Raw genomic sequence first — 57,671 nt, forward strand, 5'->3', positions numbered from 1 at the left:
CATATTTCTGGGAGAAATACCAGCATATAACGATTTTGAAAAAAGAAGAGTGTTGGGTAAGAAAAATGTAAATGGAGAATGGATAGATGATTATATGCTAGATGATTCAGCGATTTGTTGTAAAACAAATATTGGAATATTCATTATAACAGGGTGCTCACATAGTGGAATTTGCAATATTATAGAACATGCAAAAAAAGTTACAAAAGAGGATAAAGTAGCAGGAGTTATAGGAGGCTTTCATTTATTTGAATTAGATGAAAGAGGCAAGAAAACAATAGAATACTTTAGAAAAAACAAAATAGACTCAGTTTACCCAAGCCATTGTACATCACTCAAAATAAAAGCTGAAATATTAAAATATTTTGAATTTAATGAAGTAGGAGTAGGATTTGAAATAAAGTTATAAAATGAGGAGGAGATTATGAATAATACAATAAAATGTCAATTAAATCACAGAACAATTAGAGAATTTAAAGAAAAAGAAGTACCAAAGGATTTATTGGAGAAATTTGTAGAGGTGATTCAAAGAACAGCAAGTAGTACAGGAATGCAAACTTGCTCTGTAATAAGAGTAACAGATAAGGAAGTAAAAGATAAAATTTCAAAAGTTTGTGGACAAGAGTATGTGGCAAGAGCTCCAGAGTTGTTTATATTTATTGTAGATGCATATAGAAATAACAAAATAGCAGAAGAGATTTCTGGAAAAGAGTTTACTGAAAGCCATGATATGGATAGGTTTTTTCAAGGGTGGACAGATGCAGTACTAGCAGCACAAAATCTTACAAATGCAATAGAATCGGAAAAATTGGGAGCAGTTTATTTAGGTTCAATATTAAATGACACCAATGAAATAATAGACATTCTTAATCTTCCTAAACTAACATTTCCAGTTTTGGGAGTTGCTTTTGGATATCCAAATCAAGAACCTCAATTAAAGCCTAGAATGGACATGAATTTAAGATTATTTGAAAATGAATACAAAGCATTTGATAATTACAAAGAAGAAATAAAAGAATATGATGAAGAAATGCAAACATACTATGATTTGAGAGAAGCAAACAAAAGAGTAGATAGTTTTAGTAGGCAAGTAATAAGTAGACTAGAAAATACTTTGGAAAGTAGAGCAAAAATCTTAAATTCAGTAGTTAGACAAGGATTTGATTTAAAAACAGAGAAATAGAATAATGGAGTATATTATACAGTTTTTTAATAAAGGAAGGGTTATTTTATATGAAAAAAAGAATATTATTGATTTTATTATTTAGTTTAACAGGGTTGATAGTAGCATGTAAAAGTAATCAAAAAGGGAGTATTATTAAAAATAATGAAGAGTTATTACTAGCAGTTAGCATAGGAGATAAATGGGGTTATATAAATGAAGAAGGGGATTATGTTATAAATCCAAAGTACTTTAATGCTAAAAATTTCAACGAAAGTGGATTAGCAGTAGTTAGTATAAAAGAAAATGAAGAAATAAAATATGGATATATTAATTCTGAAGGAGAATACGTAATAGAACCACAATTTGATGATGCATATAATTTTGAAAATGAGTTAGCAGCTGTAGCCATAGGAGATAAATGGGGGTACATAAATAAAAAAGGAGAGATAGTAATAAATCCTCAATATGAATACGCAAGTGATTTTACAGAAATTGGTGTTGCAAGAGTATTATCTAATCAAAAGTATGGATATATTGATAAAAATGGGAAATATACAATAGAGCCACAATTTGACTATGCAGAAGATTTTAATCAAAGTGGATTAGCAGTAGCAGGGTATGAGGAGTATAATGACGATAATTATGAAAAACATCTAGGATACATAAATGATAAAGGAAAGTTTGTAATAAATCCTCAGTTTGAAGAAGCGCATAATTTTTCAAATAATGGGTTAGCATGGGTTATGATATATGAAGAAGATACCACAAAGTATGGATATGTAAATAAAAAGGGAGATTATATAATAACTCCAACTGAAAGATGGTCATCTTTTTTTGGAGAAAATGGATTAGCAGTATCTGATGATTTAGGAACTGATGAAGAAAATTATAGTAAGCAAGGGTATATAGATAAAACAGGTGATATGGTAATAAAACCACAATTCGATTATGCATTTAATTTTAGTAACGGTTTAGCAGTTGTAAACTTAGATAGTAAATGTGGATATATAGATGAAAAAGGTGAAATTATTATAGAACCTCAATTTGAAATGGCCGATAATTTTTCAGAAAGGGGTTTAGCAGCTGTATATATAGAAGATAAATGGGGCTATATAAATAGGAAAGGTGATATGGTAATAGAACCACAATTTACTTATGTTGATTTTGAAGCAGAAGATTTAAGATTCCAGTAGTATATGGCTTGTCATTGAATATAATATGTTGTTAAAAAACTAGATAGATAAGTAGGAGCTTATAGTGAAGAAATATGAATATAAATTTATAAGAGTAGAAAGAGATAAAGGGTTTAATATAAAACCAGGAGATACTTTTGAAAAATGTAAGGATATAATTATAAAAGAAGGAGAAAATGGCTGGAAATTAAATCAAGTGGTAGAAGTGTTTAATGAAAAGTCAGGGGTAAATTCTTACTTAGGCTATGAAATAATATTTGAAAGAGAAAGTTAACTTTCTCTTTTTTTATTTTAAAACTTTTCCCATATAGTATTCATCATAATATTTGTTGTTCATAAAGACGGAGTTTTTCTTAACACCTTCAACAATAAAACCTTTACTATCATAAAGATTTTTAGCAATGGTATTTTCACATATAACCGTTAATTCTAGTTTTGTAATTTTATTGTTTCTTGCCCAAAGTTCGAGTTCGTTAAATAAATTTGATCCTATTCCTAAACCTCTATAGTCCTTTAGAACACCTATAACAATATAACCAATATGTTTTATTTTATTTAACATATCTCTGTTTAAAGAGATATAGCTTACAATTTTTTCATTAATAGTTGCAAGTAAAATAAAATTAACATTATTTTTAACTTTTAAAATGTTATTTTTTATTAACTCCAAATTTTTAGGTCTTTCTTTTGGTTCAAAAAGAATATAATTTGTTTCAGTATCTAGTTTACTTAACCTATTCCAATAATTTTCATCGTCATTTTCTTCTATTAGCCAATAACATATTTTCATAAAAACCTCCTAGAGCATATATAAGTTCTTTTAGAATTATACACTATAGTTAATCTTAAGGTTATCTTAAGCTTAAATATAAATTATATTTAACTTGAAATTGTAATATGTAGTTAAAGGAAAGGAAAACAACTAGGAGGAGCAGTATGATAGAATGTAAAAAATTAGTAAAAAAGTACGGAGATAGAAATGTGGTTGATGGAATAACATTTAAGATAAATAATGGTGAAGTTTTTGCCATTTTAGGAAGCAACGGAGCTGGAAAAACCACAACTATAAAAATGATTTTAGGTCTTACTAAAAAAACTTCAGGAGATATTTTTTGGGAGAAAAAACAAAGAGTTGGATATTCTCCAGAAAGACCTAACTTTTATGGAATGTTGACAGGATTTGAACATCTAAAATATTATTGTGAGTTACAAAAAATACCTAGAAAAGATATAAAAACAGAAATTTTACGAGTTATGGATTTGATAGGGTTAGAAAATAATAAAACAAAGATAAAAGGATATTCAAAAGGCATGAGGCAGAGGTTGTCTATAGCACAGTCACTACTTGGTAATCCGGAAATTTTAATTTTAGATGAACCAACATCGGACTTAGATGTTATAGGAAGAAATGTAGTGATGGACTTAATAATAGATCTAAAAAGACGAGGGAAAACCATAATAATTAATTCACATATATTAAATGATATAGAAAGAACATGTGATAGAGGAATAATTATGGATAAAGGCAGTACTGTGTTCGAATGGGAAAAAGGAAAAACTAGTAAATCTTTAGATGAGATATTTATAGAAAGGGTTGGAAGATATGAGCATAGCTAAAATAATAGCAAGAAAGAATTTAAGTTCAAAAAATTTTATAATAGTAGGAATTTTAGCATTAATATTAAGTTTCTTATTTTATTCTCCAGAATCTATATTAATAAATGGAAAGCCAATTAATGGTTTTAAGGAAGTGTTTCCAATACTACTCTCAATAATTGTGTTTTTTGGTTGTATAATAGCAACATTTATTTCAGCAGGTTCAATACCGAGTGAATATGAAAGTTCGAGAAATCATTTAGTTTATATAAGAGGTATAAAACAGCCAGTATACCATCTTAACATGATGTTAGGAAATGTATTTTCATCCATAATGTATTACCTAATTATTTACATACCAGTAGTAATTGTTGCAATAAAATATAAGAGTGATGTAAATTTACTAAAATTGGTTGTATTATTTTTCATATCAGCTTTGGGAATAATATTTATTTCAGTTCTAAGCACAACTATCTCAAATATTGGCGGATTTGTTTTGGGGGTTATATTTGGAGTAATATTCACAATTTTGGGAAGTATGCATAATTTATTAGAAAGTTTAAGTAATATGACAGAAGGGATACTTTCTAAAGTAATAAATATTTTATTAAGTATTTCACCAAACATAGAAGATAGTTTAAATTTTGGAGAAAATTATTTATTTAATAATAAATTAGATTATAAAATAATAATTTATTTGGTAATTGCTATTATTATAGCCATTGTGGTACTACCATTATGTAAAAGGAAAAACGATTAAAAGGTATTAGTTATATAACTAATACCTTTTTTAGATAAAATATAGAATTTGTAATATCATTAATATAGTAAATACAAAACGAGGAAATAAAAAATGAAATACAAAATTTTAGTAGCAGATGATGAAATAGAGTTATTAGAAGTATTAGAACTTTATTTTAAAAGAGAAAGTTGGAAAATTATTAAGGCAAAAGATGGAAAAGAAGCTTTGGAAAAATTTAAAGAAGCAGACTTAATTGTTTTGGACATTATGATGCCAGAAGTTGATGGTATAAAAGTTCTACAAAAAATTAGAGAAGAAAGTCAAGTTCCAGTAATTATGTTAACTGCTAGAAGTCAAGATTACGACAAAATAATAGGGTTGGATTTAGGTGCTGATGATTATATAACAAAGCCATATAATCCTATGGAAGTAGTTGCTAGAGTAAGAGCACAACTTAGAAGAAATTATGAAATTTCAAATAAAAATGAAAAATTGGAATTAATAATTGGAGATTTAAAAATAAATAAAGGCACAGGAGAATTCTATTTTATAGATAAAGAAGTAGAACTAACTTTTACAGAGTTCAAAATAATAACTTTATTAATGGAAAATCCTAATAGAATTTTTACTAAAGAGCAGATATTTTCATATGTTTGGGAAGATGAATACATGAATGATGAAAATACTGTAATGGTTCATATTAGTAGACTACGAAATAAAATTGGAGACAGAAATAAAGAGATTATAAAAACAATAAAAGGATTAGGATATAAATTGGTAGATAAAAATGAATAAGAAAAAAACTTTATTTAAAGAATTACTTGGAAGTTTTATTAAATTTACACTATTATTAATTCTAGCATTTATAGTAATGACAGTTATATTGATATATGGTGGATTCATGAAAATGGGGTTGAATATAAATCATACGAGTGAATTTATAACCCAAGAAGGTGAATTTAACGAACGCTTTATCATAGACAGACTTAATGGCTGGATAGAAAAAATAGATAGCGATAATGAAGTTAGAGAAGTTGTAGGAAGTAAGAAGAATAGTAAAAGTAAGTATACAGAGAAAGAATTGGAAAAAATGTTGAGTTATTCTAATTCAGATAATAAGTATATGACAACTATGGAAGAAATAGATGGTGAAAGATATTTAATAGTAGTTGAAAAAGATAGAATTGACATTTCATATAATTTAAATCCTATAAAAAAATATTTTACAGAGATTGGTATAATTGTATTTTTAGGATTATATGTATTAATAATTTACTTAATGAGTAAAAACATCTCAACTAAAATAAAAGAACCTATTTATAAAATTTTGGATGGAATGGATAAAGTAAAGTCTGGTGAAAAAAACATACACATAGATTTTTATTCTAAAAATGAATTAAATGAATTAAAAGATAATTTTAACGAAATGATTTTAAAACTTGAAAGAGAAGAGAATAATAGGATACAGAAGGAAGAAGAAAAAAATAGATTATTACTAGATTTATCTCACGATATAAAAACTCCAATATCTACAATAAAATCATATTCAATAGCACTAAAAGATAATCTAGTAGATGAAAAAGATAAAAATGATTATTACGAAATTATAGATAAAAAATCATCTAGAATAAGTTATCTGGTAGATGAGATGAACAATCTTTTGAAGTTGGATAGCCATGAATATAAAATAAATTTAGAATATGTAAATTTTTCAGAAATAGTTAGAAAAGTGATATCTGAATATTATACAGATTTAGAAAATAAAGGTTTAGAAACTAATTTAGATATTCAAGAAAAAGATATTTATTTAAACATAGAACCTAATTTAATAAAAAGAGTATTAAATAATTTGATAGAAAATCAAATAAAATATAATAATGGAAAAATGTTTGAAATTTCACTCTATAAAGAAAATAGTAATGTATATTTTAAAATAAGAGATGACGGGGATATCATAGATATAGATTTACAGAAAAATTTATTTTATCCATTTACAAGAGGAGATAAAGCAAGAGTAAGTTCAGGGGGTCTAGGTTTAGGTTTGTCCATATCTAAAAAGATAATAGACAAGCATAATGGCGAAATATATTATACTGATGAAAATAATTTCAACAATTTTATTATAGTACTAAAAGATAATTTAAAATAATTGTAGTATAATTAGATATTAAAAGGAGGTTGGATATGAATCATTTAGGAACTGTTGAACTGGAAACTGAAAGGTTATTACTTAGGAGAATAACTAAAGAAGATGCTAAATATGCCTTTGAAAATTGGATGAGCGACGACGAAGTTACGAAATATTTACGCTGGGAAAATCATAAGTCAGTTGAAGAGTCTCTAGAAATAATAAGCTCATGGATTGAGGAATATAATAGTAATCAAGTGTACCATTGGACAATAGTATTAAAAGAGATTAATGAACCAATAGGAATGATTGGTGTTATAGAATTAGATAAAAAAACAGAAAAAGTTCACATAGGTTATGCATTGGGAAGAGCTTGGTGGAATAATGGAATTATGACTGAAGCTTTCCAAAGAATAATAAAATTTTTATTTGAAGAAGTAGAAGTTAATAGAATAGAATCTTTGCATGATCCTAATAATCCAGGTTCTGGAATAGTTATGAAAAAAAGTGGGTTAAAGTATGAAGGAACTTTGAAACAAGCAGATTGGAATAATTCTGGAATAGTTGATGCAGTATGTTATGGTTTAATATCAGAAGACTATTTTGAAGAATAAAAGATATAATAAATTAGAAGCCTCCAATAAATTAGGAGGCTTTTTTACTTAATATAAAGGTTTTTTATAGATAAATGATAACGTCATATATATTATAGGCTGATGAGCCATATAAATTAATAAACTATGCCTACCAATGAAGCAAATAGGATTTAAACTTTTCTTTTTCAAGGTAGGTTTTTTTGATAAAAAAATTCTTCCTATAAAAAATCCTGCAATAAACAAGAAAAACCAAGGTATAAGTGGGTAATAGTCTGATGAAACAAAATTATCACTAGGAAAGCCTAACCAAAAAAATGCTTTTGAATCATATAATGTTCTAGGCAGTATGTATTTATTTGTGAAAATATAAATATATCCATTTGCAATAAACTTAGTTGAAGCAAATAACAACAGTGAAACAATAAGCCCTAGGTAAGAATTTATATGCTTTAAAACACTATCAATTAAAAGTAATATTAACGTTGCAAAAGCAAAAAAATGAATAATTCCAAAAGCTATAAATTCATTTTTCATAAAGAAAAAAGTATAGGTTGATAAAATAGCAGAACAAATTATTAAATATAAAAATTTACGAGAATTTTTCTTTCCAAAATTATAAGCTATACCAGAGGTTATTATAAAAGTCATAGCAATTAAGTTTTGCCAAATACTACTGAAAGTAGATGGGAAGAAAGAAAAATTCTCATCAAAAATATATACTAAATCATAAAATAAATGATAAAGTATCATATTTACTATTGCAAATCCTCTAATAAAATCTATAATATTATATCTTTTTTTCATATATTTCCCTCTACATTATAGGTGCAAAAACTTTTAATACTGACATTATTAATTTTTTTATAAAACTTGTATTTTTAACTTTATGCAAGGTTTGCTGTTCAGATATTTTAATAGTTTCTAAAAAGTCTTTTTTTACATCATTAACTATTGAAGAGTTGTAAAACCAAACTGCATCTTCAAAATGAAGGTATAAACTTCTGAAATCAACATTAATAGTTCCTACAACTGCAATATTATCATCTGTTACTACATTCTTAGCATGCATAAACCCAGGAGTATATTCATATATTTTTACACCAGCAGAAAGTAATTGCTCATAGTAGCTTCTAGTAACATAGAAGACAGACTTCTTATCTGGAATATGAGGTGTTAAAATTCTAACATCTATACCACATTTAGCAGCGTTACAAAGAGACATTAATATCTCGTTTGAGAGTACTAAGTAAGGTGTAGTAATATAAATATAATCTTTAGCCTTATTTATTATATTAAGATATACAACTTCACCTGTGGGTTCTGAATCTAATGGAGTATCTGAAAAAGGTTGGATATAACCATTTTCTTTTCTATCTATCAATAAATGATCATCAACCTCAAGTAAATAATCTTCAAAAACCAAGTCGTCATCTGTAAGGGAATTCCACATAGCTAAAAACATTATAGTTAAACTCCAAACAGCTTGTCCATATAACTTTACAGCACTATCTTTCCAACGACCAAATTTTTCAATTTTATTAATGTACTCATCAGCTAAATTAGCCCCACCAGTATAACCGATAGTTCCGTCTATAACCACAATCTTTCTGTGATCTCTATTATTATGTTTTGGCATGACAATAAGTTTAATAGGGTTAAATACACAACATTTTATGCCTTTACTACGAAGAAAATTATCATATTTTCTGGGTAATTTTGACATGCAGCCAAAATCATCGTAAATCAAGCTAACATCTACTCCAGATTTAGCCTTTTCTTCTAAGATTTCAAGAATAGATTCCCACATGTATCCTTCTTCAATAATAAAAAATTCTAAGAAAATAAATTTCTTTGCATTTTTCAAATCTTTTAATAGTTCTTGGAAAAAATCTTCACCAGTAGGAAAATATGTAGGTTTTGTATTTTTATATACTGGAAAGTTGGCATATCTTTCTATATACCTACTTTGCATGTAAGAGTCTACATTTGAAATTTCATCTAATATATTTTCGTGTTTAGACATTAAATAATGAAAAGAAGATACAGTTGTTGCCATAGACATTCTTATATTTGCAACAAATCTATTTTGTGCAAAAAACAAGTATATAATTGATCCGAACACAGGAAATACAAAAATAGGTATTAACCAAGCTATTTTATATGCGGGATTTGTATCTTTGTTAATTATATGAATTGCTAGTATAATTCCTAGAATTAAGTTTAATACATAGAAAAGAAAAAACTTGTCCCTTAATATAACATACGCTTCATAAACCAGAGCTATTTGAAATAGGAAAATTAATCCTATAAAAAACATTCTACTAGTAATGAATTTAAAAAAATTTTTCATAATTTCTCCATTTACATGAATTTACTTTTTAGATTTGCCTTTAATATCAATTACTTGTATTTTAAAAGTTTTAGTTCTATTCATTGCGGTAGGATTAAATTTAAAGTCATCATTTTTATGGTAATGATTAACCAGCAGTTCTAAAGCTCTGAATTTTTCATCATAATTTGTGACTTCTTCAATTATTCCTTTGCCTATAATAGAATCATAGGTCATTGAACAGTAACCTTTTTCATAGACGATTAAAAGCTCATGATTACAGTCTACCTCAAAAGAAACTTTAGCGCCATCATAAATATATTGATATTTAGTACCTTTAATTGCTCCATGGAAATAAAAATATAAAGTATTATTCTTTATTTCACAGCCATAATTAACAGGCAATATATAAGGAAAGTCGTCATTAGCAAAAGCCAATATTAATGCGTCTCCTTGCTCAGCTATATTCAACATGTTTTTTAAACCTAGAACTTCTCTATCTGCTTTTCTCATAAAATCTCCTTTTTATAATATAATTATACTTGAGCTTTACCAATTATATCAAAAGTTTGTATTTGAAAAACTCTAGTTTTATTTAAAATAGCATCATTATAAGGTGCGTTACTTACTAAATATTGTGAAACAATTAAATCTAAAGCAGGTATAATTTCATCTTTGGTTTTTAATTCTTTAATAGTACCTTTACCAATAATAGATTTATATTTCATAGATAGTGAACATTTATTTTTATCATTAACAACTAATTCATGTTTACAATCTATCTCAAAAGAAATATTAGCTCCGTCATATAGATAATTATACTTATTGCCTTCCAGTGCACTATGGAAATATAAAAATAAAGTATTATCTTTTAATTCACAACCGTAGTTAAGAGGGAGTATGTAAGGGAATTCATCACCATTAAAAGCTAATAATAGCACATCTCCTTCTTTAGCGATATTGGAAAAGTTATCTACTCCTACTATCTCTCTATCTTTTCTTCGCATAATAAAACCTCCATGTAAATATTAATTGTACTATAAAAGAATTTTTTATAAAATGGTAATAAAAAACAAACTAAATAATTTTTTTGAAAAAGATAGTAAATATACTATTCACAAATTATTTAAGTTAGTATATAATAATTCCTTGAATGGAAGAGGAGATAGAAATGGAAAAAAAATATAGTGTAAAAATATTATTGAAAAATTTAGTGGATTGTTTAGATATTATTGAAGAATCTGTAATAATTGTAAAATCTAAAAATATAGACGAAATAAAAGAACAAGTTGAATTATATGTTGAAAGATTAAATGCAAACAGCAGAGATTCAAAAATATTTGAACTTATTTCAATATTAGATTATTTTGAAATAAAAGAAAATATACAAATAGATGATTCTTTTGTAGATGTTTATAGTAGATATTTAAATAAGGAAGAATTAGAAATATATGGAATATAAAAAAAGCTCGCATTTGCGAGCTTTTTATAATTTATCTATAAGTTGATCAACGTATTCTTCTTTAGTATTCCAACCAGTAGCTATTCTTATTTCTTTATGGTTGCTATCATATTGAGACATTATTTCAAAACTAAAATCTTTTGATAATTCATTTAGTTTTTTATCTTCAATTACAGCAAAAGTTAAATTAGTAGGCGAATTAACTGTTAATTTATATCCTTTTTCCACAAGAGCTTTTCTTATTTTTGTAGCTAAATAATTTGCGTTTTTAGCCAAGTTAAAATATAAATTATCTCTAAATAATTCAGAGAATTGCACGCCCATAAATCTTCCTTTAGCAAGTAGAGCGCCTCTTAATTTTAAATTGTATTGAAAATCAACTCTCAACTTAGGATTCACAACAACAAGAGCTTCTCCGTACATAGCTCCTAGTTTTGTACCTCCTATATAGAACATATCACAATGACTAGCTATAAACTCTAAGTCCACATCATTATTTTCAGCAGACAGAGCATAACCAAGTCTAGCTCCGTCAATATATAAAAGTAAATTTAAATCTTGACATAAATTATATAAATCTTCTAATTCTCTTTTTGTATAGATAGTTCCAAATTCAGTTGAATTTGAAATATAAACCATTTTTGGTTGAACATCATGAATTCTAGCCATTCCTTGAACATGATGGGCTTCTATCATTGCTTTTATATCAGATGGAATAAGTTTGCCATCATGATTTGGTAAAGTTAGTATTTTATAACCACTATTTTCAACGGCTCCACATTCATGAGTGTTTATGTGGCCAGTATCTGCAGAAATAACCGCTTGATAATGCATTAAAGCGGCAGATATAGCGGTGATATTTGTTTGAGTTCCACCTGAAATAAAATAAATATCCATATCTTGGTTATTACATAGGTCTTTAATTTGTTGCTTAGCAGCGTAAGAAAATTCGTCTAGACCATATACTCCGGTTTGCATATCATTAGTTTCTGATAATTTGCTTAAAACATTTGGATGAACACCATCTGCATAATCACAATTTAAATAAATCATACTTTACCTCTTTCTAGTTTATTCTACAATCATTCTTGCTAAAACATCTGGATTTCCACAACCAGTAGTTAAAACTACATCTTGGCTTTTTACATCTTTTTGTATATATTCTTTAGCTTCTTCAAAAGTCTTTAAATATATGGCATTTACACCATTTTTTCTAAGCTTTTCAACTAAATCTATTGAATGTATTGTAGGGTCAAAGTTTTCTCTTGCAGCATAAATTTCAGTTACTATTACTTCATCAGCATCATAGAAAGAATTTGCAAAATCATCTAACAAATGTTTAGTTCTACTATAAGTATGAGGTTGGAAAACACAAATTAATTTTTCTTTTTTATGCTCACCTAAAGCGGATAAAGTAGCTTGTATTTCTACAGGGTGATGACCATAATCAGTCATAATAATAGCATCATTGTAGTTACCAACAACCTCCATTCTTCTATGAAGGTTTTGATATGAATTTATATTTTCGGTTATAGTTTTTAAATCTATTCCTGATTCAAATGCGGCAATAATTGCAGCAGCAGAATTATAGATGTTATATCTACCTATTATATTTAATTCAAAGTGGTTGATTCCAAAATTATTTCTATTACTAACAATATCAAATCTTGGATGTCCAATTTCATCAAAAGAGATATTTGTCACATTGTAAACAGCTTTATCATTTTCTATACCAAAAGTTAAAGCATCTCCTTTGATATGGTCTAATAAAGGTAAGCAATTTTCGTCATCTATGTTTATTAGAGCTTTTGCATTTTCGTCTAAATTTTTCATATAACCAATAAAAGTGCTTACAATATGGTTAATATCTTTGTAAAAATCTAAATGATCTTCGTCAATGTTTAAAATTATTGCAAGTGAAGGATAATAATTTAAAATATTAGCTTTGAACTCGCAAGCTTCAGTTAAAAGGTAATCACTTACACCACAATGTACATTACCATCTATTTCGTCTAATTTACCACCAAGTAATATAGAAGGATCAACTTCAGAACTAACTAGTATTTTAGCTATCATACTTGTTGTAGTTGATTTACCATGAGAACCAGAAACACCTATAGAGTACTTGTAATTTCTCATTAATGCACCTAAGAATACACCTCTAGTAACACAAGGAGCACCAGTATTTTGAGCAGCGATAAGTTCTTCATTATCTGGTAAAATTGCATCTGTATATATAATTAAATCGGGATTATCTATATTTTCTTTTTTTTGTCCTACATAAATTTTTATTCCATAACTTCTCAGTTTATCTAATGTATCAGAATCATCTCTATCAGACCCAGAAACTTCAAAATTGTGGAATGCTAAAAGCTGTGCTATTCCACTCATACTTACTCCACCTATTCCTATAAAGTGGATTTTTTTTATATTTTTATCATTCAAATTAAAATTAAACATATATTCCTCCTGAACAAAGCTTATTATATCACGCGAATGAAATTACACAAAGTAAATGGTTAACAATTTGCTAATTTGGTATTTATAAAGTAAGCGAATATAGTATAATATTAATGTAATTCATGACAATGGAGGTCTAAAATGAATATATGTATTATACTTGCAGCAGGTGAAGGAACTAGAATGAAGTCTAAGAATTCAAAAGTTTTACATAAACTTATGAATAAACCTATGATTAATTATGTACTTGAGGCAAGTGATAGTGTAAATGTAAAAAAGAAAATAGTTATAGCTGGAAAGAATAAAAATGATTTAGAAAGCTTATTTAAAGATGAAGATATATTAATAAAAGAACAAAAAATTGGAAAAGAATACCCTTATGGAACGGGCTATGCTGTTAGTTTAGCACTAGCTGAAATAGAGGATAATGATAAAGTTTTAATATTAACAGGAGATACTCCTTTAATTAAAGGAGATACTTTAGAAAAATTCATGGATTATCATAATAAAAATGGAAATACAGCAACAGTTCTTACTGCTGAAATAGATGACCCAACTGGATATGGTAGAATAATAAAAGATAATAATGGAAATTTAATTGAAATAGTAGAACATAAAGACTGTACAGAAGAACAATTGCTTATAAAAGAATTTAATTCTGGATTTATGGCGATAAACGGAGATGCATTAAAAAATAGCATAAGTAAATTAGATCAAAATAATAATCAAGGAGAAATGTATCTAACAGACATATTTAGCATAATGAGAGAAGAAGGTAATAAAATATCTACTTTTCTAATAGATGATGTAGAAGAAGTTTACGGTATTAATTCAAAGTTACAATTATCAATAGCTCAAGAGGTACTAAGAAAAAGAATTAATGAAGCTCATATGGCAAATGGTGTTGTAATGGAAAATCCAGCTAATATTTTTGTAGAAGATTCTGTAATTATAGGGAAAGATACAGAAATAAGATCAGGGGTTAGATTAACAGGCAAGACTGTAATAGGTGAAGATTGTTTGATTTATGGTGATACTATAATTGATAATTCTATAATAGAAAACGAAGTAATAGTAAAATCTTCAGTTATAGAAAACAGTTTTGTAGGAGAAGGTACAGACATAGGACCTTTTGCACATCTAAGACCGAATTCGAAATTAGACAAAAAAGTTCATATTGGAAATTTTGTTGAAGTGAAAAATGCAAATATAGGAGAAAATACAAAAGCTGGACATTTAGCGTATATAGGGGATGCTGACTTAGGTAAAAATATAAATATAGGTTGTGGAGTTATATTTGTAAATTACGATGGTAAATTCAAACATAGAAGTATAGTTAAAGATGGAGGATTTATAGGAAGTAATGCAAATATAGTAGCGCCTGTAACTATAGAAGAAGAAGGATTTATAGCAGCGGGAGCAACTATTACAAAAGATGTTGGGAAAGGAGAACTTTCCATAGAAAGAAGTGAACAAAGAAATATACCAGGTTGGGTAGAAAGAAAAAAAGAAAGAGATAGTAGGAAAAATTAAGTTGAAACTAGTAGTAGGATTAGGTAATCCAGGAAAAAAATATGAAGGAAATAGACATAATGTTGGATTTATGGCTATTGATAAAATAGCTTATGATAATAATATAACTATTAATAAATCCAAATTTAATTCTGTTTATGGAGAAGGAAGAATAGGAAATGAAAAAGTTATTCTAATGAAACCCTTAACATATATGAATAATTCAGGAATAGCTGTAATGGAGTGCAAAAAGTATTATGATATTCTTGTAGAAGATATAATAGTTATTTGTGATGATATAGATATTCCATTTGGAACTATAAGAATAAAGAAAAAGGGCTCAGCAGGAACACACAATGGATTAAAATCAATAATTTATCATTTACGAGATGATAACTTTCCGCGGTTTAAAATTTCGGTAGGTAAAAAAATTCCACAAATGGATTTAGCAGATTTTGTGCTAAGCAATTTTTCAAATAATGAAAAAGAAATATTACAAGAAGAGATAGAAGATGTATCAAAAGCTGTTGAAATAAGTATAGAAAGTAGTATAGAAGAAGCCATGAACTTGTATAACGGAAGAAATCATAGCTTAACAAAATAATAATACCCCTAGCTCAGAGAAATCTGAGCTTCTTTAAGTTAATATTAAGAAAGGAGGAGTAATATGAACTATGTAACTGATCAGCTTAAGAATTTAAATTCATATAATGATTTATTAGAAGCAATAGACAATAAAGTAAAATCCATTTACATGCATGGATTAGTGAAAGAGAGTATAGGACATTTCATTTATTCACTATTTGAACACAAAAGAAAGAACATAGTAGTTATATTAGAGGATGAGTTATCTGTAAAAAATCTATATGAGAATATATCCTCCTTTGGTAAAGATATAGTAGAGATATATCCTAGTAGCGATATAAATTATTACAATATTTCTAGTTTAGAAAATAAAGATGAAGACACCAGGTTAAAAGTTATAAATAGATTAATGAATAAAGAAAAATTTATAACTGTAACAACTCCACTAGCTTTACAAAGAAAGATATCCTCAGTTAAAAATTTCAATAAATTAAGTTTGAAAATAAACATTGAAGATTTAATAAATTTAGAAGAAATTACTGAGAGATTAAGTTATTTACAATATGAGAGAGTAAATACTATAGAAAGTAAAGGACAATTTGCCATTAGAGGTGGAATACTAGATATATATCCAATACAAATGGATAATCCAGTGAGAATTGAATTATTTGATGATGAGATAGATTCAATGAGGTTATTTGATATTTCAAGCCAACGTTCAATAGAAAACATAGATAATTTTATAATACCACCATCAAAAGAGTTGATTCTAAATGATAAGCAGAGGAAAAAAATAATAGACGGACTTTGTAAAGATTTAGATAAGATAGAACATAGAACTATGTATGGGATAGATAAAGAAAAGTTATCTGAAAAATTTGTTGGTATTTTAGAACATATGGAGCAAGAACTTCACATATCAAATATGGACTTAATTACTCCTTATCTAAGGGATACAGATTATGGAAACTTGTTTGATTATATACCAGAAGATTCTTTAATATATGTTGAGGACTTAGCAAGAGTATATGACAGAAGTAGCGAGATGCAAAATCTCAAACTAGAAGAATTAACATATAAAATGGAAAAAGGTGAAGCTTTTGAAAGTCATGAAAATATTTTATTGCCTTTTTCTGATATTTTAATAGACATAAAAAAATTTATAGCTATAAACTCTACAGCATTAGTAAAGAAAACTAGGCTTTTAAATCCAGAAATAGATATAAAGATTGAATCTATGGAAGCTCCTAATTTTAATAGGAATATTACAGCATTAATAGAAACTATAGAACAAAACTTATATAATGGATATAAAATAGTTATATTCGCAGATTCAGAAGAAAAGGGTAACTCTTTAAAATTATTATTTGAGGCAGAAGGAATTACTCCTATAATAAGGGATAATTTTGAAGGGGAAATAAAGACAGGACAAGTTGTAATAGTAAGTAAATCACTTCTAAGGGGATTTGAATATCATAAATTAAAATATTTATTCCTAACTCATAAAGAAATTTATGGAAAAGAAAGAATAAAAAGTAAAAAGAGGAAAGCTAGGAAAAAAACCTCCCAAGATATTATAAACTATTCAGATTTAGTAGTAGATGATTTTGTTGTTCATGAAAATCATGGAGTTGGACAATATAAAGGTATAGAACAAATTGAAGTACAAGGTATAAAAAAAGATTATATAGTTATTCAATATAGAGGACAAGATAAGTTATTTATACCAACAGATCAAATGAATTTAGTTCAAAAATATATTGGTGGAGAAGTTGCAAAGCCTAAAATAAATAAATTAAGTGGAACAGAGTGGCAAAAAACTAAGTATAGAGCAAAAAAAGCTATAGAAGAAATAGCCGAAGATCTTGTAGAACTTTACGCAAAAAGGTTAGAAGTTAAAGGATATAAATTTTCAAAAGATACAGAATGGCAAAAAGAATTTGAAGACTCTTTTATATATGAAGAAACTCCTAGTCAACTAAGGAGCATAGATGAGATAAAACAAGATATGGAGTCTGAAAAACCAATGGATAGACTACTTTGTGGAGATGTTGGATATGGAAAAACAGAAGTAGCAATTAGAGCGGCATTTAAGGCAATTATGGATGGAAAACAAGTAGCTTTTTTAGTTCCAACAACAATTTTAGCTCAGCAACATTACAATACAATAGTAGAAAGATTTAAAGAATATCCTATAAAAGTAGAGATGCTATCTAGATTTAGAACTGCAAAAGAGCAAAATAAAATTTTAAAAGATACATCTAAAGGATTAATAGACATTGTTGTAGGAACCCATAAAATACTTTCCAATAAATTAGAATTTAAAGATTTAGGACTTTTAATAGTAGATGAAGAACAGAGGTTTGGAGTTAAACACAAAGAGACACTTAAAAAGCTAAGTGAAAATATAGATGTACTAACTTTATCAGCAACACCTATACCTAGAACACTTCAAATGGGACTTGTAGGAATAAGAGACATGTCACTATTAGAGGATCCTCCAGAAGAAAGATTTCCAATTAATACTTATGTAATAGAATATAATGAACAAATAATAAGAGATGCCATAGAAAAGGAAATATCTAGAGGTGGACAAATATACTTTGTATACAATAGAATCGAGGATATAGATGATAGAAGAGAGGAATTATTAAACTTAGTTCCAGATGCTAAAATTGCAATTGCCCATGGTAGAATGACGGAAAAAGAGTTAGAAAGTGTAATGTTAGATTTTACAGATGGAGAATATGACATACTATTGTGTACTACAATAATTGAAACAGGACTTGATATTGCCAATGTAAATACTATGATAGTATATGGTGCAGATAGAATGGGACTTTCACAATTGTATCAATTGAAAGGAAGAATAGGCAGAGGAGATAGAACATCTTTTGCATATTTTACTTATCAAGAAAATAAATCACTATCAGAAATATCAGAAAAAAGATTAATGGCAATAAAGGATTTTACAGAATTTGGTTCAGGTTTTAAAATAGCAATGAGAGACTTAGAACTAAGAGGTGCAGGAAATATACTTGGTGAAAGCCAAAGTGGATATATATCCTCTATAGGTTATGATTTATATGTTAAACTATTAGAAGAGACTCTTGGAGAAATTAAAGGAGAAACAAAAATCGTAAGAGAATCTGAGATAGAAATAGATATAAAGTTGGACGGATACATACCTTCAAGTTATATAGATGACTCAAATGAAAAAATAGATATGTATAAAAAAATTGCAACAATATCATCTGAAGAAGATTATGATGAAATAGTAGAAGAGTTAATTGATAGATTTGGAGATGTTCCTAAGATGGTTCAAAATATAATGGATATATCATTAATGAAGTCATATGCTGCTAAAGTTGGATTTTCTAGAATATATGAGAAGGCAAGCTTTATAAATTTAGTTTATAGTGAGAAAAAAGAAGTAAACTTCAAAGAACTAGAATATATGAGTGAAAACTATAAAGGTAAAATGAGTTTTGATTTATCAGATATACCTGTTATATCTGTTGAAATAAAGGAAAAGAATATAAAACCAATAATTGATTTATTAAAAGTTATAAATACTTTTAATAAATAGAATTGGTAAAATTAGGAGGAAATTTTGAAGAAAAAAATATTGAGAATACTGTCATTGGGAATTATACTTTCGTTTACTTTAACATCTTGTGGAAAACCAGATAATGTTATAGCCAAAGTAGGAAAAGAATATATTACAGCAGATGAAGTTAATGAAGGATACAAGCAGAATATGGCACAAAATGGTATGGAAGAATTTGATGAATCTACAGAAGAGGGGGAAAAATATGCAAGCGAAGTTAGAGCTAATGCCCTAGAAGGAATAATTTATCAAAAGATTTTAATTGCTTTGGCAGAAGAGAGGAACATAGAAGTAAAACAAGATGAAATAGATGAGGCTTATAATGTTTCTATAGAAAATGCTGGTGGTGAAGAGGAATTAAAAAAATACTTAGAAAATACTGGTAAAGACAGAGAAGAATTTGAAAAAGAAGCAAGGTCTGATTTGAAAAATAGGATATGTATAACAAAAGTATATGAAGATATAGAAAAAGAATTAAAACCATCTGATAAAGAAGTAGAAAAGGAATTAAAAAAAGAAATAGAAAAAAATAAAGAAAAATATCTTCCAGTTTATAATGCAGATCATATATTATATTCATTCCAAGATGAAACAGGTGGCATGATAGAGGATAGTGCAGTTAAAGCTAAAATAAAAGAAGAAGCACAAAAGGGATTAGATGAAATTAACTCAGGAAAGCTAGAATTCCAAGCTAAATTTGACCAAGTAAATTCAGAAGCTACCAAAACAGTAGGAGATACAGCGTTAATGGGGCAAGAGTTAAATTATTTTGTTTATGGAGATATGGTTGAACCATTTAGCAAGGCTGTTTCAGAAATGAAAGCAGGAGAAATAGGCAAAGAATTAGTAGAAACAGAGTATGGATACCATATTATTAGGTTAAATTCTAAAGCTGAGAATATCGATGAAATAGATAAAGATTATAAAAATGATATAAAAACTAAAATAGAATCAACAATTTTAGATGATAAAGTTTCAGATTTTATGGATAAAGCTATAAAAGACATTGGAGTTGAGTATATTGATTCAAAAGGTAATAAAATTGAGGATTCTGATGTTGACACAGAAACAAGTTCATCTAATGAAGGTTCAGCAATGCAAACAAAGGAATTTAAGAAGGCGTTAAAAGCTGTAGAATCTTTTGACTATAGTAAGATGGATAAGGAAAAGAATAAAAAAGACACTAAAAAAGAGACAGAAGCTAAAAAAGAAACAGAAGTTAATTCTTCTGAAACAAACAGCAAAGAAACTAATAATGCTGAATAATAGTTACTTTAAAAGATAAATTTGAAAAAGAATAAGAAATAATTAACAATATTTGAATAAAACCTTGAAACTTTGAGGTAAGTTAGATATAATCAATATCATGAATATTAGTAATATTCACTTAAACTTTAAATAAGGAGGAATTAATACAATGAATAAATCAGAATTACTTAGCAAAATCGCTGAAAAAAGTAACCTTACAAAAGTTGAATCAGAAAGAGCATTAAACGCTTTTATTGAAACAGTTACTGAAACATTAGCTTCAGGAGATAAGGTTCAATTAGTAGGATTTGGTACTTTTGAGTCAAGAGCTAGAAAAGCTAGAGAAGGAAGAAACCCAAGAAATCCAGAAGAAAAAATAAAAATACCTGCTTCAAATGCACCTGTATTCAAAGCTGGTAAATCATTAAAAGAAGCAGTTAATAAATAATTTTAAATAATTAATTAAAACAAGTCGAAAATTCGACTTGTTTTTTATTTAGTAATATAATTATTGTATAAAAAGGAGGTAATTATGGAGTATAGGATGAAGATAGATAAATATGTAAAAGACAGATTCAAAATATATAAAAAGGATTCAGAAGAAGTAGTATATTTAGGTGAAAAAACTGGAAATGTTGCTTCCTACTTTGATTCATTTATTGGAGAAACTTATTCAAAAGGTGCAGAATTCATTTTCTATAATGATAATAGAGAAAAGCAATTTACAATAGAGAGAAATTTTTATGATAAAGATAAAAATTATAAAATAATAGGTAAAGATAAACAAATAGGAGAAATTAATTCTAGAGTTAATGGAGATTATATAGAGATAGATATAAGCTATAATAATGAGAAGTTACATATATCTTTAAATAGAGAAGAATACAAACTTATAATACCAAGATTAGGTAAAATAGAGTCAAAGAAACAAGGATTTAGAAATTATGAGGAGTTGGAAATAATAGTCAAAAATGAAAGAGATAATTTACTTTTAATAGCGGTAGCAGTATATATATGGGATGTTTTTATGAAGAATAAGTTAGCATTCGTATTTAAAAAGTAGGTAAATTAAAATAGGACTAACTTTTAGTTAGTCCTATTTTAATATTTCAAAATTGTTTTTACTAAACTTAATAAAACCTTCTTTTTGAAGTTTTGAAAGCTCACGTGATAGTGAAGCACGATCAACTAGTAAAAAATCGGCCATTTCATTTCTGTTAAGTGGTACATTAAACTTATTGCTGTTATTTTTCTTTCTTTGTCCGTCTAGGTAAGTTAATATTTTTTCTCGTAAAGTCCTTCTAGAAACAGTACGAAGTCTTTCATTTAGATAAAGATTTTTCTTAGAAAGCAATTGTAATAGATTAAATATAAATTTCTTATTATAATCTTTTTTTAATACATCAAAATTTAACCAAATTACAGTTGAATTTTCTACTATAAAAGTAGAAGCTGGAGCTTTGGTGTTTTTTACTATAGCAACTGATTCACCCAAAATATCACCAGATTCTAAATTTGCAACAATACTCCTCTGACCAAAGTAGTCGTCTCTTATAACTTGTATTTTTCCATTTAGAATAATACCTATTTCATTCAATAAATCTCCCTCATAAAATATATATTGATTTTTAATATAGTTTTTTATACTGTAATTCATATATATTAATGTATCTCTTATTTCACTATCAGTCATATTATTGAAAAGAGGATTGGTTTTTAATTTTAAAATTACATTGTTCATTATTATCACCTAAATTAAGTATATTTTAGAATACTAAATAAGTAAAATTTTAATATTTAAATGGTAGAATATTTATTGTATGAATATAATAAATATGTTAAAATGACTTAGGCGAACAATTAGGAGGAAAAATGAAAAGATTAAAAAAATATAGTTTGTTAATAGTAGCGATGTTAGGTATCTTAATGATGACAGCATGCTCTAATGATAAAAAAGATGAAAAGAAAGATGAAACAAAACCAACAACAGAAGCAACAACAGAAGCAGCTTCTGAGTCTAAAACAGAGGAAATAACAGAAAGTGGAGAACTAGTTTATGAACTTAATAGTCCAGGAGTTTCTGGAAAAATAACTATAGAGCATGACGAAAATGGAGTAGCTAAAAAGAGTGTTTCAGAAACAGTAGTTAATTACAAAGAAGCTGGAAAAACAAAGGCTGATTTTGAATCTCAAATGAATACTCAAACTAAGACATATGAAGGAATGCAAGGTGCAGAACATAAAGTAGATTATACAGAAGAAGGTATAACAGAATCAGTTATATTAAACTATGAAGAAATGACAGGAGAAGTAAAAACTGCTTTATTTGGACCTATAATGGATGAAAATGGAAATATATTAGCGAATAAATTAGGTGAACAATTTGCTATAGTAGGATATGTGAAAAAATAATAATTAATAAAAGATATGGTATAATTATCATATCTTTTATTATAATAATAGAGAAATATATACTTAAATAAAAAGGGAGAAGAATATGAAAAAAATAAAAAAGATTAGTTTAATAATGGTTGTAATGATGAGTTTATTGCTTTTATCAGCTTGTGGAAATAAAACTGTAGTTTATGAAGGTGAAGAAATGGGATTTAAGACTAAAGTGACTATAGAGTATGATAAAGATAAAAATGTACAAAAGGTGGTAAGGGAAGCAAAAATAAATTTTAAAGAATTACCTGTATCTGAAGAAGAAATCGAACAATTGGCAAAGGAAAGTGAAGAAAATATTAAAGATGTAAAAGGTATAAATTTTAAGTATAATATTAAAGATTCTGAATCAACTATGACAGCAACATATAATATTAAAGATATGTCTAAAGAAGATAAGGAGACAAATCTTAGGGTAAAAGTAGACGATAAGGGAAATGTTAAATTAGATGAATTGGAATCAGCTCAGGAAGATGAAGGTTTGGAAAAAAAGGATAAATAAGAATATAATAAATAAAAGATATGATATTAAATATCATATCTTTTATTTATTAGTGAATATATTTTTATATATTAATTACGGAGAAAAATTTATGAAAATAAAAAAGATTAGTTTAATAATGACTTTAATGATGAGTATAATGTTTTTATCGTCTTGCTCAAAAACGGAAACAGTAATTTACGAATCAAATGAAGCTGGACAAAAAATTACGATAATCATAGAGTATGATAAAGATAAGAATATTAAGAAGACAGTATCAGAAATGGAATTAAATTTCGAAGAATATGGAACAGATAAAGAAACTATGGTTGAAGCCGATAAAAAACAGACTAAAGTGTATAAAAATATGGATGGTGCAGAATATGAGTCTAAAGTGACAGATAAAAAAATGACACAGAAAATAACAATAATTATAGATGATTTATCAGAAGAAATGAAAGAGAAGCAATTTAAAGATATGATGGATGATAAAGAGAATGTTAAATTGGATAAGTTTACACCAACTTTAGAAATGATAGGAATGGAAAAGAAAGAAAAGTAATATATTAGGTGTTAAAAATATGAAAAAATAAAAAAGACTAGTATTATTTTTGTAATTATTAACTTGCTATTTATATCTTCTTGTTCGAAAACTGAACAGCAGTTTTTTAATCTCAAGAAGGAGGTACTACAATAATAATTACAGCTCAATATGATAAAGAAGAAAATATTAAGAAAATAATATCTGAAGTAAAAGTAAACTTTAAAGATTTAGGAATTGACAAGGATACTGTAAAAGAGGAAGAAATAAGGCTAGAAGAAACATTTAAAAAAGATAAAAATGTTAATTATAAATCTAAAATTACAAATACTGACATGATATATTCATTGACATATGATTTAGATAAAATGTCAAAAGAAGATATAGAAGAAAATTTTGGAAACTGGTTAGATGATAGTGGCAATTGTAAGTTGGAAAATTTAGAAAAAGATATTCAATATTTTAAGAGAAAGAAATAAGTTTAACTTATTTCTTTTTTTGTTGCATATGCAACTGAAATTGTAGGATATATATATTAAAATTTAGTTACAGTAAAATTAATAGGGGGTACAAAATGTTTTGTTTTCAATGTGAACAAACAGCAAAAGGAGAAGGCTGTACAAAAGTTGGAGTTTGTGGAAAAACAGGAGAAACAGCTGATTTACAAGATGTATTAACAGGAGAATTAATAGCTTTAGCTAAAGTGGTTAAAGTAAACGATAATAGAGATGAAGAAACAGACAATGCAGTTATAGATGGACTTTTTGTGGCTATAACAAATGTAAATTTTGATGATGATTCAATAAAAAGATATATACAAAAAACCAAATCTATTAAAAATAATCATGGAAACGGTAAATTATTTTCGGCATATAATTTAAATAATATTTGGAACCATAAAAATGAGGATATTAGAAGCTTAAAATCTTTGTTGTTATTTGGTTTAAGAGGAACTGGTGCATATGCACACCATGCTAAGGCTTTAGGATATGTAAAAGATGAAATTAACGAATTTTTCTATGAAAGTCTAGTTGCTCTTGAAGAAGAAGATTCAGCAGATAAATTATTGGAACTTGTAATGAAATGTGGAAAAATAAATTTAGATACAATGGAATTACTAGATAAGGCAAATACTACAACTTATGGTACACCAGAACCAACAGAAGTTTCATTAAAAGTAGAAAAAGGACCTTTTATAGTAATTACAGGACATGATTTACATGATATGAAATTGCTATTAGAGCAAACAAAAGACAAAGGTATAAATATATATACTCATGGTGAAATGCTACCAGGACTTGCATATCCAGAACTTAAAAAATATTCTCATTTAAAAGGAAATTTTGGAACAGCTTGGCAAAATCAACAAGAAGAATTTAAAGATTTACCAGCACCAATTTTATTTACAACTAATTGTGTAATGCCTGTAAAAGACAGCTATAAAGATAGAGTATTTACAACTTCAGTTGTTGATTATCCAAACATGGTTCATATAGGAGAAGATAAAGATTTTACACCAGTAATAGAGAAAGCTTTAGAATTAGGTGGATTTGAAGAAGACAAGCAGTTTACAGGAATAAATGGTGGAACAAATGTAATGACAGGGTTTGGACATGGAACAATTTTATCTGTAGCTGATAAAGTAGTAGAGGCTGTAAAATCTGGAGAATTAAAACATTTCTTCTTAATAGGAGGATGTGATGGAGCCAGACCAGGAAGAAATTACTATACTCATTTAGCAGAAAATACACCAGAAGATTCAATTATATTAACTTTAGCTTGTGGTAAATTTAGAATAAATGATTTAGATTTAGGTACCGTAGCTGGACTTCCAAGAATACTTGATATGGGGCAATGTAATGATGCTTATGGTGCTATAAAAGTAGCAACTACTCTTGCTGATGCTTTTGGATGTTCAGTTAATGATTTGCCACTTTCAATAGTTTTATCTTGGTATGAACAAAAAGCAGTTTGTGTATTACTGACATTATTGTATTTAGGAATAAAGGATATATATTTAGGACCTACATTACCAGCGTTTATTTCACCAAATGTATTAGACATTTTAGTAGATAAATTTGGAATATCACCAACAAGTGAATACCAAAAAGATTTAGAAAAATTATTGGGATAAATAAAAAATATATAAAAGAAAGGGTTATTTGACCTTTTCTTTTTTTGTGTAAAATAAATAGTGATTAAAATGATAAAATATAAGTAAAGTCATAGAAAGGTATATTTTAAATTTATGGGTAGATGTAAATGGAAGAAATAAAAGAATCAACTAAAAAAATGTTTTTAAATGGAATAATGTGCAGTCAAGTTATGGTTATACTAGGGCTTAAAGCTAAGGAAATTAAAAATGAAGAGCTAGTAAGAGCGATGTATTCTTTTGGTGGAGGATTTTTTGCGGGAAGGACTTGTGGAACTTTAGTAGGTGGAGCGGCTTTAATATCTATGTTTTTAGAAGATACAGAAAATGGAAACGAAAAGGCAAAAGAGTTAATTAACGAGTACGTAAATTGGTTTGAAAAAGAAGGAAGTAGCATAAATTGCGTTGATATTAGAAAAGAAGATCAAATGGAAATGATAGAAGAATGTAGTGGATTAGTAGAAAAGAATTTTGAATATATAGTTAAATTATTAAATGATAATGGAGTAGATATTTACAGTGAGTAGATAAATTAATAAGAAGGTAATTATTTGTTAATATCAGACGATTACCTTTTTTTATGTTATACAGACTAACATTAAATGTTTTTTTAGTATGTAATATGTAATTATCATCATATTATGGAATTATAAAAAATTGATTAAGTTAAATTAATTTGATATACTTGGTACATTATTAGAAGAAAGGTTTTAAATATGAATGCTTTAGTAAGTTTAGAAACTAACAACTTATATAAATTGGTTAGAATGACAGGATGTACAAAAATGAACCAAGGGATAGGTGTGTTTAAAATTAAATTTAGCTAACTAAAGTAAGTGATTATTTTGCAAACAATTTATTATATAAATTAGTAAACTTAGGTGATTACTTGCCTAGGTTTTTTTATTGTTAAAAATTGTATTTGATTAATTTAACTTAGCAGTACATCTTAAAATAAGGAGAAAAAAGTGCTAGAAATATCATTAAATAATATAGAAAAAAATTATGGAATAAAAAATATATTAAAAAATTTAAATTTACAAATAAATAGAGGAGAGAAAATAGGTGTAGTAGGAAAAAATGGGTCTGGAAAAACTACATTATTTAAAATAATAGAAGGAACAGAATATGTTGATAAAGGAACTGTATTTATAAGTAAAAATAGCAATATAGGTTATTTAGAACAAATACCAAATTATCCTTCTGAAAAGACAACAATAGATATATTAAACTTAGCTTTTAAAAGAGAAAATATAATGCTAAGAGAGCTAAATATACTAGAAAAGGAAATAAGTGATTTAAAGGGAGTAAAATTAGAGAAAGCTTTAGAAAAATATGGAGAGCTTCAAGAAAAATATGAATTGATAGGTGGATATGAAATCCAAGAAAAATTTAGTAAAGTTACAGTTGGGCTAGGTATAAGCGAAAAAATGCTTAGCTCAAAATTTAATACTTTAAGTGGTGGAGAAAAAACTACAGTATTATTAGGGAAAATTCTTTTGGAAAGTCCAGATATTTTACTTTTAGATGAACCAACAAATCATTTAGATATGGAATCTATAGATTGGTTGGAGAAATTTATTAGAGATTACAAAGGAACTGTAATTTCAATATCTCATGATAGATATTTTTTAGATAAGGTTGCGACAAAAATAATAGAAGTATCTAATGGAAAGGCTAAAGAATTTCTTGGAAATTATTCTTATTATCTAAAAGAAAAAGAAAGGTTATTTGAAGAAGAATTAAGAAAATTTAAAGAACAAGAAAAAGAAATAAAGTCTATGGAAGAAGCTATAAAAAGGTTAAAAGACTGGGCTAATAGAGGAGATAACGAAAAATTTTTCAAAAGAGCTTTTAATATGGAAAAAAGATTAGAAAAAATAGAAAAGCTTGAGAAACCAACTACGGAAAGTAACATTAGCCTTAAATTTAATGTTAAAGATAGGGCAGGAAAAGAAGTTATAGATATTAAATCACTATCAAAAAAATTTGGAGAAAAAATATTATTTGAAAATATAGATTTAAATATAAAGTTTGGAGAAAAAGTTTGTATTATAGGAGGTAATGGAACTGGTAAAACTACAATATTAAAGCTAATTTTAGAAGAGTTAAATCCAGATGAGGGAAATATAAAAATAGGATCAAACGTAAAAATAGGATACTTAGAACAAAATGTTTTATTTAAAGATGAAAATAAAAGTATATTAGATACTTTTAGATATGATCATATAAGGTCAGAACAAGAGGCAAGAAGTATATTAGCTAAATTTTTATTTTATGGAGAAGATGTTTTTAAGAAAGTAAAAGACCTTTCAGGTGGAGAAAGAGCGAGGCTTAGACTATGTCAGTTAATGTATAAGAATGTAAATGTTTTAATTTTAGATGAACCAACAAATCATTTAGACATTATGAGCAGAGAGATGTTGGAAGATACACTATTAGAATTTAAAGGAACTCTTCTATTTGTATCTCATGATAGATACTTTATAAATAAACTTGCAAATACAATATACGAACTTTCAAAAATAGGACTTGAAAAATATATAGGGAACTATGATTATTATATAGGGAAAAAGTTAGAAAAAAATATAGAATTAGAAAATATAAAAGAAAAAAGTAAGTCTATAAAAATAGAAAAAGATAATAAATCAAAGAAAAAAGTAAATCCTATAAAATTGAAATTGCTTGAAGAAGAAATCAATGTTTTAGAAGAAAGAATTTCAATAATGGATAAAGAATTAGAAAAATATTCGTCAGATTTTGAAAAACTTAATAAAATTTTAGAGGAAAAAGAAAAATTAGAGAAGCGTTACGAAGAAATAATAGAAGAATGGTTAAATACAAATCAATAATAAATTTAACATTTACTAAGATAGTTTTATTACTTGAAATAGGGTAGTAATAAATTAAAGGAACTTTAAATATAATTTAGAACATATTAAAAAAGTTTAAGATACATTAATAATATTTTTAGTAAGTTGGAGTATAATAATATTAATTTAACATCTGTAAATTTTAAAATACAGTTATAAATATAAGAGAGGATAAAAGATTAAATGATAGAAGAAGAGGTTTTGTATGTAAATGAATATGAAAATAATGAAGAAGATATAGAAAAATTCATAGGTTGTATAACACTAAAGCAGAGGTTATTATCTTTAGGTATGGGGATACTTGCATTTGGTCTAGCAATATCAAAAATAATAGAAGATGACAAAGTATTTGCAACGGTTCTTCTTGTCATTGGTGTAATTGGGAGTTATATATTTTTTACGTTAAAGAATACAACATTAAAAGATGCATTGAAATCTATAAATTTAAATAAACATATGATACTAGAGTTTTATAAGGAACATTTTATTATAAAAGATGGTGAACGAGAATCTATCATTAAGTATAAAGATTTAGAACAAGTAGTTGAAAAAGAAGATTATTTTTATTTAATGGTAGATAAAAATAGGGGGATAATTATAAAAAAAGATTCTTTTAAAGATGATGATGAAAATGAATTTAGTAAATTTATAAATACAAAAGTTAAGTTTAATAAAAAACGTACTTCTGTGGGTGGATGAGGTGTTTAGATAAACAGTTGTTTAGACAAAAAAAGATATTGCAATATTGCAATATCTTTTTTATTTAAAATAATTTTTAATATCATTTTCTAATTTATTAGAAATAGCAGCATCCCCACCTAAGATATAAGCATTTATAGGATTTTTTTCTAAAATATAACTTTTTTGTTTATTTATATTACTACCATTTACTAGTAGTATAGGTGAAGATAATTTATTTGCAAGTACTGTACCAGCTAAAGCATCTGGATAATTGAGTCCAGATGCAAATACAACTGAAGAAATACTAGAGTAATAATCTTTAGCGATTCTTAAAGATGTACCATATCTATCAGCACCATATTTTTCTTGAACTTTTACGCCGTAATTTCTTATTTTGTTTTTTATATTTGAACTTACAGCAGCATCTCCGCCAATAACTATTACATTAGATGCCTTTTTTAATAAACTTTCAACTGAAGGATCTAATGATGTGCCATTAGTTAATAATAATGGATATCCTTTTTGTTGAGCAGCAGGAGCAGCACTAAGGGCGTCAGCAAAATCATTACCGTTAGCTAATATTATAGTTGACTTATTCTTCATATGAGAAGCCAAAATAGCAGATGTTTGGTATCTGTTAGTGCCTGAAATAGTAGTTAATTTCACTCCTTTTGAAGCGAATCTATTTTTCGTATAGGAAGTTACAGAATTTCCACCAACTAAGTAAGCTTCTTTAATTTTGTTATTACTAATAGCAGTATCTAATTCAACTGTAATAGAATTAGGCTTATTTATATATAATGTTGCATTTTTTTCAACAGCTAAAGTTGCAGCTATTAATGTATCAGGAAAACTAGTTCCAGACGAAATAACAGCAGTAGTTGAGCTATTTCCTATAATACTATTTATTTTTTTTGCAGTACCATATCTGTCAGCACCAAAATATCTAGTAACTGTTTTTTTTACGTTAGGATCTGTTGGAGTTACACCAGAAGGATATGAATAAAGTTCTTTCATCATTTTAACTATATCATGCCCATAAGTTTCACTAGGAGCCCAGTTTTTACCTAAGGATTCAACAGTTGTAACTTTTTTATCCATAAGGTATGGAAAATGTCGTGGATCAGTTGTAGTTCCGTTTTTTTTATAATCTAAAAGAGCTTTAGCACCATAGCTATTATTAGTAGCTATATAGTGTTCATATACGTCTTGTGAAAACTTAGGATACCCAGTATGCCCAGCGTATAAAGCTAAATGGTCAACTTGAGCTGTAATACCATCTTTCCAAGATTTGAATCTTTTATGTGCCTCGCCATCATAGTCACCACCGCCAGCACTGTTCTTCATACCACAAGGATTGTAGTAAGAAGCATCTAAAACACCACCAAATTTCATATAGCCTGTTTCTTTAGCGGATTGTGTGTAAACAACTGCTGGATCTATACCTCTTTCTACAGAAATATCGTAAAAAGTTTGAGCTAGGTTAATAAAAGTTTGATTTGCATTTTTACCTTTAGCCCATAATTTCATTTGAGCAACAGTTGTAGAGGGTTTTCCTACTATAGGTGTTTGACTTGTACTAGAAGCTGCAGATAAAGAATTAACTATAACTTCTTTATTTAAACTATTCTTAATTTCTTTTGCAAAAACAGTATTTGTAGAAGAAATTAAAAAAGAAAATAAAATTAGAATGCTAATTTTAGAAATATATTTTTTGTTCATAAAATCCTCCCCTTGGTAAAACTATATTATAAAATAAGAAGATATGCAAAAAAATATTTCAAATATATTGACAAAAAAACAAAAGTATTATAATATTAAATTATCAAATGAACACTTATTCATATAAGCAAAGGAGGATAATATGGTTGAGGAAAAAGAACTAGAGGATTACATAGATAAAGAGCCGTCATTGAAGGTAACCGATAATTTGCCTATGGATGAAGATATTTACGATTTAGCAGATTTTTATAAATTGTTTTCAGATTCTACAAGATTGAAAATATTAATAGCGTTAGGTGTAAATGAATTATGTGTTACCGACTTAGCGAAGGTTTTAAAAATGGGACAATCTGCAATTTCACATCAATTAAGAATATTAAAGCAAGGTAGATTGGTTAGAAACAGAAGAGAAGGAAAAGTAATATATTATCAATTAGATGATGATCACATTAAAGAAATAATAAGTAGTGGTTTAGAACATATAGAAGAGTAGGTGGAGCATGGAAGTTTACTTAAGAGGATTATGTTGTGCAAATTGTGCAGCGAAAATAGAAAGAGAAGTACAAAACTTAGACAATGTAAAAAAAGCTAGTTTGAATTTTGTTAACAAAACATTGAGGTTAGAATCTGAGAATGGAAAATATGAAGAAATTTTAGAAAATTCAAAAAAAATAGTAAATAGAATTGAACCAGATGTAGGATTTGAGGTATTATCTGACGATTTAGACTTAGATGAATTAGAAGAAGAAAAATCATCTAAGATTGAAGTTATAAAAATGGCTATATCTGCAATTTTATTAGTAGCCTCTATTTTTATAGAAAATAAAAATGAAACAATAGCTTTTGTATTAGGAATAATTTCGTATGTAATAGTTGGTTATGAAGTATTACTAACAGCAGTTAAGAATATTTTAAAAGGTGAAGTTTTTGACGAAAACTTCCTAATGTCAGTAGCGAGTATTGGAGCAATTATCATAGGGGAAGTAACAGAGGGTATAGCAGTAATGCTACTATATTCAGTAGGAGAGCATTTACAAGATTTAGCTGTTGACAACTCAACTAAGTCTATAAAGTCTTTAGTAAAGATGAAACCAACTTATGGAAATCTTGTTATTGGAAACTCTATAAAAAAAGTAAACCCCAAAATATTAAATGTTGGAGATATTATTAAAATACTACCAGGTGAAAAAGTTCCTGTTGATTCAGTAGTTATAAGTGGTAATTCAACTTTAGATACTTCATCTATAACAGGAGAATCTGTTCCAGTATATGTTGAAAGTGGGAAAGAAGTAATTTCGGGTTCAATAAACAATGAAGGAGTAATAGAAGCTAAAGTTGAAAAAAGTTTCAAGGATTCAACAGTAAGTCAAATACTAGAAATGGTTCAAAATGCGAGTAATAGAAAGTCTAAGACAGAAAACTTTATTACAGTATTTGCAAGATATTATACTCCATTAGTTGTATTTTTAGCAGTTATAATAGCTATTTTGCCTCCTTTAGCAACCGGACAAAGCTTTGATAAATGGATATATACAGCTTTAACATTTTTAGTTATTTCTTGTCCTTGTGCAATGGTTATTTCTATACCATTAACTTACTTTGCAGCTATAGGTGTAGGTTCTAAGCATGGAATATTAATCAAAGGTTCAAACTATGTAGAAACAATGTCACAAGTAGATACCATAATTTTTGATAAAACTGGAACTTTAACAAGAGGGGAATTTAAAGTTATAAATGTTATAGGGATAGATAACGATAAGGATTATGTTGTAGAAATTGCAAAAAAATTAGAAGAAAACTCAAATCATCCCATAGCAACGTCTATAAAGGAATACCACAAAAAAGAAGTACAAATAGACGCTAAAAACATATCAGAGGTTCCAGGTAGAGGTATAAAAGGAGAAATAGAAGGAGAATTAGTTCTATTAGGCAATAAAAAACTATTAGAAGAAAATAATATTGAGGTTATAGGTTTAGAGTCTCATGGAACTGTACTATATCTTTCTAAAGGCAAAAAACATATAGGAACTATCGAAATAAGTGATACTGTAAAAGATGATACAGTCAAATCTTTAAATAAATTAAAAAACTTAGGAATTAATAAACTTGTAATGTTAACGGGAGATAGAAAAGAATCATCAGAGCATTTGGCAAAAGAATTAAAAATAGATGAATATAAATCTGAATTGTTACCACAAGATAAAGTATTAGAATTTGAAAAAATAAAAAATAATTCTCAAGGAAAAGTTGCTTTTGTAGGAGATGGAACAAATGATGCTCCAGTATTAAGACTTTCAGATGTAGGTATATCAATGGGGGAATATGGTTCAGATGCTGCAATAGAATCTAGTGATGTAACTATAATGGGAGAAGAAATGTATAAAATACCATTATTTTACAAGATAGCAAAAGTTACAAAGAAAATAGCAATTCAAAATATAGTTTTTGCTTTGGGAGTGAAGATAGCAATAATGTTACTTGGAGTATTAGGGTATGCAAATATGTGGCTAGCTGTATTCGCAGATGTTGGTGTTGCATTACTTGCAGTACTGAATGCAATGAGAGTTATGTTAATAAAAGAATAAATAAAAAACCTGATTATTATCAGGTTTTTTTATTTCTATTTTTCTTTTTCAAATAATTTTTTTACAGTTTTGAAAAATCCCATTCTATTACCATAATTTAATGTTCCCATTCTATATATCTTTATAGAAATAAATGCAAAAATTATAGTAGTTGCTATTAATAGTACAACGGATAATATGGTTTCATATATAGGTACATTAGTCATATTATATCTTACAAAGAACGAAATAGGCGAAGTAAATGGTACGAGAGAAGCTATTTTAAGTTGGATACTGTCTGGTGTTTGCATAAACATTGCCGTTATAAAGAATCCTCCTATAAAAATAAATTGTAATGGCATTGTAGCATTTCCTACTTCCTCAACCTTGCTGACCAAGGCACCAAAAGCAGCATATAAGAAAAAGTATAGCAAGCAACCTAAAACAGTAAACAATAAAAATATAGCTAAAGAATCTAAGCCAATTCCATCAGTAACAAGTTTTATTAAATCGGCTGGATAAAAAGATTTATTAATTACAAATCCAACAACTCCAGCAGCTAAAATAGTAAATACTTGAATAAAGCTAATTAAAGTTGATGCCAAAACTTTTCCTATTATTAAATTTTTAGAACTAGTTGTAGTTATTAAAATTTCCATAGTTCTATCACTTTTTTCTCTGGCTACTAAAGTTGCAACAGAGTTTCCAAATAATAAAACTATCATGTAAACTACAAACATTCCAACATAGGCAAAAATAAAACCAGAACTAGCATTTTTACCTAGACTTATAGATTCAAATGAAATTTCTTGATTTGAAGCTTCGTCAACAATTTCTGGATTAATACCTTCTGAATTAAGCTTTTCATTACGCAAAATTTTAGATAAGTTTTCTTTTAAAATTAAATTATCTTGATTGTAAAGAGATGTGTTTTTTGTTATTTCTTTAAAACTAGCGGTAGAGATAAAAACATATCCAGAATTAACTTCATCATTTTCAATAGCATCTTTTAAAGAATTTTCGGAATCGTATTTTACAGGCTCTCCAAAATTAATTAATTCATTTATAGATTGTTCTTTTAAAGAGTTATTTTCTATAAAATAGCCTATTTTTGGTAATTTTTTAGAAGTTGTATCATCTTCTTTTCCAAAAACATCAAAGAATCTAGGTATAAAAGTAACAGCTAATATTATTAAAGCTAATAAAATAGTGGTGAATTTTATTGATTTTTGTGAAATTCTATTAAGAAATTCAAATTTAAAAACTGAAAATAGTCCTTTCATTAGTTACCTCCTTTATTGTCTTCAAAATTAAATTCTTTATCCAATTGTATAAAAATATCTTCTAAAGAAGGAGTATAACTAGTGAATAGCGATACTTCATAGTTATTGCTAATGATATTTTGTAAAAAATTCATAGGTTTTAAATCACTGGAAAGTTCAATAATAGAAGATCTATCGTCAGAAGTGATTTTTATATTTTCAATATTTTCTAGTTTATATTTTAATTCATCCGAGTTAATGTTTTTTAGATTCAATCTAATTTTATTATCACCTAATCTATTTTTTAATTGATTTAAATCACCAGTTTCAATAATTCTACCTGATTTAATGAAGGTAATATCATCACAAAATTCTTCAACATAACCCATTTGATGGCTAGAAAAAATTACAAGTTTGTTTTTAGCAATCAACTCTTTTATTAAATTTTTAAATATTTGTGAATTTACAGGATCTAGTCCACTAAATGGTTCGTCTAAAATAACAATATCAGGATCGTCAATTATAGCTTGAATTATTTGGATTTTTTGCTGATTACCTTTAGATAAAGTATCTAAATTTTTATTTTCATAATCAGAAAGTCCCATATACTCAATCCAATACTTAGCCGATTTTTTAGCACTTTTTGAAGACATGTTTTTCAACTCGCCAAAATAAGCTAGTTGATCTAAAATTTTTACTTTTCCATAAAGTCCCCTTTCTTCAGGAAGATAACCAATCTTATAGTTTTCCCTAATAAATTTGTTTCCATCAAGAGTGAAATTTCCAGAATCGGGGTTAAATACATTCATTAAAGTCCTAATGGTAGTAGTTTTTCCAGAACCATTTCTTCCAAGAAATCCCATAGCTCTTCCACTTTCAATTGAAAAACTTACGTCATGTAAAATATGTTTTCCAGAGAAAGATTTGTTGATATTAATTAATTCTAATTTCATATAATCTCCTTTATTTCTCTATGAATTATATAATACAGTAAAATGATATTATATACAAAACAAATTCTAATTATGTAAATTAGGATAAAAAGAAAAAATTTATTATAATAGTTAGGAGACTTTAAGGAGGTAGATAAAATGTCATATGAAACACAAATATGGATAGCGGGTTCAAATGGAAGAATAGGTAGTGAACTTATAAAAATATTAAATCCAGAAGATTACGAGATATTAGCAACAGATATTGATGAAGTTGATATAACAGATTCGAAAATAGTTAATTTATATGTAGATATGCATAGACCAGAAATTATTATAAATTGTGCAGGAATAACAGATTTAGATTATTGTGAAGAAAATTTAGAAGAGGCTTTTAGAGTAAATGCTATTGGTGCAAAAAATTTAGCGATAGCAGCTACTAGAATAAATGCCAAAATTATTCAACTATCTACAGACGATGTATTTAGTGGAGAAGGAAACAAACCATATAGGGAATATGATGAATTAGGAGCTAGAACTGTATATGGTAAATCAAAAGTATTGGCAGAAGAATATATAAGAGAATTTTCTCAAAATTACTTTATATTAAGAAGTTCTTGGCTATATGGTGGTGGAAATAAATATGTTGAAAATATAATTTCACAAGCCAAAGAAAATGGTGTGGTAAAAGTAGCGAATAAACAAATAGGAAGTCCAACGAGTTCAAAAGAATTAGCTAAATTTATACTAAGTATAATAGATTCTTACAATTATGGAACATATCATGTAGCTTGTATAGGACAATGTAGTAGGAAAGAATTTGCCCAAGAGATATTAGATATATTAAGTATAAAAGCAGAAGTTGAAGAAATAGAAGGTTTGTCTGGCTATTCAAATAGACCAGAATATTCTGCATTGGATAATTTTTTACTTAGAATTTCAAATATGTATATATTCCCAGATTGGAAAACTGCATTAAAAGAATATATAAAAGAGGTGGAAAAATAAATATGACAGAACAAAAAAAGAAAAAAATGGGACTGACGAGTAAAATCTTTATAGGTTTATTAGTTGGTGCTATATTAGGATCGATAATAAACTGGAAATTTAATACTGATTTTATACAAAAATATATTGTTGAAGGTGTACTGTTTATAGTAGGACAAGGATTTATTAGGGCAATGCAAATGCTTGTAGTACCATTAGTATTTGCATCTTTAGTAACAGGTAGTATGAGTATGGGGGATACTACAAAACTTGGTAAAATTGGGATAAAATCTATGGCGTTTTATTTAACAACGACATCACTTGCAATAGCAATAGCTTTAGGAGTATCCAATATAATAAATCCAGGAACAAATTTAAAATTAACACTACCAACAGCAGCTGCAAAAGAAGTTGTCGAAAAAACTAGTATGGTAGATACGATATTAAATATAATACCAACAAATCCTATTTCTTCTCTTGCCAATGGAGAAATGTTACAAATAATAGTTTTTGCACTAGTGATAGGAATTATTTTAGCTAAACTTGGAGAAAAGGCAAAAACTACAGCAAACTTTATGGTAGAACTTAACAATATAATGATGGAAATGACAATGATGGTAATGAAACTTGCGCCAATAGGTGTATTTGCCTTAATTACTAGAACATTCGCAGGACTTGGTCTAAGTGCTATGTTACCTATGTTTAAGTATATGTTTTCAGTAATAGCTGGTCTTGGAGCTCAACTATTTTTAGTGTATATGTTATTATTATTCGTTTTAGCAAAGGTGAATCCATTTAAATTTTTGAAGAAATTTTTTCCAGTTATGGGATTTGCATTTTCAACAGCAAGTTCAAACGCTACTATACCATTAAACATAAATAAATTAGCAGATATGGGAATATCCAAGAAGGTATCATCATTTACAATACCATTAGGTGCAACTATAAATATGGATGGAACTGCAATTATGCAAGGAGTTGCAGTCGTGTTCATATCGCAGGCCTATGGAATACCACTTACTTTAGCTGACTATGGAACTGTTATACTTGCAGCAACACTTGCATCTGTAGGAACTGCAGGAATACCATCTGTAGGGCTTGTAACATTAACCATGGTATTGAGTTCTGTAGGTTTACCAACAGAAGGAATAGCTTTAATTATGGGAATAGATAGAATATTAGACATGAGTAGAACAGCTATTAATATTACAGGAGATGCAGTTTGTAGTACTATAATAGCAAAACAAGAAAATATGGTAGATTTAAAAAAATATAATTCTTAATACAAAAAAACAGCTATTTTGAAGTAGCTGTTTTTATTAATTTTATTAAATTGTTTTTGAAATTTAAATTATCATTAGTTACCCTTTTTTTAAATTTACTACTATAAATATTATTTCTTCTATTAACTTTATTAATATGTCTTTCAAAAAGTAGTTGATCTATATTAAAATTATTTATTTCTTTACCATAAAAATTTAGGACATATGAATTCTTACTTAAAGCGATAGATGCAAGTCCCATATCATTAGTAATTAAAATATCATTTTTAGATAATTTGCTTAAAATATATAAATCAGCTGAATCATTTCCTTGTTCAATAGTAACTATGTCAACATTTTCTTCATTTATATTGAAAGTATGATTATAATCCTTAACTAGAATGACTTTAAGTTTATAGTTTTTTGAAATTGAAATTATTTCTTTAATAACAGGACAACTATCAGCATCTACATATACTATCATACTCTAGAATATTCTTTTAATGCATCTACTATGTATTCAAGGTGCATAGCTCTGGAAGCTTTTATCATTATTAGAGTATTTGGTACAATACATTTAGCTACACTTCTAATAAGTTCGTCTCTACTTGAGAAATGAAATGCATGATCTTGAGGAAAGTTATCTTTAGCAGAATCATAGATGTTGCTAGCTAAATCCCCAATGGTAAAAAGATAATCTATTTTATCGGGGTTTAAATTTTTCCCAACATTTTCATGTATTGAAATTTCGTTGTCACCAAGTTCTAGCATATCTCCTATAATAGTGATTTTTCTATCATAATCTTCTAAAGTGTATATTGTTTCTAGACATGAGTCTAAACTTTGAGGATTTGATTTATAGCTATCATTTAAAATATCAAAATCTTTTAATTGAATTAATTCATTTCTCATTCCAGTTAAATCAATAGACTTTAAACCTTTAGCTATTGTTGAATAATCAAGTCCAAAAAATTCTGCAATTATAATGGAAACAGCACCATTATAAATTTGATGATTTCCTAAAAGAGGTATAGTGTAGATGTGATCTTCTAAATTAAAAGTAACACCTGAACCATCATAACTCAAAGGTTCTATTATAAAATCATTATTTTCGTTTACACCATAAGTAAAAGTTCTTTCAGGCAACTCGAATTCTTTAGATATGTTTCTTAAATTAAGATCATCACCATTGTAGAAATATATTCCATTTTTAGGTAAACCTTCAAGTATTTCTAGTTTTGCTCTAGCTATATTTGCTCTGGTTTTTAAAGTTAATAAATGAGCATCTCCTATATTAGTGATTAATGCCATGTCAGGTTTAGCTAAATTAGTTAAAAAAGATATTTCCCCGAAATTTTCAGTTCCCATTTCAAGCACTGCTACTTCACAATCACTATCTAGAGATAATAGTGTCATAGGAAGACCTATTTCATTATTAAAATTTTTTTGAGTTTTTTGTACTTTGAATTTTTCTTTTAAAATACTTGCAAGAATATCTTTAGTTGTTGTTTTTCCATTAGAACCTGTTATAGCAATAATTTTACAGTCTAAAGAATTTCTGTAATTTTTTGCTAGAGTAATAAAGGCTTTATAAGTATCCTCAACTAAAATAACAGGTAAGTCATTACGAGGTAAAAATCTTTTTTTCTCCCATAGAATTGCAGAGGCACCATCTTCCAAAGCTTTAAAAGCATATTCATGACCATCAAAATTAGGTCCTATTAATGGTATAAATAAATTATTTTTCTCTATGGTTCTTGAGTCAGTAGATACTCCGCTTACAAAAATATTAGAATCCGATATATTAAATAGCTCTCCATCACATAAATGGGCTATTTCACTTAAACTTTTTTCAATCATATTTAAATTTCCTTAATTAATGTTTTCTTTTTATTATATTTATCAATAGCATAGTCAACTAATCTATCCAATAACTCAGGGAAAGATACATTATCTGTTACTTTCCATAACATAGTGGTCATAGAATGATTAGTCATACCAGGAGAGGTATTTATCTCGTTTACTAGCATTTCTCTATCTCTGTCTCTTAAGAAAATATCTACTCTAGCAAGCCCAGAACAGTTACAGGTAGTATATACTTTTTTAGCTAAATTTTGAACTTTTTCAGTTTCTCCTTCTTTTAATTCAAAAGGAACTATATGAACTGTATTGTCATCAAAATATTTACCTTCATAATTATAAAATTCTTGTTGAACTCTTGAAATTCCTGGTAGAGATGCTATAGGATTTTCGTTACCTATAACAGAAACTTGTAATTCGTCACCAACAATAGCTTCTTCAAGTAAAATTTTTGAATCATATTTGAAAGCTAAGTCGATAGCATCAAAAATATCTTCTTCATTTTTAACGCATGTAACACCTATAGAAGAACCTGCATTACATGGCTTTACATATATAGGAAGACCTAAATAACTTATAATATTTAAAATATTATTCTTGTCATTTATGTCATAATATTCTTTTAATAAAATTTTATATTTTGCTTGAGGAATATTATTTTCTTCAAATAGTTGATTGGTTATAGCCTTATCCATACAAAGAGCAGAAGATAAAACTCCATTTCCAACATAAGGTATATCCAAAATTTCAAGTAATCCCTGTAAAACTCCATCTTCACCATAAGTTCCATGTATTATAGGGAAAAATATATTATTATCAGAATCAACATAGTAGTTGGATAAGAAATTACTTAAAGATTTAGCAATACTTTCATTTTCTATAGGATGTATTACTAAATCTTTATAATTTTTTATTTTATTATCACATTTTCCAAAAGGAATCCAAGTTCCACTTTTAGTAACGTATACAGGGAAAACATTATATTTTTTTCTATCTAAGCTATTAATAACATTGGTAGCACTTAGAAGTGAAATTTCATGTTCAACACTAACACCACCATAAATTACATATATATTTTTAAGCATTTAACAATCTCCAATTCATGTTTAGAATATTTTAATAATACTATATCGTAAGGATATTTACAAATTAAGTATAAAGAATTGTATTGTAAAATTAAAATACAAAAATATTATTTTCTATATTTGTTTATTATATTTTTTAGTATTTCAAAAGATTCATTGGGGTTTAATGATTTTATATTAGGGAAAGCTTTAATAAATCTTCTATGAATAAAATTAATAGTAACCTTTCCTTTCTCTTTTTTATCTTTTAATTCAAACTTTATCTTTTCAGCTTTGCTTTCTATATCTTGAAGAATATTATCAGTAATTCTACTTCTAGCTAAACTAAGTTCATTTAAATTAAAAGTTTTATTGGCTAAATTTGTAATGTCAAAAACAGCAATAGATGTAAATATAATATCTGCAATAAAAAGTAATGAAGTCAACACAAATATAATAATAAATATATAGTAAGGAATATTAGAATATAATTTTTCAAAAAAGGGATGTACAAGTTCTACAAGAAAAACAGATAAAAATCCAAACATTAATAGATTTTTTAGGCATATTCTTCCTTTTATGTTTAATTTTTCTTTACTATAGTCCCATAATGATAGTTTAAAAACTTTTTCCAGAATAATACTCGTAATATATTCTAAAAAACCACATAATAGTGTACTAAGAAAAAATAAAATTAAAATTTTATTTTTGAAATCTGATAATGCAATTATTATTAATATTGCTGCGGCACCATATATAGGACAGTAAGGACCAATTAAAAACCCCCTGTTTACAACCTTTTTTTCATATAGTGAACAGTAAATACTTTCAACGATCCAACCTAAGATACTATACGTTATAAATAGTAAAAACAAAAAAGAAAAACCAGCCATTAAAATCTCCTCAACAGTATAGAAAGTGATTATTTTTTTATAACAATACAAAATTCAATTAAATAATATCAAAATCTATTATACTATATTATAGTAAGGTATTAATTAAAATTGCTTAATATTTTAGAAATTATATGAAAGAGTAGGAAAAATGAGAAATAAACAGATAAAAGTTACATATTTTAACAATGAAAAGTATGAAACTATAGAAATGTTAAATATTGACAATATAGAGGAAAGAAAATATTTTAATTGTTGGATAGACATAAAAGATAATTCTTTTAAAGATTATGCAAAAGATTTGGAAGACAAATTCAAGGTTCATCCTTTAGCAATTGAAGATATAGTAGATGGTTCAAAAAGAACAAAACTAGAAAGATTTGATAACTTTGAATTTATAATTTTGCATCCTATTAAACTTGAAGATTCGGTAAAAAAATTAATACATTATGATGATATTTATGTAATATTAAAGGATAAATTAATAATAACTCTTAGTAATAGCGAGGTAGATATATTTTATGATTTAATAAATAATTTGTATATTAATAAGGTAAATATAGATAATACAACAAATAAATTAAATTTTGCAATTATGGAAAAATTGGTAGATAATTACTATGATAATTTTGGAGTTTTGGAAGAAGAAGTTGATAAACTTGATATTCGACTTATTAAGGATTATAAATATGATATAATTGATGAACTATACCTTCTACGAAGAAATATGATTTATATGAATAAATATATTACACCTATTAAGAGCATTATAAAATATATTTATGAAGCAGGAGAAAATAACAGGAGAGAAGAAGGTAAGTACTATTATAGAGATTTAAATGATGATATCGAAACTATTACAGAAAATATAGAAGTTTATAAGGATTTAACAACTACTATAATAGATACCATAAATAATAGAGTGGGAGAAAAGACTAATCAAATAACAACAGTTCTAACTGTATGGTCTACGATATTTTTGCCTATTACATTTATAACAGGCGTATTTGGTATGAATTTTAAACATATGGATAGCCTAACATGGAAATATGCTTATCCAATATTTTGGTTAATATCGATAATTATAGTTTTAATTATGGTTTTGTTTTTTAGGAGAAAGAAATGGTTGTAAAGCTTGTGTTTATAATGTAAAGCATATATAATATTATGGGTTTTATTGGAGGGGGATTATGAATAAAGATTATGACATTATTATAGTTGGAGCAGGAGCTAGTGGGGTATTTGCTTCTTATGAATTTACGAAATTAAATATTGATGCAAAAATATTAATGATAGATTCAGGAAATCCTATTGAAAAGAGAATATGCCCTATAAAGACAGGGAAAGTACCAAATTGCATTAGTTGTGTGCCATGTAATATAATGAATGGATTTGGTGGTGCAGGTACATTATCGGATGGAAAATATAATATAACAAATAATTTTGGAGGGGATTTACACAATTTTGTTGGTAATGAAGAAGCTATAGAGTTAATGGAATATGTAGATTCTGTTTTATGCGACTTTGATGGACAAGAGTCTAAACTTTATTCAACAGCTTCAACTAACCTAAAAACTGTTGCTTTACAAAATAATTTACATTTATTAGATGCAAAAGTTAGACATTTTGGAACAGATAGAAACATAGAAATTCTTAAAAAAATGTGTAGTTATATAGAAGATAAAGTTGAGATGATTTGGAGAACAACAGTGGATACTGTTGAAAAGAAAGATGATATATTCACTATTACAACAGATAAAGGTGAAAGTTACACTTGTAAAGATTTAATTCTTTCAGCAGGAAGATCGGGTTCTAAGTGGATATCGAAAATATGTGAACAAGAAAATGTAAATTTACAAAGTAACAAGGTTGATATAGGAGTTAGAGTAGAGGTACCAGCAGAAGTATTTAAACATATTACAGATGAAGTATATGAAAGTAAGATAGTATATCAAACACAACAATACAATGATTTAGTGAGAACTTTTTGTATGAACCCTTATGGAGAAGTTGTAGCAGAAAATACTAATGGAATAATAACAGTTAATGGTCATGCATATGCAGACCCAGAACTTCAATCTGAAAATACTAACTTTGCACTTCTTGTATCAAATACTTTTACAGAGCCATTTAGAGATTCAAATGAATATGGAGAATCCATAGCTAAATTATCTAATATGCTTGGTGGAGGAGTTCTTTTACAAAGATTTGGAGATTTAATAAAAGGAAGAAGATCTAGCGAAAGAAGAATGAAAAAATGCTTTACTAGACCAACATTAAAAGCGACAGCTGGAGATTTATCTTTAGTAATTCCAAAAAGACAGTTAGACGATATTATTGAGATGATTTATGCTTTAGATAAAATTGCACCAGGAATGGCTAATGAAGATACATTACTTTATGGTGTAGAGGTTAAATTCTACAATTCTAGGGTAGAAGTAAGCGAGAATTTAGAAACTAGTGTAAAAGGAATGTATTGCGTAGGAGATGGCTCAGGTGTAACACATTCACTATCACAAGCCTCAGCAAGTGGTATTCATATAGCTAGAATTTTAAATAGGAAATACAAATAGATAGAGGTAAGATATAGAATGGTTACAAGTATTTTTGTAAGAAGGGAAGAAGAAAAAGTACAAATTGAAGCATTGAAGAAGTCCATTAGGATATATTTCGAGGGTGATGTAGACTATAACCAAAGATTGGATTTTATTGAATATGACATTTCAAAAGATGAAGATTTACTAAAAATATTGGAAGTTTTTGATAATAGATATTCAATAGACGAACTAAAAAATCTAAAAAAAGATATAATGATTACAGCTTTCAACAAAGATAGTAAAATAATATTTGTATATGACGGAAGAGGGAAATTTACTGATTCAAGAAAGAAAACATTAGAAAATTATCCTGAAAATATAAAACTTGGATATCCATTAGAATATTGGATAGAAAAATGTGGAGAAATAAAAGAAACTTCTACTGTAGAGCTTCCAACAGCTTTGAAAGATAGTTTAACAGATATTATTTGTGCTAAAAATGGATACACTGTTATAAGAATAATGGATGAAGAGTTTGACTGGCGTGAAGAAGGAGCTATGGAAAGACTTACAAAAATAATAGATAACTCTAAAAAAGGAACATTTGATTTACAATGAAATTGACACTTATAGTAGCTGCAGATAAAAATTTTGGGATTGGAATAAATGGAGATATGCTCTTTTATATAAGTGATGATTTAAATAGATTTAAGGAATTAACCACTAATAATATTATAATAATGGGGAGAGGAACTTTTGAAGCACTGCCTAATTCTAAGGAATTACCAGAAAGAATAAATATAATATTATCTAGCAAAAATATAGAAACAAGTACTGGAATAGTAGTAGATTCAATTGGAAATCTTCAAAGAAAACTTCAAGAAATAAATCCTAAAAATGAAAAAGAAGAATTTCTAATTGGTGGTGGTAATTTAATAAAAAATTTATGGTCAAGTATAGATAGAGCATTAATTACAATTGTTGATAAAGCATATACAAATGTGGACACATATATACCTAATATTTTTGAAGATAAAGACTTTGAAATAGTTAAAATATCTAAAGAAAGATATGATGAAAAAAATAGATTTTATTACAAATACTATGAGTTTAAAAGAATAAAAGATGTATCACTATGACTTTAGTGGTACATTTTTTATTGTTACAAAAAATCTAACTTCAGGGATATATTAAAATGCTATGATATAATATATTTCATAAGGGAGTGATATAATGTTTTGCCCAAATTGTGGAAAAAAGATACCAGAAAAATCTAAATTTTGTCCCATGTGTGGATTTAATATAAAAGAGTTCTTTGATAATTCGTTTAAAGATGAGCCCAAAGAAGAAATGGAAGATTTAGAATTTGAAGAAAAAATAAAAGAAAATAAATTAGAAGATTTATTTGTAGGAAATGATAATTACAAGAAAAATATAGGTGATTCTCCAGTAGAAAATATAAAAAACGAAGAAGTTGTTTATGATAAAGATGGTGTAAATTTTGAAGATATAAAATCTACCATAAAAAATAGTCAAGATATTGAAGAAATAGAAGATTTAGAATTTGAAGAAAAAATAAATTATTTTGAAGGAGAAAATAAAGATAATAATTATGATGACAAAAAAACTATAACTAGAAAAGAATATATAAAGAATATATCTCAATTTAAAAATAAGGTAATTTTAAAAATTAAGTCAAGTCAGAATATAATTCACGCTAAGATAAGGAAATTTCTTCAAGATTTAATTTTAGAAAAAAATAAATACAAAGACTACTTAATAATATTTACAGCATTAACTATTTTCATACCGTTGATTATTAGATTGAGTGCAAATTTTCAAGATGGAAAAATAGGAACAAATATTTTAAAATTTGCTTTTATATTATTAGTTACTATTGTGAATTTATTAGTTACAGCATTGGGACCATACCTGTCTTTAAAAATATTAAATTTTAATTATATAAAAAATTTAGATAAGAGTACAATAAAATCTGTTGTATTATTGTCTACTGTGATAATATCTGCTGTTAATTTAATTATATTTGTAATTTTTGGGCATATAGCAAGTATGGATATGATACTTTCAAATAAATTCACGATAAAAGGCGGAGTTGTAACATTTATTTCTATAATATTAAAAACTTATATTATAGAAACTATGATAATAGATAGAATAAAAGAGGAAAAGTACTCTAAGGTTACAATGTCTATACTATTAGGTGTTATATTAGCTGAAATAGCTTCATTTTTAATAGCTGCACCAATTATATCATTGTTACAAGGTGTAATGTAAAGGAGCGGATATGATTTATACTGTTACAATAAATCCTTCTATGGATTTGCTAGTAGAAGTAAATAATTTGGAAAAAAATAAAACAAATAGAATGAATAATGATTTAAGAGTTCCAGGAGGAAAGGCTATAAATGTTGCAAGAGTACTTAGAAGACTTGGAATGCCATCAGTTGCGACGGGGTTTATAGGGGGATACACAGGAGAATTTATAAAAGAATGGCTAGAGATGGAAGATATAAAAACATCTTTTATAGAGATTGATGACGAAACAAGAATAAATATAAAGCTGCTTAATCAGGGAATTATTATAAATGGTCGAGGACCAAATGTATCTATAAATGAAGTAACAGAATTTCTGTATTTCATGTCAAGAGTTGAGGAAGGCGATACTGTTATAATTACAGGCTCTTTGCCACCATCAGTAGATGATGAATTGATAGATAGACTTATCCATATATGTAAAGCAAATAAATCAGAATTTGTAATAGATGCAGAACCAGAAAAATTAAAAGAATTTTTAAAGTATAAACCATTATTAATAAAACCAAATATTTCGGATGTAGAAAAAATGTTTAAAGTAGAAATAAATTCACAAGATTTAATATTGAAATATGGGTTTAAGATAATAGAAATGGGAGCTAAACATGCCATAATATCTGTTGGAGAAAATGGAGCTTATCTATTTAGTGGTGAACATGCATTTAGAGGAGAAGGTATAGAAGGAACAGAGGTTAGAACCGAAGGTGTAAGAGATTCTATGATAGCTGGATTTATATCTACATATATAAGGACAGCAAATTTAGAAGAATCGTTTAAAGTTGCAATGGCAGCTGCTACAGCTACAGCATTTTCTAAAGATTTGGCCAAGAGAAATAAAATTGAAGAATTGTTTAATAAGGTAATGGTACAAAAGATATTCTAAGTGAGAGAAGATATTGTTATTTACAATAATCAATAATTTGTAGTATATTATACTTATGTTAAAAGAATATACTTTACGGAAGGTGTAATATGTTGAGTAATAATTTAAATAGAATGATTATTGCCATTGGCGCTATAGTATTGGCAATTATGATTGCTCTTGTATTGTCATTTGCCATTAATAAATCTACAGTTAGTAATTTGGAAAAAGAGGCAAATGAATATATGCAAGAAGAAGATTATAACTCTGCAAGCACAATTTATTCTAAATTAGTGTCAAAAACTGGAGAAAAAAAGTATAAGAAAAAACAAGAAGAAGTGGAATTAATTATTAAAGGTTCAAGACAATATGAATTAGGAATGTCAAAAATTGAAAAAAAAGAGTATATAAGTGCTATTAAATATTTCAAAAAAGTAGATGAGAAGGATAAGGTTTTTTATGAGAAGGCTCAAAAACAACTAGAAATTGTAGAAAATAAAATTTTATTAGAGGTAGAAGAGGCAATACAAGACGATAATACCTATTTAGCTTCTTCAATCTTGAACGATTATATAAGTATAGTTGAAAATAGTCAAAAGGCTCAAGAATTATTGGACTCTTTAAATGGAACGGCAGTTGAAGAAGATGATGATAAAGAAGAATATGATGAACTAGTATCTGAATTACCTGAAAATCCTAAAGATTGGGTAGGTAAAACTTTTGAGATAAAAACTGGAAAGGCAAATATTAGGGAAGAGGCTAAGCTAGATAGTGAAGTTATTACTACAATTGCAAAAGGCGGAACTATAGTGGTGGAAAAGATAAAATACGATGGTGATAGAATCTGGTGCTATGGAACTATTAAAAGTGCCAAAACAGGAGAAACTTTTAAGGCTTGGTTATCAAGTAAAAATTTATAAATAGGTTATTAGAGAATAATAGTATTACTATTATTCTTTTTTTATTAATTAATTTAACATAAATTTTACATATATAATCTTTTTATTTAACAAAGTTATAATACTATGTAAGTGAAATTAAAATACAGGAGGAAATTATGAAAAAAATTATAAAAAAATTAACAATTAGTTTGGGATTACTTACATTATTAACAGCTTGTGGAAGTTCAGAAAAAGAGATGACAGTTATTTCAAGAGAAGAAGGCTCTGGTACAAGATCAGCTTTTGTAGAATTGGTAGGAATAGTTGATAAGGATAAAAATGATATTACAACTAAAGAAGCAGTAATACAAAATAATACAGAAGCAGTAATGACGGCAATAGAAAAAGACGAAAATTCAATAGGATACATTTCTTTAGGTTCATTAGGGGATAAAGTTAAAGCTCTAAAAGTTGAAGGCGTGGAAGCTAATGGTGAGAATGTATCAAATGGTAGTTATAAGATTTCAAGACCATTCAATATAGTTACAGATGAAAAAGTTGAACCAGCTACACAAGATTTTATAAACTTTATATTAAGTACTGAAGGTCAAAAAATTGTAGAAGATTCAGGATATATAAAATCTGTAGAAGATGCTAAAGAATTTAAGTCAGATAATTCAGAAGGAAACATTGCTATTGCAGGTTCATCATCTGTTACACCAGTAATGGAAAAATTAGTTGAAGGATATAAAAAGGTCAATCCTAAGGTTAAAATTCAAGTTAACTTGTCAGATTCAACATCTGGAATACAATCTGTAAATGATGGTATAGCTCAAATAGGAATGGTTTCAAGAGAATTAAAAGATAGCGAAAAGGGCTTAAAAGATACAGTGATAGCACTAGATGGAATTGCCGTTATAGCCAATAAATCAAATGAAGCAAATGATTTAAAATTAGAAGACATTAAAAAAATATATTCAGGTGAAGTAACTAGTTGGGAAGAAATATCTAAATAGTAGGTGAGAATAATTGGAAACAGAAAAAAGTAAAAAAATATTTTACTTCAAAGAAAAATCTTTTAAAAGCATAGCTTTAATATCTACATTTGCATCTATAGCAGCAGTAATAGTTATATGCTTATTCATTTTTCTTAATGGAGTACCAGCAATAAAAGAAATTGGAGTAAAGGAGTTCCTTTTAGGAACTACCTGGTCTCCAACATCAAATCCTGCAAAATTTGGGATTTTACCAATGATACTATCTAGTGTATATGTAACACTAGGAGCTATAATAATAGGAGTGCCAATAGGAATATTTACAGCTGTATTTATGGCTAAATATTGTCCAAAGAAAATATATTCATTTTTATCAGCTGGAGTAAATTTAATGGCTGGAATACCATCTATTATTTATGGTTTTTTTGGGTTAATAGTAATAGTTCCAATAGTAGGTTCCGTTATAGGAAAAACAGGACTTACTATGTTATCGGCAATAATAATACTTGGAATAATGATACTTCCAACAATAATATCCCTTTCAGAAGCTGCAATAAGAGCGGTGCCAAAAAGTTTTTATGAAGGTGCAGTAGCTCTAGGAGCAACAAAAGAGAGGGCTATTTTTACTGTTGTTTTACCAGCGGCAAAGTCAGGGATAATTTCATCAGTAATACTTGGAATAGGAAGAGCAATAGGAGAAACTATGGCAGTTATACTTGTTGCTGGAGGACAAGCTAGACTTCCAAGAGGCTTATTTAGAGGTGTAAGAACTATGACTATGAACATAGTACTAGAAATGGGTTATGCCGCCGATTTACACAGAGAGGCACTAATTGCAACAGGAGCTGTGCTTTTTGTGTTTATATTGTTGATAAATATAGCTTTTGTAATAAGTAAAAGGAGAAAATCAAATGAAAACTAGTAGTAAAATTTTAAAAGGTTTGATATTTTTCTTTGCAGGACTAACATTTTTATCATTGTTTTTTATAATTTTTTTCATACTAATAAAGGGTGTTCCACATTTAGCGCCGTCTTTATTTAGCTTTAAATATACAAGTGAAAATTTATCTATGATGCCAGCAATTATAAATACACTAATAATGGTTTTATTGGCTTTACTAGCAGCGGTTCCATTAGGTATTTTAACTGCTATTTACTTGGTAGAATATGCAAATCAAAAAAGTAAAATAGTAAATATGGTTAGAATTACAGCAGATACTTTGTCAGGAATACCATCAATTGTATATGGACTTTTTGGTATGTTGTTTTTTGTAATTTACTTAAAATGGAATATGAGTATACTAGCTGGAGCAATGACAGTTTCTATAATGATACTCCCACTTATAATGAGAAGTACAGAGGAAGCATTGATTGCTATACCACAATCTTTGAGAGATGCAAGCTATGGTCTTGGTGCTGGAAAAGTTAGAACTATTTTAAAAATAGTTATTCCATCTGCAATGCCTGGTATTTTAGCAGGAGTTATTTTGGGGATTGGTAGAATTATTGGAGAAACGGCTGCTCTTATATATACTTCAGGAACAGTAGCCGAAGTTCCTTCGAAATTAATAGGAGAAGCAAGTGGTGGAAGAACTTTGGCATTGCATATGTATGCACTATCTAGTGAAGGTATAAATGTAGATCAAGCTTATGCAACTGGAGTTATACTACTTGTAGTAGTACTTATAATTAACTTTTTATCAACAAAGTTAGCTAAAAAATTGGGGAAGGATAATATAGATGAGTAAAATAGAAATAAAAAATTTTAACTCTTATTATGGAGAATTTCATGCCATAAAAGATATAAATATGAATATAGAAAAAAATGAAGTAACAGCCTTTATAGGGCCATCAGGTTGTGGTAAGTCCACATTACTAAAAAGTTTAAATAGAATGAATGATTTAGTTTTATCTTTTAAGAAAGATGGTAATATATACTTAGATGGAAAAGAGATTTTTGATGAAACAGATGTATATGATTTAAGGAAGAAAGTAGGTATGGTTTTTCAAAAACCAAATCCATTCCCAATGTCTATTTATGATAATATAGCTTATGGACCAAGGACTCATGGTATAAAAGACAAGAGGACTTTAGATGAAATAGTAGAGAAATCATTAAAGCAAGGTGCTATTTGGAATGAAGTTAAGGATAATTTAAAAAAATCGGCATTAGCTTTATCTGGGGGACAGCAACAAAGAATTTGCATAGCAAGAGCTATGGCTGTAGAGCCAGAGGTAATACTATTGGATGAACCAACTTCAGCATTAGATCCTATTTCGACAGCAAAGATAGAAGATTTACTAGAGATTATAAAAAAAGAATATACCATAGTTATGGTAACTCATAATATGCAACAAGCCACAAGAGTTTCAGATAAAACAGGGTTTTTTCTATTAGGGGAATTAGTAGAGTTTGATACTACAGAAAAGTTATTTTCATTTCCTACAGATAAAAGAACAGAAGATTATATAACAGGACGTTTTGGTTAGGAGGAAAAATGAGAAATAAATTTGATAAAGAATTAGATAAATTAAATGATGAACTTACAGAAATGGGAGAACTAGTATCTGATAAGATTGTTCAGTCTATAAGTGCATTTAAGCATAGAGATAAAGAAAAGGCAAAAGTTATTTTAGATAGTGATAATGAAGTTGATGAAATGGAAAAAACTATAGAAAAAAGAGCTTTAAAATTATTGCTACAACAACAACCCGTAGCAAGTGATTTGAGGCTAATATCTTCAGCTTTAAAAATGATAACAGATATGGAAAGAATAGGTGATCAGGCAGCTGATATAGCAGAAATAACAATGAGTATGCCAAAGTTCACTAAAGATGAAACATTTGACAAACTTATGAAGATGGCATCTTTATCAATAGAAATGGTTAAGGAAAGCATTAAGAGTTTCGTAACTGGAGATTTGTCATTAGTAGATAATATAAGTGAACATGATGACAAAGTAGATGAGTATTTTAACAATATTCGCGATAATATTGTGGAAGAACTAAGAAGTTCAGAGACTAATCCAGAATACGCAACAGATGTTTTAATGATAGCAAAATATTTAGAAAGAATAGGCGACCATGCCGAAAATATCTCTGAATGGGTTGAGTTTTCAATAACAGGTGAACATAAAGACAACTAGGTGTACTATGAAAAAAATATATATAGTAGAAGATGAAGACAATATAAGGGATTTAGTAGTTTATGCAGTAAATAATAGTGGATTTCAAGGTATTGGATTAACTAATTATGAGGAATTAAAAAAAGAAATATTAAAAGCGCATCCAGATTTAATATTATTGGATATTATGTTAGAAGATGAAGATGGATATGATATTTTAAATAAGTTAAAGGATAGTATTGAAACAAAAGAAATTCCAATTATTATGTTAACAGCAAAAACTGAAGAAATAGATAAAGTAAGAGGCTTAGACATGGGAGCGGATGACTATGTTACTAAGCCTTTTGGAGTAATGGAACTTATATCTAGAATAAAAGCTGTTTTGAGAAGAACTGTCAAAAAAAATGATATAGAAAAAAAAGAAATTTCTTTTAGAGATATAAAGGTAAATATAGATCAAAGAATAGTAACATTAGATAATAAAAAATTAGATTTAACTTATAAGGAATTTGAACTACTACTATATTTAATTGAAAATAAAAATATAGTCTTAACTAGACAAAAATTGACTGAGAAAATTTGGGGATTTGATTATGAAGGAGAGTCTAGAACAGTAGATGTTCACATTAGAACTTTAAGACAAAAATTAGAATATGCTAGTGATTATATAGTAACAGTTAGAAATGTCGGATATAAAATAGTGGGATAAATATGAAACAAAATAATAAAAAAATACTACAAAAATTAATAATAAATTATACTATAACTTTAATAATTGTATTTTCACCGATATTAATTATTGGTGGAGAAATAGTAGAGGAATTTGTGTATAAGTATATTTTTTTAATTTTGCTATGTGTATTAGTTTCATTTTTAATTAACTATTTAATATTGAGAAAGACAGATAAAAAAATAGATGTAGATGATATCACTAATATAATAATTTCTGAAGTTTTTAACGAAGATAATTTAAATATAGAATATGATACTAGAATAAAAAATATGCTTAAAAAATTAAAAGAAGAAAAAGAACTTAGCATATATTCAATGGAAAAATATAAAGAATCTGAAAAAATAAGGACAGAATTTACTGCAAATGTAACTCATGAATTAAAAACACCACTAACATCAATAATAGGATATGCAGAGTTATTAGAGATGGGCGTAGGAGATGAAGATGATGTAAAAAAATTCGCCAAAACTATAGGAGAAGATTCTAGAAAGCTTTTATTAATAATAGACGATATTATAACACTTTCACGTTATGATGACCCAACTTTAGTAAAGGTGGAATTTGAATATTTTAATATAGGAGAATTTGTAAGAGATTTAGTAAATAATATAGAAAATGTAGCCTCAACTAAAAATATAAGGATTTATAAAGACATAGAAGATGTATATGTATATGCAGATAAAAGTAAAATAAGAGATTTAGTAAACAACTTAATTTCAAATTCAATAAAGTACAACAAAGAAAATGGAATAGTTGGAATAAAATTATACTCAAAGAACAGAAATTGCATAATAGAAATAGAAGATACAGGAATAGGAATATCTGAGAGCGACAAAAATAGAATATTTGAAAGATTTTTTGTAGTAGATAAAGCAAGAGGGAAAAAATCAGGTACTGGACTAGGACTTGCTATAGTTAAGCATGTTGCATTAATACACAATGGAAAAATAGAGTTGGAAAGTAAAATGGGAATAGGTAGTAAGTTTACTTTTGAATTTCCAATAGAAAACTTTAAATAATTTAAGAAATAAAACAAGCATTATAAAAATTGTTTTATTTCTTTTTTGTTAAGAGTAATTTATAAAAAATATTATAGTATTTAGTAGATTCGTAGATATAATGTATTAATTGAAGAAGTCTCTTTATGATATAATAACTCATATATTTTAGAAAAGGTGATAATATGCGTTGCAAATACTGTGGCGAAGAAATAAAAGAAGAATATCTTTATTGCATATCTTGTGGAAAACCAACTAGTGATAGTATTAAAGAATATAAAAAAGAACAAGAAAATATAAAAAAACAAGAAACTAATTCAATTGAGTATTTTGAAATAGAACAACAAGAAGCGGAAAAAGAGCATAACTATGATTTTAGTGAATTTCTGTATGATAGTGATGAAGATTTAGAAGAAGAGGAAGAAGTAGATTTTAGTCCTAAATTTAATAAAGCAGAAGATACTATAAGTAATACAGACAGACATCAATTTGATATAGATGATGATTTAGATCAGACTAAAGAACGTAAATTTAGACGCTCGGATTTTAAAATATACGATGAGATTAGGAAGAATAAATCAAAAGAAAAACAAAAGAAAACTTCTCAAAGAAGAATGGAAACAGAAGGAAGAAAAGAGAAGAATTATAGACAAGAAGTATCATATGATGATTATATTAATGGAAATGATATAAAATTAGAAAAGATAAAGAAAAAAAGAAAAACTTGGAAGAAAATAAGAAATTTTTTATACAATATTATAGCAGCGATAGGAATATGGATTTTATATACAGAATTAAGGTATCCAGTTATTGAATTTGTAGCAAATAACATAACAGAAGAAATTTATACGTTAGATGCTAAATTTGTAGAGCTTGTAATATTAGTAATTTTAATATTTTTGTTTACACCATTTTTGGTATGTAAGGGAAATGCTAAAGTGCCATTATTCTTTTTTAGTATATTACTAAGTTGGACAATAATTGGATGGATTATTTTAATGGTTGTAGCTATAAGTAGTAATATAAAATTTAAAAGGATATACTAAGTTTACAAAAATATTTAGCTGTGATAAAATCAATTTATTCTATTGAAAAGAAATAGTAATTAATTGATATTTTTTAGAGAGAAAGTGTTTGGTGAAAACTTTTAAATTAGATTAATGAACCTATCTTGGAAGATGTATGAAAACATACAGGGTTGTGCCCTATAGCTTTAGAGATAATCTAATGATTAATTGAAGTGGTACCGCGTAGTCTTTCGCCTTCTGGTGATAGACTACTTTTTTTATGACCTAACCCAAAACTTGTTTTTATGGTAGGTCAAATGCAAAGATTTCCAAAGAACGTAAGTAATTTGTAGAAATTGACTGCATTTATTCACGATGCTTTATAAATGAATTAATAGAGTATTAAAATAAATTTAATTAAATTATAATAACAAAAGCATACAAGGAGGAAAATATTATGAAAATGTCGAAATATTATATGCCAACGTTAAGAGAAGACCCAGCAGATGCAGAAATAGCTAGTCATAAGTTACTATTAAGATCGGGAATGATTAGAAAATCAGCAGCAGGAATTTATTCTTACTTACCACTTGGATATAGAGTAGTAAGAAAAATTGAAAATATTGTAAGAGAAGAAATGGATAATTTTGGCGCTCAAGAGATTTTAATGTCTGCATTACAACCAAGAGAGATTTGGGAAGAGTCAGGAAGATGGGCAACATTTGGACCTGAGATGTTTAAATTAAAAGATAGAAATTCTAGAGAATTTTGTTTAGGTCCAACAGCAGAAGAGTATTTTACAACTTTACTAAAGGGAGAAATAAAAAGTTACAAACAACTGCCATTAAATATATACCAAATACAAACAAAGTATAGAGATGAAAAAAGACCGAGATTTGGTATAAATAGAGCTAGAGAATTTTTGATGAAAGATGCATATTCATTTGACACAAATGAAGAAACTATGAAAGATGCATACATGAATATGTGGAGAGCATATGAATCAGTTTTTGATAGGCTAAAATTAAACTACAAAATAGTAGCAGGTGATGCTGGAGCAATGGGAGGTAATAGCTCTCATGAATTTATAGCACTTTCTGATGTTGGAGAAGGAGTAATATTTTATAGTGAAGATAGTGACTTTGCAGCAACAGATGAAAAAGCTAAAGTTTACTATCCAATAGATGAAAGTAATATAGAAGAATTAAATATAGAAAAAGTTTTAACGCCTAACTGTAAAACTATAGAAGAAGTTTCAAACTATTTAAAAGTTGAAGCAAGCCATTGTGCTAAAGCCATTGATCTTAAAGTTGAAGGAAAGCCAGTTCTTGTAATAATTCCAGGAGATAGAGAATTAAATATGGCAAAACTTATAGGTTATTTAGGAGCACCAGAACATGAAGTAGAAATGATGAATGATGAAGAAATAATTTCAACGCTAAACTCAGCACCAGGTTTTACAGGACCTACATCAAATATACCAGAAGATGTTAGAGTGATTATAGATTCAAGAGTTACAAAGATGAAAAATGTTGTAATAGGTGCAAATGAAGAAAACACACATTATAAAAATGCAAATTACGGAAAAGATTTTACAGGTGAGATAGTAGAAGATATTTTAATGATAGAAGATGGCGACATTGATCCTAACACTGGCTCTATATTAAAATCAGCTAGAGGAATAGAAGTAGGAAATATATTCCAATTGGGAACTAAATATTCAGAAAGCTTAGATGCAAAATATTTAGACGAAAATGGAAAAGAACAATATTTTTACATGGGTTCATATGGAATAGGAGTAACTAGATCAGTAACAGCAGTAGTAGAACAAAATCATGATGAAAAAGGAATTAT

At 27.3% G+C, this 57,671-nt stretch carries 59 protein-coding genes and 1 other annotated feature (2 of these 60 cut by a window edge); of the genes, 44 read left to right on the plus strand and 15 right to left on the minus strand.

Going from position 1 to position 57,671, the window contains the following annotated elements; translation table 11 throughout:
• The 4 genes from CS899_RS07365 to CS899_RS07380 form a co-directional block, all read left to right on the plus strand.
• On the plus strand, positions 1–409 hold the 3' portion of the coding sequence (locus CS899_RS07365) for an MBL fold metallo-hydrolase (protein ID WP_100065542.1). 398 nt of this gene lie to the left of the window's left edge; only the last 409 of its 807 coding nucleotides appear in the window; the start codon falls outside the window, past its left edge; it ends in the stop codon at positions 407–409.
• 15 nt (positions 410–424) lie between these two features.
• Entirely contained in the window at positions 425–1,183 is a 759-nt protein-coding gene (locus tag CS899_RS07370; protein ID WP_100065543.1) for an NADPH-dependent oxidoreductase, read from the plus strand.
• A 50-nt stretch (positions 1,184–1,233) separates the two neighbouring features.
• On the plus strand, positions 1,234–2,358 hold the full coding sequence (locus CS899_RS07375) for a WG repeat-containing protein (protein WP_100065544.1): 1,125 nt from the start codon (positions 1,234–1,236) through the stop codon (positions 2,356–2,358).
• Between the two features lie 64 nt (positions 2,359–2,422).
• Positions 2,423–2,632, plus strand: a complete 210-nt coding sequence (locus CS899_RS07380; protein ID WP_100065545.1) for a DUF4177 domain-containing protein — start codon at positions 2,423–2,425, stop codon at positions 2,630–2,632.
• Positions 2,633–2,644: 12 nt separating this feature from the next.
• Here the strand turns inward: CS899_RS07380 and CS899_RS07385 are convergent, their stop codons facing one another.
• On the minus strand, positions 2,645–3,148 hold the full coding sequence (locus CS899_RS07385; RefSeq protein WP_100065546.1) for a GNAT family N-acetyltransferase: 504 nt from the start codon (positions 3,146–3,148) through the stop codon (positions 2,645–2,647).
• A 146-nt stretch (positions 3,149–3,294) separates the two neighbouring features.
• On the opposite strand from CS899_RS07385, the gene CS899_RS07390 reads away from it, so the two are divergent.
• The 5 genes from CS899_RS07390 (at position 3,295) to CS899_RS07410 (ending at position 7,438) form a co-directional block, all read left to right on the plus strand.
• Positions 3,295–3,975, plus strand: coding sequence for an ABC transporter ATP-binding protein (locus tag CS899_RS07390; protein ID WP_100065547.1), 681 nt, complete (start codon positions 3,295–3,297; stop codon positions 3,973–3,975).
• Positions 3,962–4,714, plus strand: coding sequence for a hypothetical protein (locus CS899_RS07395; protein WP_100065548.1), 753 nt, complete (start codon positions 3,962–3,964; stop codon positions 4,712–4,714). Before CS899_RS07390 ends, CS899_RS07395 begins: the two co-directional genes overlap by 14 nt.
• Positions 4,715–4,807: 93 nt before the next feature.
• Entirely contained in the window at positions 4,808–5,491 is a 684-nt protein-coding gene (locus tag CS899_RS07400) for a response regulator transcription factor (protein WP_100065549.1), read from the plus strand.
• A complete protein-coding gene (locus tag CS899_RS07405) occupies positions 5,484–6,845 on the plus strand; it encodes a HAMP domain-containing sensor histidine kinase (RefSeq protein ID WP_100065550.1) in 1,362 nt (453 codons plus the stop codon). Before CS899_RS07400 ends, CS899_RS07405 begins: the two co-directional genes overlap by 8 nt.
• Before the next feature lie 35 nt (positions 6,846–6,880).
• Complete coding sequence (locus tag CS899_RS07410) at positions 6,881–7,438, plus strand: GNAT family N-acetyltransferase (RefSeq protein WP_100065551.1); 558 nt, start codon at positions 6,881–6,883, stop codon at positions 7,436–7,438.
• 48 nt (positions 7,439–7,486) lie between these two features.
• Here the strand turns inward: CS899_RS07410 and CS899_RS07415 are convergent, their stop codons facing one another.
• The 4 genes from CS899_RS07415 to CS899_RS07430 are packed head-to-tail and all read right to left on the minus strand — an operon-like array spanning position 7,487 to position 10,756.
• A complete protein-coding gene (locus CS899_RS07415; RefSeq protein ID WP_100065552.1) occupies positions 7,487–8,224 on the minus strand; it encodes a heparan-alpha-glucosaminide N-acetyltransferase in 738 nt (245 codons plus the stop codon).
• A gap of 10 nt (positions 8,225–8,234) precedes the next feature.
• Positions 8,235–9,770: a cardiolipin synthase gene (gene cls, locus CS899_RS07420; protein WP_100065553.1), complete on the minus strand. Its 1,536-nt coding sequence runs from the start codon at positions 9,768–9,770 to the stop codon at positions 8,235–8,237.
• A 21-nt stretch (positions 9,771–9,791) separates the two neighbouring features.
• Positions 9,792–10,262: a pyridoxamine 5'-phosphate oxidase family protein gene (locus tag CS899_RS07425; RefSeq protein WP_100065554.1), complete on the minus strand. Its 471-nt coding sequence runs from the start codon at positions 10,260–10,262 to the stop codon at positions 9,792–9,794.
• 23 nt (positions 10,263–10,285) lie between these two features.
• Positions 10,286–10,756, minus strand: a complete 471-nt coding sequence (locus CS899_RS07430; RefSeq protein WP_100065555.1) for a pyridoxamine 5'-phosphate oxidase family protein — start codon at positions 10,754–10,756, stop codon at positions 10,286–10,288.
• A 164-nt stretch (positions 10,757–10,920) separates the two neighbouring features.
• Here CS899_RS07430 and CS899_RS07435 point away from each other — a divergent pair, with 164 nt between their 5' ends.
• Positions 10,921–11,211, plus strand: a complete 291-nt coding sequence (locus CS899_RS07435; protein ID WP_100065556.1) for a hypothetical protein — start codon at positions 10,921–10,923, stop codon at positions 11,209–11,211.
• A 24-nt stretch (positions 11,212–11,235) separates the two neighbouring features.
• On the opposite strand, the gene CS899_RS07440 is transcribed toward CS899_RS07435, so the two are convergent.
• A complete protein-coding gene (locus CS899_RS07440) occupies positions 11,236–12,264 on the minus strand; it encodes a threonine aldolase family protein (RefSeq protein WP_100065557.1) in 1,029 nt (342 codons plus the stop codon).
• A gap of 18 nt (positions 12,265–12,282) precedes the next feature.
• A complete protein-coding gene (gene murC / locus CS899_RS07445) occupies positions 12,283–13,671 on the minus strand; it encodes a UDP-N-acetylmuramate--L-alanine ligase (RefSeq protein WP_100065558.1) in 1,389 nt (462 codons plus the stop codon).
• 141 nt (positions 13,672–13,812) lie between these two features.
• Between murC and glmU the strand changes: the two genes are divergently transcribed.
• The 6 genes from glmU (at position 13,813) to CS899_RS07475 (ending at position 21,689) form a co-directional block, all read left to right on the plus strand.
• Entirely contained in the window at positions 13,813–15,204 is a 1,392-nt protein-coding gene (glmU, locus tag CS899_RS07450; RefSeq protein ID WP_100065559.1) for a bifunctional UDP-N-acetylglucosamine diphosphorylase/glucosamine-1-phosphate N-acetyltransferase GlmU, read from the plus strand.
• A 1-nt stretch (position 15,205) separates the two neighbouring features.
• Positions 15,206–15,787, plus strand: coding sequence for an aminoacyl-tRNA hydrolase (gene pth, locus CS899_RS07455; protein WP_100065560.1), 582 nt, complete (start codon positions 15,206–15,208; stop codon positions 15,785–15,787).
• Positions 15,788–15,850: 63 nt separating this feature from the next.
• Positions 15,851–19,357, plus strand: a complete 3,507-nt coding sequence (gene mfd, locus CS899_RS07460; RefSeq protein ID WP_100065561.1) for a transcription-repair coupling factor — start codon at positions 15,851–15,853, stop codon at positions 19,355–19,357.
• Positions 19,358–19,381: 24 nt separating this feature from the next.
• A complete protein-coding gene (locus CS899_RS07465) occupies positions 19,382–20,644 on the plus strand; it encodes a SurA N-terminal domain-containing protein (protein WP_100065562.1) in 1,263 nt (420 codons plus the stop codon).
• Between the two features lie 151 nt (positions 20,645–20,795).
• Positions 20,796–21,074, plus strand: coding sequence for an HU family DNA-binding protein (locus tag CS899_RS07470; protein WP_100065563.1), 279 nt, complete (start codon positions 20,796–20,798; stop codon positions 21,072–21,074).
• 84 nt (positions 21,075–21,158) lie between these two features.
• The gene (locus CS899_RS07475) at positions 21,159–21,689 is read left to right on the plus strand and encodes a hypothetical protein (protein WP_100065564.1); all 531 of its coding nucleotides are present in this window, start codon (positions 21,159–21,161) and stop codon (positions 21,687–21,689) included.
• A 33-nt stretch (positions 21,690–21,722) separates the two neighbouring features.
• Here CS899_RS07475 and CS899_RS07480 read toward each other — a convergent pair whose 3' ends face one another.
• Positions 21,723–22,367, minus strand: a complete 645-nt coding sequence (locus CS899_RS07480) for a Crp/Fnr family transcriptional regulator (RefSeq protein WP_100065565.1) — start codon at positions 22,365–22,367, stop codon at positions 21,723–21,725.
• 131 nt (positions 22,368–22,498) lie between these two features.
• Between CS899_RS07480 and CS899_RS07485 the strand changes: the two genes are divergently transcribed.
• From CS899_RS07485 to CS899_RS07515, 8 genes are all read left to right on the plus strand, one after another.
• A complete protein-coding gene (locus CS899_RS07485) occupies positions 22,499–23,038 on the plus strand; it encodes a DUF1307 domain-containing protein (protein ID WP_100065566.1) in 540 nt (179 codons plus the stop codon).
• Between the two features lie 85 nt (positions 23,039–23,123).
• Complete coding sequence (locus tag CS899_RS07490) at positions 23,124–23,573, plus strand: DUF1307 domain-containing protein (RefSeq protein ID WP_100065567.1); 450 nt, start codon at positions 23,124–23,126, stop codon at positions 23,571–23,573.
• A gap of 91 nt (positions 23,574–23,664) precedes the next feature.
• On the plus strand, positions 23,665–24,114 hold the full coding sequence (locus tag CS899_RS07495; protein WP_164995888.1) for a DUF1307 domain-containing protein: 450 nt from the start codon (positions 23,665–23,667) through the stop codon (positions 24,112–24,114).
• Positions 24,115–24,440: 326 nt separating this feature from the next.
• Positions 24,441–24,572: a hypothetical protein gene (locus tag CS899_RS11075; RefSeq protein WP_277985533.1), complete on the plus strand. Its 132-nt coding sequence runs from the start codon at positions 24,441–24,443 to the stop codon at positions 24,570–24,572.
• Between the two features lie 95 nt (positions 24,573–24,667).
• The gene (hcp, locus tag CS899_RS07500) at positions 24,668–26,227 is read left to right on the plus strand and encodes a hydroxylamine reductase (protein WP_100065569.1); all 1,560 of its coding nucleotides are present in this window, start codon (positions 24,668–24,670) and stop codon (positions 26,225–26,227) included.
• A 128-nt stretch (positions 26,228–26,355) separates the two neighbouring features.
• Positions 26,356–26,772 (plus strand): C-GCAxxG-C-C family protein, encoded by a 417-nt coding sequence (locus tag CS899_RS07505; protein ID WP_100065570.1) that lies wholly within the window; start codon positions 26,356–26,358, stop codon positions 26,770–26,772.
• 441 nt (positions 26,773–27,213) lie between these two features.
• On the plus strand, positions 27,214–29,097 hold the full coding sequence (gene abc-f, locus CS899_RS07510; RefSeq protein ID WP_100065571.1) for a ribosomal protection-like ABC-F family protein: 1,884 nt from the start codon (positions 27,214–27,216) through the stop codon (positions 29,095–29,097).
• Between the two features lie 204 nt (positions 29,098–29,301).
• On the plus strand, positions 29,302–29,817 hold the full coding sequence (locus CS899_RS07515; protein ID WP_100065572.1) for a YcxB family protein: 516 nt from the start codon (positions 29,302–29,304) through the stop codon (positions 29,815–29,817).
• Between the two features lie 60 nt (positions 29,818–29,877).
• Here the strand turns inward: CS899_RS07515 and CS899_RS07520 are convergent, their stop codons facing one another.
• Positions 29,878–31,521, minus strand: a complete 1,644-nt coding sequence (locus CS899_RS07520) for a cell wall-binding repeat-containing protein (protein ID WP_100065573.1) — start codon at positions 31,519–31,521, stop codon at positions 29,878–29,880.
• A 142-nt stretch (positions 31,522–31,663) separates the two neighbouring features.
• Between CS899_RS07520 and CS899_RS07525 the strand changes: the two genes are divergently transcribed.
• Together CS899_RS07525 and CS899_RS07530 are read left to right on the plus strand one after the other, a co-directional pair.
• Complete coding sequence (locus CS899_RS07525) at positions 31,664–32,014, plus strand: ArsR/SmtB family transcription factor (RefSeq protein WP_100065574.1); 351 nt, start codon at positions 31,664–31,666, stop codon at positions 32,012–32,014.
• A gap of 7 nt (positions 32,015–32,021) precedes the next feature.
• Positions 32,022–34,106 carry a heavy metal translocating P-type ATPase gene (locus tag CS899_RS07530; protein WP_100065575.1) on the plus strand — a complete coding sequence of 695 codons (2,085 nt, stop codon included), beginning with the start codon at positions 32,022–32,024 and terminating at the stop codon, positions 34,104–34,106.
• Between the two features lie 35 nt (positions 34,107–34,141).
• Here the strand turns inward: CS899_RS07530 and CS899_RS07535 are convergent, their stop codons facing one another.
• Entirely contained in the window at positions 34,142–35,368 is a 1,227-nt protein-coding gene (locus CS899_RS07535; RefSeq protein ID WP_100065576.1) for an ABC transporter permease, read from the minus strand.
• Positions 35,368–36,300, minus strand: coding sequence for an ABC transporter ATP-binding protein (locus CS899_RS07540; RefSeq protein WP_100065577.1), 933 nt, complete (start codon positions 36,298–36,300; stop codon positions 35,368–35,370). The genes CS899_RS07535 and CS899_RS07540 overlap by 1 nt, the downstream gene beginning before the upstream one ends.
• A 138-nt stretch (positions 36,301–36,438) precedes the next feature.
• Here CS899_RS07540 and rfbD point away from each other — a divergent pair, with 138 nt between their 5' ends.
• Complete coding sequence (rfbD, locus tag CS899_RS07545) at positions 36,439–37,287, plus strand: dTDP-4-dehydrorhamnose reductase (RefSeq protein ID WP_100065578.1); 849 nt, start codon at positions 36,439–36,441, stop codon at positions 37,285–37,287.
• A 2-nt stretch (positions 37,288–37,289) separates the two neighbouring features.
• On the plus strand, positions 37,290–38,549 hold the full coding sequence (locus CS899_RS07550) for a dicarboxylate/amino acid:cation symporter (protein ID WP_100065579.1): 1,260 nt from the start codon (positions 37,290–37,292) through the stop codon (positions 38,547–38,549).
• A 13-nt stretch (positions 38,550–38,562) separates the two neighbouring features.
• Here the strand turns inward: CS899_RS07550 and CS899_RS07555 are convergent, their stop codons facing one another.
• The 4 genes from CS899_RS07555 to CS899_RS07570 form a co-directional block, all read right to left on the minus strand.
• Positions 38,563–39,012: a YaiI/YqxD family protein gene (locus CS899_RS07555; RefSeq protein WP_100065580.1), complete on the minus strand. Its 450-nt coding sequence runs from the start codon at positions 39,010–39,012 to the stop codon at positions 38,563–38,565.
• Complete coding sequence (locus tag CS899_RS07560; RefSeq protein WP_100065581.1) at positions 39,009–40,388, minus strand: UDP-N-acetylmuramoyl-tripeptide--D-alanyl-D-alanine ligase; 1,380 nt, start codon at positions 40,386–40,388, stop codon at positions 39,009–39,011. The genes CS899_RS07555 and CS899_RS07560 overlap by 4 nt, the downstream gene beginning before the upstream one ends.
• A gap of 2 nt (positions 40,389–40,390) precedes the next feature.
• On the minus strand, positions 40,391–41,473 hold the full coding sequence (locus tag CS899_RS07565) for a D-alanine--D-alanine ligase family protein (RefSeq protein ID WP_100065582.1): 1,083 nt from the start codon (positions 41,471–41,473) through the stop codon (positions 40,391–40,393).
• A 107-nt stretch (positions 41,474–41,580) separates the two neighbouring features.
• Positions 41,581–42,345 carry a putative ABC transporter permease gene (locus CS899_RS07570; protein WP_100065583.1) on the minus strand — a complete coding sequence of 255 codons (765 nt, stop codon included), beginning with the start codon at positions 42,343–42,345 and terminating at the stop codon, positions 41,581–41,583.
• 151 nt (positions 42,346–42,496) lie between these two features.
• Here CS899_RS07570 and CS899_RS07575 point away from each other — a divergent pair, with 151 nt between their 5' ends.
• The 16 genes from CS899_RS07575 to CS899_RS07650 all read left to right on the plus strand — a co-directional run.
• On the plus strand, positions 42,497–43,477 hold the full coding sequence (locus CS899_RS07575) for a magnesium transporter CorA family protein (RefSeq protein WP_100065584.1): 981 nt from the start codon (positions 42,497–42,499) through the stop codon (positions 43,475–43,477).
• Positions 43,478–43,535: 58 nt separating this feature from the next.
• Positions 43,536–44,918, plus strand: a complete 1,383-nt coding sequence (locus tag CS899_RS07580; protein ID WP_100065585.1) for an NAD(P)/FAD-dependent oxidoreductase — start codon at positions 43,536–43,538, stop codon at positions 44,916–44,918.
• 18 nt (positions 44,919–44,936) lie between these two features.
• A complete protein-coding gene (locus CS899_RS07585) occupies positions 44,937–45,500 on the plus strand; it encodes a hypothetical protein (protein WP_100065586.1) in 564 nt (187 codons plus the stop codon).
• Complete coding sequence (locus CS899_RS07590) at positions 45,497–46,021, plus strand: dihydrofolate reductase (RefSeq protein ID WP_100065587.1); 525 nt, start codon at positions 45,497–45,499, stop codon at positions 46,019–46,021. Before CS899_RS07585 ends, CS899_RS07590 begins: the two co-directional genes overlap by 4 nt.
• 94 nt (positions 46,022–46,115) lie before the next feature.
• Positions 46,116–47,177, plus strand: a complete 1,062-nt coding sequence (locus tag CS899_RS07595; RefSeq protein ID WP_100065588.1) for a zinc ribbon domain-containing protein — start codon at positions 46,116–46,118, stop codon at positions 47,175–47,177.
• A gap of 10 nt (positions 47,178–47,187) precedes the next feature.
• The gene (locus CS899_RS07600) at positions 47,188–48,099 is read left to right on the plus strand and encodes a 1-phosphofructokinase family hexose kinase (protein WP_100065589.1); all 912 of its coding nucleotides are present in this window, start codon (positions 47,188–47,190) and stop codon (positions 48,097–48,099) included.
• Between the two features lie 92 nt (positions 48,100–48,191).
• A complete protein-coding gene (locus tag CS899_RS07605) occupies positions 48,192–48,998 on the plus strand; it encodes an SH3 domain-containing protein (RefSeq protein WP_129582291.1) in 807 nt (268 codons plus the stop codon).
• Between the two features lie 137 nt (positions 48,999–49,135).
• Positions 49,136–49,975, plus strand: a complete 840-nt coding sequence (locus CS899_RS07610; RefSeq protein WP_100065591.1) for a substrate-binding domain-containing protein — start codon at positions 49,136–49,138, stop codon at positions 49,973–49,975.
• A gap of 13 nt (positions 49,976–49,988) precedes the next feature.
• Positions 49,989–50,876, plus strand: coding sequence for a phosphate ABC transporter permease subunit PstC (gene pstC, locus CS899_RS07615; protein ID WP_242491888.1), 888 nt, complete (start codon positions 49,989–49,991; stop codon positions 50,874–50,876).
• Positions 50,866–51,702 carry a phosphate ABC transporter permease PstA gene (pstA, locus tag CS899_RS07620; RefSeq protein ID WP_100065592.1) on the plus strand — a complete coding sequence of 279 codons (837 nt, stop codon included), beginning with the start codon at positions 50,866–50,868 and terminating at the stop codon, positions 51,700–51,702. The genes pstC and pstA overlap by 11 nt, the downstream gene beginning before the upstream one ends.
• A complete protein-coding gene (pstB, locus tag CS899_RS07625) occupies positions 51,695–52,444 on the plus strand; it encodes a phosphate ABC transporter ATP-binding protein PstB (protein WP_100065593.1) in 750 nt (249 codons plus the stop codon). The genes pstA and pstB overlap by 8 nt, the downstream gene beginning before the upstream one ends.
• A gap of 8 nt (positions 52,445–52,452) precedes the next feature.
• Entirely contained in the window at positions 52,453–53,100 is a 648-nt protein-coding gene (gene phoU / locus CS899_RS07630; protein ID WP_100065594.1) for a phosphate signaling complex protein PhoU, read from the plus strand.
• A 7-nt stretch (positions 53,101–53,107) separates the two neighbouring features.
• Positions 53,108–53,788 (plus strand): response regulator transcription factor, encoded by a 681-nt coding sequence (locus tag CS899_RS07635; protein ID WP_100065595.1) that lies wholly within the window; start codon positions 53,108–53,110, stop codon positions 53,786–53,788.
• A gap of 2 nt (positions 53,789–53,790) precedes the next feature.
• The gene (locus CS899_RS07640; RefSeq protein ID WP_100065596.1) at positions 53,791–54,831 is read left to right on the plus strand and encodes a sensor histidine kinase; all 1,041 of its coding nucleotides are present in this window, start codon (positions 53,791–53,793) and stop codon (positions 54,829–54,831) included.
• Positions 54,832–54,995: 164 nt separating this feature from the next.
• Positions 54,996–55,856 (plus strand): superinfection immunity protein, encoded by an 861-nt coding sequence (locus tag CS899_RS07645; protein WP_100065597.1) that lies wholly within the window; start codon positions 54,996–54,998, stop codon positions 55,854–55,856.
• A 33-nt stretch (positions 55,857–55,889) separates the two neighbouring features.
• Positions 55,890–56,079: a binding site (T-box leader), on the plus strand.
• Positions 56,080–56,274: 195 nt separating this feature from the next.
• Positions 56,275–57,671, plus strand: partial view of a proline--tRNA ligase gene (locus CS899_RS07650; protein ID WP_100065598.1) — the 5' portion only. The gene runs 346 nt beyond the window's last position; only the first 1,397 of its 1,743 coding nucleotides appear in the window; it begins with the start codon at positions 56,275–56,277; its stop codon lies off the right edge, out of view.

Origin of the sequence: Miniphocaeibacter massiliensis (genome assembly GCF_900232905.1) — a bacterium.
Taxonomy (GTDB): Bacteria; Bacillota; Clostridia; order Tissierellales; family Peptoniphilaceae; genus Miniphocaeibacter; species Miniphocaeibacter massiliensis.

Excerpts from the sequence above, each read along its gene's own strand:
- CS899_RS07590 (WP_100065587.1), top strand. The coding sequence starts at position 45,497 with ATGAAATTGACACTTATAGTAGCTGCAGATAAAAATTTTGGGATTGGA.
- CS899_RS07375 (WP_100065544.1), top strand. The coding sequence starts at position 1,234 with ATGAAAAAAAGAATATTATTGATTTTATTATTTAGTTTAACAGGGTTG.
- CS899_RS07490 (WP_100065567.1), top strand. The coding sequence starts at position 23,124 with ATGAAAAAAATAAAAAAGATTAGTTTAATAATGGTTGTAATGATGAGT.
- CS899_RS07570 (WP_100065583.1), bottom strand. The coding sequence starts at position 42,345 with ATGGCTGGTTTTTCTTTTTTGTTTTTACTATTTATAACGTATAGTATC.
- CS899_RS07600 (WP_100065589.1), top strand. The coding sequence starts at position 47,188 with ATGATTTATACTGTTACAATAAATCCTTCTATGGATTTGCTAGTAGAA.
- rfbD (WP_100065578.1), top strand. The coding sequence starts at position 36,439 with ATGTCATATGAAACACAAATATGGATAGCGGGTTCAAATGGAAGAATA.
- CS899_RS07580 (WP_100065585.1), top strand. The coding sequence starts at position 43,536 with ATGAATAAAGATTATGACATTATTATAGTTGGAGCAGGAGCTAGTGGG.
- CS899_RS07410 (WP_100065551.1), top strand. The coding sequence starts at position 6,881 with ATGAATCATTTAGGAACTGTTGAACTGGAAACTGAAAGGTTATTACTT.
- CS899_RS07480 (WP_100065565.1), bottom strand. The coding sequence starts at position 22,367 with ATGAACAATGTAATTTTAAAATTAAAAACCAATCCTCTTTTCAATAAT.
- CS899_RS07535 (WP_100065576.1), bottom strand. The coding sequence starts at position 35,368 with ATGAAAGGACTATTTTCAGTTTTTAAATTTGAATTTCTTAATAGAATT.
- CS899_RS07560 (WP_100065581.1), bottom strand. The coding sequence starts at position 40,388 with ATGATTGAAAAAAGTTTAAGTGAAATAGCCCATTTATGTGATGGAGAG.
- CS899_RS07575 (WP_100065584.1), top strand. The coding sequence starts at position 42,497 with ATGAGAAATAAACAGATAAAAGTTACATATTTTAACAATGAAAAGTAT.
- CS899_RS07405 (WP_100065550.1), top strand. The coding sequence starts at position 5,484 with ATGAATAAGAAAAAAACTTTATTTAAAGAATTACTTGGAAGTTTTATT.
- CS899_RS07495 (WP_164995888.1), top strand. The coding sequence starts at position 23,665 with ATGAAAATAAAAAAGATTAGTTTAATAATGACTTTAATGATGAGTATA.
- CS899_RS07635 (WP_100065595.1), top strand. The coding sequence starts at position 53,108 with ATGAAAAAAATATATATAGTAGAAGATGAAGACAATATAAGGGATTTA.
- CS899_RS07540 (WP_100065577.1), bottom strand. The coding sequence starts at position 36,300 with ATGAAATTAGAATTAATTAATATCAACAAATCTTTCTCTGGAAAACAT.
- CS899_RS07530 (WP_100065575.1), top strand. The coding sequence starts at position 32,022 with ATGGAAGTTTACTTAAGAGGATTATGTTGTGCAAATTGTGCAGCGAAA.
- CS899_RS07550 (WP_100065579.1), top strand. The coding sequence starts at position 37,290 with ATGACAGAACAAAAAAAGAAAAAAATGGGACTGACGAGTAAAATCTTT.
- CS899_RS07565 (WP_100065582.1), bottom strand. The coding sequence starts at position 41,473 with ATGCTTAAAAATATATATGTAATTTATGGTGGTGTTAGTGTTGAACAT.
- CS899_RS07520 (WP_100065573.1), bottom strand. The coding sequence starts at position 31,521 with ATGAACAAAAAATATATTTCTAAAATTAGCATTCTAATTTTATTTTCT.
- CS899_RS07435 (WP_100065556.1), top strand. The coding sequence starts at position 10,921 with ATGGAAAAAAAATATAGTGTAAAAATATTATTGAAAAATTTAGTGGAT.
- pstA (WP_100065592.1), top strand. The coding sequence starts at position 50,866 with ATGAAAACTAGTAGTAAAATTTTAAAAGGTTTGATATTTTTCTTTGCA.
- CS899_RS07425 (WP_100065554.1), bottom strand. The coding sequence starts at position 10,262 with ATGAGAAAAGCAGATAGAGAAGTTCTAGGTTTAAAAAACATGTTGAAT.
- CS899_RS07585 (WP_100065586.1), top strand. The coding sequence starts at position 44,937 with ATGGTTACAAGTATTTTTGTAAGAAGGGAAGAAGAAAAAGTACAAATT.
- CS899_RS07645 (WP_100065597.1), top strand. The coding sequence starts at position 54,996 with ATGCGTTGCAAATACTGTGGCGAAGAAATAAAAGAAGAATATCTTTAT.
- CS899_RS07430 (WP_100065555.1), bottom strand. The coding sequence starts at position 10,756 with ATGCGAAGAAAAGATAGAGAGATAGTAGGAGTAGATAACTTTTCCAAT.
- murC (WP_100065558.1), bottom strand. The coding sequence starts at position 13,671 with ATGTTTAATTTTAATTTGAATGATAAAAATATAAAAAAAATCCACTTT.
- CS899_RS07595 (WP_100065588.1), top strand. The coding sequence starts at position 46,116 with ATGTTTTGCCCAAATTGTGGAAAAAAGATACCAGAAAAATCTAAATTT.
- CS899_RS07390 (WP_100065547.1), top strand. The coding sequence starts at position 3,295 with ATGATAGAATGTAAAAAATTAGTAAAAAAGTACGGAGATAGAAATGTG.
- CS899_RS07505 (WP_100065570.1), top strand. The coding sequence starts at position 26,356 with ATGGAAGAAATAAAAGAATCAACTAAAAAAATGTTTTTAAATGGAATA.
- CS899_RS07415 (WP_100065552.1), bottom strand. The coding sequence starts at position 8,224 with ATGAAAAAAAGATATAATATTATAGATTTTATTAGAGGATTTGCAATA.
- CS899_RS07610 (WP_100065591.1), top strand. The coding sequence starts at position 49,136 with ATGAAAAAAATTATAAAAAAATTAACAATTAGTTTGGGATTACTTACA.
- CS899_RS07400 (WP_100065549.1), top strand. The coding sequence starts at position 4,808 with ATGAAATACAAAATTTTAGTAGCAGATGATGAAATAGAGTTATTAGAA.
- hcp (WP_100065569.1), top strand. The coding sequence starts at position 24,668 with ATGTTTTGTTTTCAATGTGAACAAACAGCAAAAGGAGAAGGCTGTACA.
- CS899_RS07640 (WP_100065596.1), top strand. The coding sequence starts at position 53,791 with ATGAAACAAAATAATAAAAAAATACTACAAAAATTAATAATAAATTAT.
- glmU (WP_100065559.1), top strand. The coding sequence starts at position 13,813 with ATGAATATATGTATTATACTTGCAGCAGGTGAAGGAACTAGAATGAAG.
- pstB (WP_100065593.1), top strand. The coding sequence starts at position 51,695 with ATGAGTAAAATAGAAATAAAAAATTTTAACTCTTATTATGGAGAATTT.
- CS899_RS07385 (WP_100065546.1), bottom strand. The coding sequence starts at position 3,148 with ATGAAAATATGTTATTGGCTAATAGAAGAAAATGACGATGAAAATTAT.
- CS899_RS07440 (WP_100065557.1), bottom strand. The coding sequence starts at position 12,264 with ATGATTTATTTAAATTGTGATTATGCAGATGGTGTTCATCCAAATGTT.
- CS899_RS07515 (WP_100065572.1), top strand. The coding sequence starts at position 29,302 with ATGATAGAAGAAGAGGTTTTGTATGTAAATGAATATGAAAATAATGAA.
- CS899_RS07370 (WP_100065543.1), top strand. The coding sequence starts at position 425 with ATGAATAATACAATAAAATGTCAATTAAATCACAGAACAATTAGAGAA.
- CS899_RS07525 (WP_100065574.1), top strand. The coding sequence starts at position 31,664 with ATGGTTGAGGAAAAAGAACTAGAGGATTACATAGATAAAGAGCCGTCA.
- CS899_RS07555 (WP_100065580.1), bottom strand. The coding sequence starts at position 39,012 with ATGATAGTATATGTAGATGCTGATAGTTGTCCTGTTATTAAAGAAATA.
- CS899_RS07470 (WP_100065563.1), top strand. The coding sequence starts at position 20,796 with ATGAATAAATCAGAATTACTTAGCAAAATCGCTGAAAAAAGTAACCTT.
- CS899_RS07475 (WP_100065564.1), top strand. The coding sequence starts at position 21,159 with ATGGAGTATAGGATGAAGATAGATAAATATGTAAAAGACAGATTCAAA.
- phoU (WP_100065594.1), top strand. The coding sequence starts at position 52,453 with ATGAGAAATAAATTTGATAAAGAATTAGATAAATTAAATGATGAACTT.
- mfd (WP_100065561.1), top strand. The coding sequence starts at position 15,851 with ATGAACTATGTAACTGATCAGCTTAAGAATTTAAATTCATATAATGAT.
- cls (WP_100065553.1), bottom strand. The coding sequence starts at position 9,770 with ATGAAAAATTTTTTTAAATTCATTACTAGTAGAATGTTTTTTATAGGA.
- CS899_RS07395 (WP_100065548.1), top strand. The coding sequence starts at position 3,962 with ATGAGCATAGCTAAAATAATAGCAAGAAAGAATTTAAGTTCAAAAAAT.
- CS899_RS07485 (WP_100065566.1), top strand. The coding sequence starts at position 22,499 with ATGAAAAGATTAAAAAAATATAGTTTGTTAATAGTAGCGATGTTAGGT.